General features: G+C 75.6%; 43 protein-coding genes. 27 read left to right on the top strand and 16 right to left on the bottom strand.

All coding sequences use genetic code 11. The features are described 5' to 3' along the window. The coding region (locus tag GD970_RS15635; protein WP_152203828.1) for a DEAD/DEAH box helicase at positions 1-4,174 on the bottom strand (4,174 nt) is incomplete at its 3' end. A gap of 80 nt (positions 4,175-4,254) precedes the next feature. Here GD970_RS15635 and GD970_RS15630 point away from each other — a divergent pair. The 3 genes from GD970_RS15630 to GD970_RS15620 all read left to right on the top strand — a co-directional run bounded on the left by GD970_RS15630 (position 4,255) and on the right by GD970_RS15620 (position 6,373). Next, on the top strand, positions 4,255-4,488 hold the full coding sequence (locus GD970_RS15630) for a DUF3046 domain-containing protein (RefSeq protein WP_152203827.1): 234 nt from the start codon (positions 4,255-4,257) through the stop codon (positions 4,486-4,488). A 230-nt stretch (positions 4,489-4,718) separates the two neighbouring features. Then, complete coding sequence (gene recA, locus GD970_RS15625; RefSeq protein WP_152203826.1) at positions 4,719-5,768, top strand: recombinase RecA; 1,050 nt, start codon at positions 4,719-4,721, stop codon at positions 5,766-5,768. A gap of 2 nt (positions 5,769-5,770) precedes the next feature. Continuing rightward, positions 5,771-6,373 carry a regulatory protein RecX gene (locus GD970_RS15620; RefSeq protein ID WP_226925384.1) on the top strand — a complete coding sequence of 201 codons (603 nt, stop codon included), beginning with the start codon at positions 5,771-5,773 and terminating at the stop codon, positions 6,371-6,373. A 168-nt stretch (positions 6,374-6,541) separates the two neighbouring features. On the opposite strand, the gene GD970_RS15615 is transcribed toward GD970_RS15620, so the two are convergent. The 5 genes from GD970_RS15615 to gcvT form a co-directional block, all read right to left on the bottom strand. After that, positions 6,542-7,426: an amino acid ABC transporter permease gene (locus GD970_RS15615; RefSeq protein WP_152203825.1), complete on the bottom strand. Its 885-nt coding sequence runs from the start codon at positions 7,424-7,426 to the stop codon at positions 6,542-6,544. Then, positions 7,423-8,127: an amino acid ABC transporter permease gene (locus GD970_RS15610; RefSeq protein ID WP_405002585.1), complete on the bottom strand. Its 705-nt coding sequence runs from the start codon at positions 8,125-8,127 to the stop codon at positions 7,423-7,425. The genes GD970_RS15615 and GD970_RS15610 overlap by 4 nt, the downstream gene beginning before the upstream one ends. 98 nt (positions 8,128-8,225) lie before the next feature. Next, positions 8,226-9,098: a glutamate ABC transporter substrate-binding protein gene (locus GD970_RS15605; protein WP_152203824.1), complete on the bottom strand. Its 873-nt coding sequence runs from the start codon at positions 9,096-9,098 to the stop codon at positions 8,226-8,228. Between the two features lie 92 nt (positions 9,099-9,190). Continuing rightward, entirely contained in the window at positions 9,191-10,003 is an 813-nt protein-coding gene (locus GD970_RS15600; RefSeq protein WP_152203823.1) for an amino acid ABC transporter ATP-binding protein, read from the bottom strand. A 181-nt stretch (positions 10,004-10,184) separates the two neighbouring features. Beyond that, positions 10,185-11,312, bottom strand: a complete 1,128-nt coding sequence (gcvT, locus tag GD970_RS15595; protein ID WP_152203822.1) for a glycine cleavage system aminomethyltransferase GcvT — start codon at positions 11,310-11,312, stop codon at positions 10,185-10,187. 87 nt (positions 11,313-11,399) lie between these two features. Between gcvT and miaB the strand changes: the two genes are divergently transcribed. Beyond that, the gene (gene miaB / locus GD970_RS15590; RefSeq protein ID WP_152203821.1) at positions 11,400-12,968 is read left to right on the top strand and encodes a tRNA (N6-isopentenyl adenosine(37)-C2)-methylthiotransferase MiaB; all 1,569 of its coding nucleotides are present in this window, start codon (positions 11,400-11,402) and stop codon (positions 12,966-12,968) included. A 67-nt stretch (positions 12,969-13,035) separates the two neighbouring features. Here miaB and GD970_RS15585 read toward each other — a convergent pair whose 3' ends face one another. The 3 genes from GD970_RS15585 to GD970_RS15575 are packed head-to-tail and all read right to left on the bottom strand — an operon-like array spanning position 13,036 to position 14,937. Continuing rightward, positions 13,036-13,812, bottom strand: a complete 777-nt coding sequence (locus tag GD970_RS15585) for a hypothetical protein (RefSeq protein ID WP_152203820.1) — start codon at positions 13,810-13,812, stop codon at positions 13,036-13,038. 19 nt (positions 13,813-13,831) lie between these two features. Further along, the gene (locus tag GD970_RS15580; protein WP_152203819.1) at positions 13,832-14,416 is read right to left on the bottom strand and encodes a type III secretion system chaperone family protein; all 585 of its coding nucleotides are present in this window, start codon (positions 14,414-14,416) and stop codon (positions 13,832-13,834) included. Then, a complete protein-coding gene (locus GD970_RS15575) occupies positions 14,413-14,937 on the bottom strand; it encodes a type III secretion system chaperone family protein (RefSeq protein ID WP_152203818.1) in 525 nt (174 codons plus the stop codon). The genes GD970_RS15580 and GD970_RS15575 overlap by 4 nt, the downstream gene beginning before the upstream one ends. A 56-nt stretch (positions 14,938-14,993) precedes the next feature. Between GD970_RS15575 and miaA the strand changes: the two genes are divergently transcribed. From miaA to GD970_RS15560, 3 genes are read left to right on the top strand one after another with little or no spacing between them, the layout of a single operon-like run. Further along, positions 14,994-15,989 (top strand): tRNA (adenosine(37)-N6)-dimethylallyltransferase MiaA, encoded by a 996-nt coding sequence (miaA, locus tag GD970_RS15570; protein WP_226925383.1) that lies wholly within the window; start codon positions 14,994-14,996, stop codon positions 15,987-15,989. After that, positions 15,986-16,900, top strand: a complete 915-nt coding sequence (gene dapF, locus GD970_RS15565; protein WP_152203817.1) for a diaminopimelate epimerase — start codon at positions 15,986-15,988, stop codon at positions 16,898-16,900. The genes miaA and dapF overlap by 4 nt, the downstream gene beginning before the upstream one ends. Positions 16,901-16,934: 34 nt before the next feature. Then, on the top strand, positions 16,935-18,095 hold the full coding sequence (locus tag GD970_RS15560) for a hypothetical protein (protein ID WP_152203816.1): 1,161 nt from the start codon (positions 16,935-16,937) through the stop codon (positions 18,093-18,095). Positions 18,096-18,162: 67 nt separating this feature from the next. Here the strand turns inward: GD970_RS15560 and GD970_RS15555 are convergent, their stop codons facing one another. After that, on the bottom strand, positions 18,163-18,789 hold the full coding sequence (locus GD970_RS15555; protein WP_152203815.1) for a class I SAM-dependent methyltransferase: 627 nt from the start codon (positions 18,787-18,789) through the stop codon (positions 18,163-18,165). A gap of 185 nt (positions 18,790-18,974) precedes the next feature. On the opposite strand from GD970_RS15555, the gene hflX reads away from it, so the two are divergent. The 3 genes from hflX to GD970_RS15540 all read left to right on the top strand — a co-directional run bounded on the left by hflX (position 18,975) and on the right by GD970_RS15540 (position 23,703). Next, the gene (gene hflX / locus GD970_RS15550; protein WP_152203814.1) at positions 18,975-20,546 is read left to right on the top strand and encodes a GTPase HflX; all 1,572 of its coding nucleotides are present in this window, start codon (positions 18,975-18,977) and stop codon (positions 20,544-20,546) included. Next, positions 20,546-22,570: an ATP-dependent DNA helicase gene (locus GD970_RS15545; RefSeq protein WP_152203830.1), complete on the top strand. Its 2,025-nt coding sequence runs from the start codon at positions 20,546-20,548 to the stop codon at positions 22,568-22,570. The genes hflX and GD970_RS15545 overlap by 1 nt, the downstream gene beginning before the upstream one ends. 128 nt (positions 22,571-22,698) lie before the next feature. Continuing rightward, on the top strand, positions 22,699-23,703 hold the full coding sequence (locus tag GD970_RS15540) for an L-lactate dehydrogenase (protein ID WP_152203813.1): 1,005 nt from the start codon (positions 22,699-22,701) through the stop codon (positions 23,701-23,703). A gap of 4 nt (positions 23,704-23,707) precedes the next feature. Here GD970_RS15540 and lexA read toward each other — a convergent pair whose 3' ends face one another. Then, positions 23,708-24,385, bottom strand: coding sequence for a transcriptional repressor LexA (gene lexA / locus GD970_RS15535; RefSeq protein ID WP_152203829.1), 678 nt, complete (start codon positions 24,383-24,385; stop codon positions 23,708-23,710). A gap of 242 nt (positions 24,386-24,627) precedes the next feature. Here lexA and GD970_RS15530 point away from each other — a divergent pair, with 242 nt between their 5' ends. Both GD970_RS15530 and nrdR read left to right on the top strand, forming a co-directional pair. After that, on the top strand, positions 24,628-25,089 hold the full coding sequence (locus GD970_RS15530; protein ID WP_152203812.1) for a LysM peptidoglycan-binding domain-containing protein: 462 nt from the start codon (positions 24,628-24,630) through the stop codon (positions 25,087-25,089). Positions 25,090-25,234: 145 nt separating this feature from the next. After that, positions 25,235-25,837: a transcriptional regulator NrdR gene (gene nrdR, locus GD970_RS15525; RefSeq protein WP_152203811.1), complete on the top strand. Its 603-nt coding sequence runs from the start codon at positions 25,235-25,237 to the stop codon at positions 25,835-25,837. A 103-nt stretch (positions 25,838-25,940) separates the two neighbouring features. On the opposite strand, the gene GD970_RS15520 is transcribed toward nrdR, so the two are convergent. From GD970_RS15520 to GD970_RS15505, 4 genes are read right to left on the bottom strand one after another with little or no spacing between them, the layout of a single operon-like run. After that, entirely contained in the window at positions 25,941-27,623 is a 1,683-nt protein-coding gene (locus GD970_RS15520; RefSeq protein WP_152203810.1) for an AMP-binding protein, read from the bottom strand. A gap of 2 nt (positions 27,624-27,625) precedes the next feature. Then, positions 27,626-28,660: an L-glyceraldehyde 3-phosphate reductase gene (gene mgrA / locus GD970_RS15515; protein WP_152203809.1), complete on the bottom strand. Its 1,035-nt coding sequence runs from the start codon at positions 28,658-28,660 to the stop codon at positions 27,626-27,628. Positions 28,661-28,679: 19 nt separating this feature from the next. Further along, entirely contained in the window at positions 28,680-29,900 is a 1,221-nt protein-coding gene (gene serA, locus GD970_RS15510; RefSeq protein WP_152203808.1) for a phosphoglycerate dehydrogenase, read from the bottom strand. Between the two features lie 53 nt (positions 29,901-29,953). Further along, complete coding sequence (locus tag GD970_RS15505; protein WP_226925382.1) at positions 29,954-32,242, bottom strand: HelD family protein; 2,289 nt, start codon at positions 32,240-32,242, stop codon at positions 29,954-29,956. A 250-nt stretch (positions 32,243-32,492) separates the two neighbouring features. Here GD970_RS15505 and GD970_RS15500 point away from each other — a divergent pair, with 250 nt between their 5' ends. From GD970_RS15500 to GD970_RS15490, 3 genes are all read left to right on the top strand, one after another. Beyond that, positions 32,493-33,521: a PAC2 family protein gene (locus tag GD970_RS15500; RefSeq protein WP_152203806.1), complete on the top strand. Its 1,029-nt coding sequence runs from the start codon at positions 32,493-32,495 to the stop codon at positions 33,519-33,521. Positions 33,522-33,704: 183 nt separating this feature from the next. Next, positions 33,705-35,087 carry an MFS transporter gene (locus GD970_RS15495; RefSeq protein ID WP_152203805.1) on the top strand — a complete coding sequence of 461 codons (1,383 nt, stop codon included), beginning with the start codon at positions 33,705-33,707 and terminating at the stop codon, positions 35,085-35,087. A gap of 252 nt (positions 35,088-35,339) precedes the next feature. Next, positions 35,340-35,546: a cold-shock protein gene (locus GD970_RS15490; protein WP_152203804.1), complete on the top strand. Its 207-nt coding sequence runs from the start codon at positions 35,340-35,342 to the stop codon at positions 35,544-35,546. A 141-nt stretch (positions 35,547-35,687) separates the two neighbouring features. On the opposite strand, the gene GD970_RS15485 is transcribed toward GD970_RS15490, so the two are convergent. Then, positions 35,688-36,602, bottom strand: coding sequence for a spermidine synthase (locus GD970_RS15485; RefSeq protein ID WP_170297292.1), 915 nt, complete (start codon positions 36,600-36,602; stop codon positions 35,688-35,690). Positions 36,603-36,646: 44 nt separating this feature from the next. On the opposite strand from GD970_RS15485, the gene dinB reads away from it, so the two are divergent. From dinB to GD970_RS15425, 12 genes are all read left to right on the top strand, one after another. Then, entirely contained in the window at positions 36,647-37,897 is a 1,251-nt protein-coding gene (dinB, locus tag GD970_RS15480; RefSeq protein ID WP_152203803.1) for a DNA polymerase IV, read from the top strand. 52 nt (positions 37,898-37,949) lie between these two features. After that, complete coding sequence (locus tag GD970_RS15475; protein ID WP_152203802.1) at positions 37,950-38,333, top strand: DUF3040 domain-containing protein; 384 nt, start codon at positions 37,950-37,952, stop codon at positions 38,331-38,333. 646 nt (positions 38,334-38,979) lie between these two features. Beyond that, the gene (gene mraZ, locus GD970_RS15470) at positions 38,980-39,411 is read left to right on the top strand and encodes a division/cell wall cluster transcriptional repressor MraZ (protein ID WP_152203801.1); all 432 of its coding nucleotides are present in this window, start codon (positions 38,980-38,982) and stop codon (positions 39,409-39,411) included. Between the two features lie 186 nt (positions 39,412-39,597). Continuing rightward, complete coding sequence (rsmH, locus tag GD970_RS15465) at positions 39,598-40,623, top strand: 16S rRNA (cytosine(1402)-N(4))-methyltransferase RsmH (RefSeq protein ID WP_152203800.1); 1,026 nt, start codon at positions 39,598-39,600, stop codon at positions 40,621-40,623. Beyond that, the gene (locus GD970_RS15460; protein WP_152203799.1) at positions 40,620-41,021 is read left to right on the top strand and encodes a hypothetical protein; all 402 of its coding nucleotides are present in this window, start codon (positions 40,620-40,622) and stop codon (positions 41,019-41,021) included. The genes rsmH and GD970_RS15460 overlap by 4 nt, the downstream gene beginning before the upstream one ends. Next, on the top strand, positions 41,018-42,802 hold the full coding sequence (locus GD970_RS15455; protein WP_152203798.1) for a peptidoglycan D,D-transpeptidase FtsI family protein: 1,785 nt from the start codon (positions 41,018-41,020) through the stop codon (positions 42,800-42,802). The genes GD970_RS15460 and GD970_RS15455 overlap by 4 nt, the downstream gene beginning before the upstream one ends. Positions 42,803-42,858: 56 nt before the next feature. Beyond that, positions 42,859-44,436, top strand: coding sequence for a UDP-N-acetylmuramoyl-L-alanyl-D-glutamate--2,6-diaminopimelate ligase (locus GD970_RS15450; protein WP_152203797.1), 1,578 nt, complete (start codon positions 42,859-42,861; stop codon positions 44,434-44,436). Beyond that, complete coding sequence (locus GD970_RS15445) at positions 44,433-45,881, top strand: UDP-N-acetylmuramoyl-tripeptide--D-alanyl-D-alanine ligase (RefSeq protein WP_152203796.1); 1,449 nt, start codon at positions 44,433-44,435, stop codon at positions 45,879-45,881. Before GD970_RS15450 ends, GD970_RS15445 begins: the two co-directional genes overlap by 4 nt. After that, the gene (gene mraY / locus GD970_RS15440; protein WP_152203795.1) at positions 45,878-46,966 is read left to right on the top strand and encodes a phospho-N-acetylmuramoyl-pentapeptide-transferase; all 1,089 of its coding nucleotides are present in this window, start codon (positions 45,878-45,880) and stop codon (positions 46,964-46,966) included. Before GD970_RS15445 ends, mraY begins: the two co-directional genes overlap by 4 nt. Beyond that, positions 46,963-48,450 carry a UDP-N-acetylmuramoyl-L-alanine--D-glutamate ligase gene (gene murD / locus GD970_RS15435; RefSeq protein WP_193314965.1) on the top strand — a complete coding sequence of 496 codons (1,488 nt, stop codon included), beginning with the start codon at positions 46,963-46,965 and terminating at the stop codon, positions 48,448-48,450. The genes mraY and murD overlap by 4 nt, the downstream gene beginning before the upstream one ends. Then, complete coding sequence (locus GD970_RS15430) at positions 48,447-49,757, top strand: peptidoglycan glycosyltransferase FtsW (protein WP_152203793.1); 1,311 nt, start codon at positions 48,447-48,449, stop codon at positions 49,755-49,757. Before murD ends, GD970_RS15430 begins: the two co-directional genes overlap by 4 nt. Next, the coding region (locus tag GD970_RS15425; protein WP_226925381.1) for a glycosyltransferase at positions 49,750-50,334 on the top strand (585 nt) is incomplete at its 3' end. The genes GD970_RS15430 and GD970_RS15425, both read left to right, overlap by 8 nt.

Here is a 50,334-nt window from a genome sequence, read left to right as displayed (position 1 = left end):
CCGCGCGGCGCAGCCCGGCGCCGGGGCGCAGGGACCGGGCGCGCGCGGGGGTGCGCGGGGCGGCGTGGGTGGGGCGCCCGCCGCCGAGGCGGGCGCGGACGGGGGCGAGGGTGTCGTTGGTGACCCGGCCCGCCCACACCAGGTCCCACAGCGCCTCGAGCACCTCGGCCGGGCGGGCGCTCGCGGCGTGGCCGTCGGGGCCGAGCTCGTCCGGCGGCAGCAGGTCGCGGAAGAAGCGGCCCCCGCCGCCGGCGAGGGCGGCGAGCAGGTGGTGGTGCAGCTCGGTGAGGGTGGGGGCGGCCGGCGTCGGCGCCAGCTCGTCGACGGCGTCGGCGGGCAGGAGGGTGAGCAGGCCGTCGACGCCGGGCAGCGCCCCGCCGCCGACCCAGACCACCTCGCCCGAGCTCGTCAGCTCGTCGAGCAGGGTGGGGGAGTAGTCGCGCACCCGGGCGGGCAGCACGAGCGACTCGAGCGCGGAGGCGGGCACGAGGGCGCCGGCCAGCTGGTCGACCACGGTGAGGACGCCGTCGGCGCCGCGCAGGTCCGGCCGGGCGCCGACCGGGGCGACGTGCTGCCAGCGCGGCGTGAACACCCCGAGCGTCTGCGGCATGACCGGCTCGACCTCGCTGCGCAGCCGGGCCAGCGAGCGGCGGCGGATGCGGCGCATGACCTCGGCGTCGCAGTACTCCACCGGCGGGGCGGTGAGCACGCCCACGCCGTCCGGCGCGACGAGGGTGAGGACGCCGTCGCCGGCCGGGGCGCCGTCGCCGGCAGGCCTCCCGTCGGCCGCCGGCGCGCCGGCGCCCGTCGGTTCGCCGTCGCCCCGCGGCAGGCCGTCGGCCCCCGGGGCCGGGCTGAGCCGGCCCTCGATCAGGGCGCCGGTGCGCACGAGGTCGGCCAGCACCGGCTGCACCGCCCCGGGGGCGAGGCCGAGGCGGGCCGCGACGTCGCGGGCGGTGAACGGCCCGTGCGTGCGGGCGTGGCGGCGCACCAGGTCCCCGAGGGGGTCCGGCACCGGCTCGAGCACCGAGGCCGGGAGCCCGAGGGGGAGCGCGGTCCCGAGGGCGTCGCGGAGCCGGCCGGCGTCCTCGACCACCGCCCACTGGTCCACGCCGGCCACCCGCACCGCCATGACGCGGCGCTGTCCCTGCAGGTCGGCGAGCCAGGCGGGCACCTCCTCGGGCGCGACGGCGCGGGCGGCGAGGTCCGCCGTCGTCAGCGGGCCCAGCCGGCGCACGAGGTCCACCAGGCCCTCGGCGTCCTTGGCGCGCGCGGCCGCGGTCCGCAGCCCCACCTCGGCCGCCACCTGCGCCACCGCCTCGGGGTCGAGCAGGTCCGCGAGGTCCCCGAGGTCCGAGCCGACGAGCTCGGCGAGCAGCGTGGGGTCCAGGGTGAGGGCCGCGGCGCGCCGCTCGGCGAGGGGGGCGTCGTCGCCGTAGAGGAACTGCGCCATGTAGCCCATGAGCAGCGAGCGGGCGAAGGGCGAGGGCAGCTGGGTGGTCACCTCCACCACCCGCACGTCCCGGGCAGCGACGCGGCGCATGAGCTCGGTGAGCGCGGGGACGTCGAAGTCGTCCTGGAGGCATTCGCGCACCGCCTCGAGCACGACCGGGAAGTCCGGGTAGCGGGCGGCGACGGCGAGCAGCTGGGCGCTGCGCTGGCGCTGCTGCCACAGGGGCTGGCGCCGGTCCGGGCGCCGGCGGGGGAGCAGCAGGGAGCGGGCGGCCGCCTCGCGGAAGCGGGCCGCGAAGTGGGCCGAGCCGGTCAGCGCCCCCACGACCAGGCCGGAGACCTCCTCGGGGTCGAGGAGCAGCTGGGCGAGGTCGAGGGGGCCGGAGGCGGTGGTGTCGACGTCGGGCAGGCGCAGCACGATGCCGTCGTCGCTCGGCGCGGCGTTGACGTCCATGCCGGTGGCCTCGTGCAGCCGCCCGGCCAGCACCATGGCCCAGGGGGCGTGCACGCGGGCGCCGTAGGGGGAGTGGATGACCACCCGCCAGTCCCCGAGCTCGTCGCGGAAGCGCTCGACGAGGATGGTGCGGTCGTCCGGCAGCCGGCCGGTGGCCTCGCGCTGGGCGTCGAGGTAGGCGACGACGTTGTCGGTGGCCCAGGCGTCCAGGCCGGCGCGCGCGAGCCGCTCGGCCGCGGTGCCGTCCGCGAGGTGGCCGGCCAGCTCCCGGGTGGTGGCGCCCAGCGCCCGGCCGAGCTCGGCGGGCCGGCCGGGGGTGTCGCCCTTCCAGAACGGCAGGCGGCCGGCCTGCCCGGGGGCGGGGGAGACGAGCACCCGGTCGGGGGTGATGGCCTCGATGCGCCAGGTGCTGGTGCCGAGGGTGAACACGTCGCCCACCCGGGACTCGTAGACCATCTCCTCGTCGAGCTCGCCGACCCGCCGCCCGGTGCCGCGGGCGCCGGAGGTGACGTCGGCCGCCGTCCGGCCGCCCTCGGCGACCGGGCCGGTGGCCAGGTACACCCCGTACAGGCCGCGGTCAGGGATGGTGCCGCCGGAGGTGACGGCCAGGCGCAGCGCCCCCGGGCGCCCCCGCAGCACCCCGGCGGTGCGGTCCCACACGATGCGGGGGCGCAGCTCGGCGAAGTCCTCGCTGGGGTAGCGCCCGGCGAGCATGTCGAGCACGGCGGTGAGGGAGCGCTCGCCGAGGGTGGCGAAGGGGGCGGCGCGGTGCACGAGCGTGGCCACCTCCTCGACGGTGCGCTCGTCGAGGGCGAGCATCGCCACGATCTGCTGGGCGAGGACGTCCAGCGGGTTGGCCGGGACGTGGATCTCCTCGATGAGCCCGGCCCGGGCGCGGGCCGCCGAGACCGCCGCGGGCAGCAGCTCCCCGCGGTGAGTGGGCAGCACGACGCCGTGCGAGACGGCACCCACCTGGTGGCCGGCCCGGCCGATGCGCTGCAGCGCCGAGGCCACCGACGGCGGGGCGCCCACCTGGACGACGAGGTCCACCGCGCCCATGTCGATGCCGAGCTCGAGGCTGGAGGTCGACACGACGGCGCGCAGGCGCCCGGACTTCAGCTCGGTCTCGGTGCGCACCCGCTCCTCCCGGCTCATCGAGCCGTGGTGGGCCCGGGCGACCACCTGGGCGGTGGCCAGCGCGGTGCCCGACTGCCCGGGCGTGGCGGCGGCCCAGGCCGCCCCGGCGGCCCGCGCGGCGTCGCCCGCCCCGACCCCGTCGGCGCGGGCCTGCCACTCCTCGTTGAGGCGGGCGGTGAGCCGCTCGGCGGAGCGGCGGGAGTTCGTGAAGATGATCGTCGAGCGGTGGGCCGCGACCAGGTCCACCACCCGCTCGGTCAGGTGCGGCCAGACGGAGGGGTGGCGCTGCTCGGGCGGCGCGCCGGCCGCGGCGCCGGAGAGGTCCGGGCCCTCGTCCTCCAGACCGCCGTGGGCGGGGGTGCGCAGCGGGGTGGCGGAGGGGTCGGCGAGATCCTCGACAGGCACGACGACGTCGATGCGCAGCTCCTTGCTGCTGGCCGGCTCCACCACGCGGACCGTGCGGCCGCCCTCGGGCAGCGTGCGGTGCCCGGCGAGGAACGTGGCCACGGTGGGCACCGGGCGCACGGTCGCCGAGAGCCCGACCCGCTGGGCCGGCGCCGGCAGCAGGGCGTCGAGGCGCTCGAGGGACAACGCCAGGTGCGCGCCGCGCTTGGTGCCGGCCAGGGCGTGGATCTCGTCGACGATCACCGTGCGCACCCCGCGCAGCCCCTCGCGCGCCGCGGAGGTGAGCACGAGGTAGAGGGACTCGGGGGTGGTGATGAGGATGTCGGGCGGGTGGGTCGCCATCCGCCGCCGCTCGCCGGCCGGGGTGTCGCCGGTGCGCATGCCGACCCGGACGTCGTTGACCGCCTGCCCCAGCCGGGCCGCGGCGGCCGAGATGCCGACCAGCGGGGAGCGCAGGTTGCGCTCGACGTCGGCCGCCAGCGCCTTGAGCGGGGAGACGTACAGCACCCGGCAGCGCTCGGCGTCCTCGGGCACCTCACCGGTGAGCATCTGGTCGATCGCCCACAAGAACGCCGCGAGGGTCTTGCCCGACCCGGTGGGGGCGACGACGAGGGCGTGCTGCCCGGACGCGATGGCGTCCCAGGCGCCCTCCTGTGCCGGCGTCGGGGCCGCGAAGGCGCCGTCGAACCACGCGCGGGTGGGCTCGGAGAACGGCACGCACGTCATTGTGCCGCCCGGGGGTGACACCGCGCCCGCGCCGGGCCCCGGCGTGCGGCGGCCGCCCCCGGGCGTGGCAGGCTGGTGGGGTGAGGCACTCGGAGTTCTGGCAGGTGGTCGAGGAGACCTTCGGCGCGGGGTACGGCCGCTCTCTCGCCGAGGACCTCGTCCTGCCCGGCGTCGGGGGGCGCACCGCCGCGGCCGCGCTGTCCGCCGGGGTCGCCCCCAAGGCCGTGTGGGACGCGATGTGCGACGAGATGCAGCTCGACGACGCCGCGCGCTGGCGCTACCGCCGGGACCCGAAGGACCGCCCCGGCCGCTGAGAAACTCCCGCGTGTCGGAGCGTGGCTTCGAACAGCCGTTCGGCGTAATCTCGTGCCCAGGCGACGACGACCGGCGATCTCCACAGTCCCACGGGGGCCTCCGGCCGGATGTCAGTGGTCGGGCATAGCGTCGCCAGCAGGTAGCCGTCCGGAGAGGGCGGGCCCTGCCACAGACCAGCCCTGACCGCCCCCGGGCCGCCCGAGCGGCCCCCGCCGAGAGGTGAACCACCATGCCCGCTCCCGTCGCAGACCGCAGCAAGGCCCTGGAGGCCGCACTCAGCCAGATCGACCGCCAGTTCGGCAAGGGGTCGATCATGCGCCTGGGGGACGACACCCGCCCCAAGGTGGAGGTCATCCCCACCGGCTCGGTCGCCCTGGACGTCGCCCTCGGCGTCGGCGGCCTCCCGCGCGGCCGCATCATCGAGATCTACGGCCCGGAGTCCTCCGGCAAGACGACCGTCGCCCTGCACGCGGTGGCCAACGCCCAGAAGAAGGGCGGCATCGCGGCCTTCATCGACGCCGAGCACGCCCTGGACCCCGAGTACGCCCGGAAGCTGGGCGTGGACACCGACGCACTCCTCGTCTCCCAGCCGGACACCGGCGAGCAGGCGCTGGAGATCATGGACATGCTCATCCGGTCCGGGGCGCTGGACATCGTCGTCATCGACTCCGTCGCGGCCCTCGTGCCCAAGGCCGAGATCGAGGGCGAGATGGGCGACTCCCACGTCGGCCTGCAGGCCCGCCTGATGTCCCAGGCGCTGCGCAAGGTCACCGGCGCCCTGTCGGCGTCCGGCACCACGGCCATCTTCATCAACCAGCTGCGCGAGAAGATCGGCGTCTTCTTCGGCTCGCCGGAGACGACCACCGGCGGCAAGGCGCTGAAGTTCTACGCCTCGGTCCGTCTGGACATCCGCCGCATCGAGACCCTCAAGGAGGGCGGCGACGCGGTGGGCAACCGCACCCGGGTCAAGGTCGTCAAGAACAAGATGGCCCCGCCCTTCAAGCAGGCCGAGTTCGACATCCTCTACGGCGAGGGCATCTCCCGCCAGGGCGGCCTCATCGACCTCGGCGTGGAGAACGGCATCGTGCGCAAGTCCGGCGCCTGGTACACCTACGAGGGCGACCAGCTCGGCCAGGGCAAGGAGAAGGCCCGCCAGTTCCTCAAGGACAACCCCGAGCTGGCCGACGAGATCGAGAAGAAGATCCTCACCAAGCTCGGCATCGGCGTGGAGGTCCCGGCCGACGGCGCCCCCGCCGGTGAGGTCCCGGTCGAGTTCTGACCGTGGGACAGCCCGAGGCATCGCGCCGACGGCGGCCGGGACGTCGACGCGACGACCTCGAGCCGCCGTCGGCCGGCGCCGCGGCGGTGGACCGCGAGCCGGACGCCGAGGAGGTGGCCCGCACCATCGCGCTGCGCCAGCTGACCGCCGCGCCGCGCAGCCGCGCCCAGCTCGAGGCCGCGCTCGCCAAGCGGGACGTGCCCGAGGACGTCGCCGCCCGGGTGCTCGACCGGTTCACCGAGGTCGGGCTGGTCGACGACGCCGCGTACGCGGAGATGCTCGTGCGCACCCGGCACGCCGAGCGCGGGCTGGCGCGGCGGGCGCTGGCGGCCGAGCTGCACAAGAAGGGCATCGACCCCGAGGTGGCCGGCGCGGCGCTCGCCCAGGTGGACGACGCCGACGAGGAGGCCGCCGCCCGGCGCCTCGTCGAGAAGAAGGCCCGCAGCACCGCCGGCCTGGATCGGCAGGTCCGCCGGCGCCGGCTGGCCGCCATGCTCGGCCGCAAGGGGTTCGGTCCCGGCGTGGCCATGCGGGTCGTCGACGAGGTGCTGGCCGCGGAGGGGGAGGACCCGGGCGACGACGTCGCCGACTGGGCCCTGGAGTGACGCGCGGCCCGGACCGATCGGCGGCGCCCCGCGCCCGGGCCTGGACGGACCGGCGCCTCTCGCACCCGGGCCGTGACTACCGGGCGCGCCCCCTTGGCGGGGGTCACCCAGCAGGACGCCGCCTCGGCCGCCGGTGCACCGGCGGCCGAGGCGGCGTTGTGCGCCGGGCTACTCCGCGCCGGCCCCGGTGGGGACCCCGACCGCGGCCACCCCGCTGTCCTGCGCCACGGCCCCGGCGGTGCCGGTGGTGCGCACGCTGAGCCGGCGGGCCACCCGCTCGGCCACCCAGGTGAGGGTGTAGTTGACGACGATGAAGATCACGGCGGCGACGATGAGCGCCGGCACGTAGTTGGCGAAGGTGGAGCCGACCAGCCGCGCCGACCGGAGCAGCTCGCTGTAGGAGATGATGTAACCGAGCGCGGTGTCCTTGAGGATGACCACCAGCTGGCTGATCATCGACGGCAGCATCGCGATGAGCGCCTGGGGCAGCTCGACCAGGCGCAGGCTCTGCCCGGGCGTGAGGCCGATCGCCAGCCCCGCCTCGCGCTGGCCGCGCGGGAGGTTGTGCACCCCGGAGCGGACCAGCTCGGCCATGACCGAGCCGTTGTACAGCGTCAGCCCGACCACGACCCCGTAGAACGGCGCCTGCGGCGGCGCGACGACGCCCGAGCGTGAGAACAGGAAGTAGAAGAAGATCATCATGATCAGCACGGGCACGGCGCGGAAGAACTCCACGACGACGCCGCACACCGCGCGGACCACCCGCAGCTGAGAGAGCCGGCCGAGACCGAAGATCAGGCCGAAGATCCCCGAGGTGACGATCGAGAGCGCGGCGGCGCGCAGGGTGTTCCACAGCCCGATGAGGAGGTAGTCGGTCCACACCGAGGCGGTGAGGAACGGCTCCCACTTCTCGGGGGCGAACTGGCCCTTGCGGGCCAGCGCCCAGATCACCCAGACGAGGCCGGCGAGGACGACCAGGGCGCCGACGACGTTGAGGACGGCGATCCGGCGGCGCCCGCGCGGGCCGGGGGCGTCGAACAGGACGGTGCTCATCGGGCGACCCCCAGACGGCGGGACAGGTACGTGGTCAGCAGGCCGATCGGCAGGACGATGACGACCCAGCCGAGGGCGATGATGAGGAAGATCGCGACCATCAGGTCGGGGCGGAACTCGATCATCGTCGCCATCACCGACGCCGCCTGGACCACCCCGGCGGCCTGGGCCACCGTGGAGTTCTTCGCCAGCGCGATGAGGGTGTTGCCCAGCGGGGCGATGGCGCCGCGGATCGCCTGGGGCAGGATGATCATCCGCATCGACTGCCCGAAGGACAGCCCGATCGCGCGCGCCGCCTCCGCCTGACCCACCGGCACGGTGTTGACCCCCGAGCGCAGCGACTCGCACACGAACGCCGCCGTGTACACGGCCAGGCCGAGCACGGCCAGCCGGAAGCTGTTCGCGGCGATGAACCCGCCGGGGGCGTCCTTGCCCGCCAGCACCACGCCCAGCTGGCCCCACAGGCCCAGCGAGCACGCGAGGATGATCAGCGTCAGCGGCGTGTTGCGCACGAGGTTGACGTACGTCGCCCCGGCCCAGCGCAGGCTCGGGGCGGGGGAGACGCGCATCACCGCCAGGACGGTGCCGATGACGAACGCGAGGATCGCCGAGTAGAACGTCAGCCGGATGTTGACGAGGAAGGCACCGAGGATGTCGTAGCTGCGGAACAGCTCGGCCATGTCGGCGAGGTAGCCACCCACGTGGGCTCCTTCGGGGGCGTGCGGAGGGGACCGGGGCCGCGGGCCGCCGGCGGACGGGCGCGGTGCCCGGGGCCCTCAGGCCCCGGGCACCGTCGGGGTCAGGCGCAGGCCTGGACCTTCGGCGGGTTCTGCGAGGGGTTGGGGGTGAAGCTCTCGCCGACGTTCTTCTTGATGAGCTCCTCCCACGTGCCGTCGTCGATCATCGTGGTGATGGCGGTGTTGACGTCCTCGCACTTGTCGGAGCCCTTGGGCAGGCCCACGCCGTAGTTCTCCTCGGAGAACGGCTTGCCGACGAGCTTGAACTTGCCCTCGTACTGCGACTGCGCGGCGTAGCCGGCGAGGATGACGTCGTCCGTGGTCACCGCGTCGACGGTGCCGGCGCTGAGCAGCTCGACGCACTCGGAGTAGGTCTGGGCGGGGTACAGCTCGGTCTGCTGGGAGTGCTCGTCGCGGATGCGCTCGGCCGAGGTGGAGCCCTCCACCGAGCACAGCACCTTGCCGTTGAGGGAGTCGGGACCGGTGATGTCGGTGTTGTCGGCGGCGACGAGGAGGTCCTGGCCGGCGACGAAGTACGGCCCGGCGAAGGAGACGCGCTCCTTGCGGGCGTCGGTGATGGAGTAGGTCGCGAAGATCATGTCGACCGAACCGTTCTCCAGCAGCGTCTCGCGCTGGGAGGAGACGGACTCGACGAACTTGATCTTGTCCTCGGAGTAGCCCAGCTTGCCGGCCACGTACTTCGCGACGTCGACGTCGAAGCCGGTGAAGTCGTTGCCCTCCTTCAGGCCGAGGCCGGGCTGGTCGTACTTGATGCCGATGGTGATGCCGTCGCCGCCGGCGCCGCCCGAACCGGTCTCGGACCCGCCCGCGCTGGCGGAGCCGCCGGACTGGCCGGGCTCGCCGGCCGAGCAGGCGGCCAGGATCAGGGCGGTGGCCGCGGTCAGGGCGAGACCGGCTCTGCGCACGCTTCGCATGTGTTCTCCTTGCGATCGGTCCCCGGGGCGGGGAGTGGGGTGGTGCTGTCTGGGTCGAACGGAGGGGTCGGGAGACCGGCCGGCGCGGCCGGTCAGTGGCTGAGCAGCTTGGAGAGGAAGTCCTTGGCCCGCTCGGAGCGGGGGTTGGTGAAGAACTCCTCCGGGCTGGCTTCCTCGACGATCTGGCCGGCGTCCATGAAGATCACCCGGTCGGCGGCCTTGCGGGCGAAGCCCATCTCGTGGGTGACGACGATCATCGTCATCCCCTCGCGCGCCAGGGAGGTCATGACATCAAGGACCTCGGTGATCATCTCCGGGTCCAGGGCCGAGGTCGGCTCGTCGAAGAGCATGACCTTCGGCTGCATGGCCAGGGCCCGGGCGATGGCCACGCGCTGCTGCTGCCCGCCGGAGAGCTGGGCCGGGTGCTTGCCGGCCTGGTTCGCCACCCCGACGCGCTCGAGCAGGGACATCGCCCGCTGCTTCGCCTCGGCGGCCTTGATGCCCTTGGCCTTGACCGGGCCGAGGGTGACGTTCTCCAGGATCGTCTTGTGCGCGAAGAGGTTGAAGGACTGGAAGACCATGCCCACCTCGGCCCGCAGCCGGGCGAGGTCCTTGCCCTCGGCCGGCAGCTCGCGCCCGTCGATGGTGATCGTCCCGGCGTCGATCGGCTCCAGCCGGTTGATCGTGCGGCACAGGGTGGACTTCCCCGACCCCGACGGGCCGATGACGACGACCACCTCGCCGCGGCGGACGGTCAGGTTGATGTCCCGGAGCACGTGGAGGTCACCGAAGTGCTTGTTGACGCCGGTGAGCCGGACGAGCGGGGCGCCGAGCTCGCGCTCCTCGGTGCCGGCGGCCAGGGCCAGGTCCCCGGGCGCGGCGGACGTCTGCTGAGGGTCGGTCATGCGCGTCAACCTAACTGCCGAATGTTTCGTGATCTGTGTCACCGGTGTAACAGTGTGGACACAATAGCCGGGACTTGGCGTCCAGTTGACCCAGAGGCGGACGGAGAGGGTGACGACCGGGTCCGGCGGGCGGCGGGGCCGCCGTCGTGCCACGTGTCCCTGTGCTCCGGGCCAAGAGCTCCTATCGGGGGCGCCGGTAGAACGGCAGCTCGACCACCTCGAAGGGCTGCCGGGTGCCGCGCACGTCGACGTCGACGGCGCTGCCCACGCCGGCGTGGGCGGCGTCCACGTACGCCAGCGCCACCGGGTAGCCCAGGGTGGGGCTCGGCGCGCCGGAGGTGACCTCCCCGACCACGTCCTCGCCGACGACGACCGGCTGCTGCGCCCGCGCGGCCCGCCGACCGGCGCCGCGCAGGCCGACGAGCCGGCGTCCCTCGCCCGCCTCGTGCGCCGCCCGCGCCGCCTCGAGGGCGGCCCGGCCGACGAAGTCCTCCTTGTCCAGGGCGACGACGCCGCCGAGCCCGGCGCCGTAGGGGGTCGTGGCGCGGGTGAGCTCGTGTCCGTACAGCGGCATCCCCGCCTCCAGCCGCAACGAGTCGCGGGCCGCCAGCCCCGCCGGGACCAGCCCGTGCCCCTCCCCGGCCGCCAGCAGCGCGGCCCACAGGGCCGGGGCGGCCGCGGTGGGGACGAAGACCTCGAAGCCGTCCTCGCCGGTGTAGCCGGTGCGCGCCACGAGCGCCGCGGACCCGCCGACCGTCGCCGGGGCGGCCGCGTAGTAGCGCAGGGCGGTGACGGCCTCGCGCTGCTCCTCGGGCACCAGGGAGGTCATGATCGCGGCGGCGGCCGGTCCCTGCACCGCCAGCAGCGCGGTCTCGGCGGACTCGTCGGTCACCGCGGCGTCGAAGCCGGCCGCCCGCTCGGTCAGCGCGGCGACGGCGGTGGCCGTGTTGGCGGCGTTGGGCACGACGAGGAAGCGGTCCTCGGCCAGGCGGTAGGTGATGAGGTCGTCGAGGATGCCGCCGTCCTCGGCGCACAGCAGGGAGTACCGCGCCCGGCCGACGGCGACGCGCGAGAGCCGGCCCACCAGGGCGTGGTCGAGCGCGGCACCGGCCTGGGGCCCCTCGACGCGGACCTCGCCCATGTGGCTGAGGTCGAACAGGCCGGCGGCGGTGCGCACCGCGCGGTGCTCGGCCAGGTCGGAGGAGTAGCGCACCGGCATGCGCCACCCGCCGAAGTCGGTGAACGTCGCACCGAGGCGGGCGTGCTCCTCGGCCAGCACGGTGGACCGGATCGTCGACGCCTCGCTCATCGCACTCCCTCGTTCGCGGCGGTGGCCCCCCAACCTAGCGGACCGGCCGCGGCCCGCCCGGCAGCGGCGACCTACACTTCTGCCACGATGACTGCTGCTCCACCGGCCTCCGCCGCCCCCGCCCGCACCGCCGGCACCCCGCGCACCTACCTCGTGCGCACCCTGGGCTGCCAGATGAACGTCCACGACTCCGAGCGCCTCGCCGGGCTGCTCGAGGAGCGCGGCTACGTGCCGGTCGAGTCCGTCCCCGAGGCGGCCGCGCGGGCCACCGAGGCCGGCGACGGCGGCGCGGACGTGGTGATCCTCAACACCTGCTCGGTGCGCGAGAACGCCGCCACCCGCCTGTTCGGCAACCTCGGCCAGCTCGCCTCGGTCAAGCGCGAGCGGCCGGGCATGCAGATCGCCGTCGGCGGGTGCCTGGCCCAGCAGATGCGCGCCGGCATCGTGGCGAAGGCGCCGTGGGTCGACGTCGTCCTGGGCACGCACAACCTCGACGTGCTGCCCGCGCTGCTCGAGCGCGCGCGGCACAACGCCGAGGCGCAGGTGGAGATCGAGGAGTCGCTCAAGGTCTTCCCCTCCACGCTGCCCACGCGGCGGGAGTCCGCCTACGCCGCGTTCGTGTCGGTGTCCGTGGGCTGCAACAACACCTGCACGTTCTGCATCGTGCCGCACCTGCGCGGCAAGGAGCGCGACCGGCGGCCCGGCGACGTGCTCGCCGAGGTGCAGGCCGTCGTCGCCCAGGGCGCCATCGAGGTGACCCTGCTCGGGCAGAACGTCAACAGCTACGGGGTCGGCTTCGGCGACCGCGGCGCGTTCGCGAAGCTGCTGCGCGCCTGCGGGCAGATCGAGGGCCTCGAGCGGGTGCGGTTCACCTCCCCGCACCCGGCCGCCTTCACCGACGACGTCATCGACGCCATGGCCGAGACGCCCAACGTCATGCCGAGCCTGCACATGCCGCTGCAGTCCGGCTCCGACGCGGTGCTGCGGGCCATGCGCCGCTCCTACCGGCAGGCGAAGTTCCTCGGCATCATCGACCGGGTGCGCGCGGCCATCCCCGACGCCGCGATCACCACCGACATCATCGTCGGCTTCCCCGGCGAGACCGAGGAGGACTTCCAGGCCACCCTCGACGTCGTCGAGGCGAGCCGGTTCTCGTCCGCGTTCACCTTCCAGTACTCCCGGCGCCCGGGCACCCCGGCGGCGGACCGCGAGGACCAGGTGCCCGCCGAGGTGGTCACCGAGCGCTACCAGCGCCTGGTGGCCCTCCAGCAGCGCATCTCCACCGAGGAGAACGAGCGTCAGGTCGGGCGCACCGTCGACGTCCTCGTCGCCGAGGGCGAGGGCCGCAAGGACGGCGCCACGCACCGCATCACCGGCCGTGCCGCCGACAACCGGCTCGTCCACGTCGCGCTGCCCGCGGACCTGCCCGACGCCGGGCGGCCCCGGCCCGGGGACATGGTCACCGTCGAGGTCACCCACGGCGCCCCGCACCACCTCGTGGCGGACTCGGCGCTGACCGGCGGGGTCTACCGGCTGCGGCGCACCCGCGCCGGCGACGCCTGGGAGCGGCGCGCCGGGCTGGTCGAGGAGCCGCACGAGCACGCCGCGGCGGCTGCCGGGCCGGTGACCCTCGGCATGCCCACGCTGCGCCGCTGACCCCGCGCCGCCGGGCCCGGCAGGCGCGGCGACGCCGGCTCCGGCGCCGTCGGGCCCCTCGCGGCCGTCACACCGGCAGGGTGTAGCGGCGCTCGCGGCCGTAGGCGGCGAACCCGACGGATCGCAGGATCGGGCCGGAGGAGGCCACCCGGGCCTTGACCAGGGCGAGCCGGATCCCGCGCCAGTGCGCCTGGGCGAGCCGCTCGCCCAGGACGGCCCGGTACCCGCCCCGCCCCTGCCAGTCGCGCCGGGTCCCGGCGCCCCACAGGCGCACCACCGGTCCGGCGAGGGTGCACCCGGCCGCCGTGGTCGGCTCGGTCCCGACGTAGCCGACCACGCGCAGCTCGCCCCGGGCCCGCTCGGCGGCCACCTGGGCCAGCGCCGCCGCGACCTGCCCGGGCGGGGGCTCGGGGGTGCCCCACACCGCCGCGGCGACGCGGTGCCAGTCGAGCAGGGTGCGCGGCTCGGTCACCGTCGTGGCGGTCACGTCCGGCGGGACGGCGAGGTCGGGCACGCCGTCGGACAGGTCGCAGGCCAGCACCTCCACCTCGTCGGTCACGGTCCCGCCGCGCTGCCGCAGGGCCGCGGCGAGGTCGGGCGCGTCGTCGGGCACCCACCAGCACAGCACCGTCAGGTCCAGCGCCCGCACCCGGGCGAGGACCTCCGTCACGAGCTCCGCGGCCGGGCGCCCGGAGGTGGTCCGGAGCACCTGGGCGGGGCAGTCGGGGAAGGTGGGGGAGACGACGAGGCGGTAGTCGGCCGTGGAGCGGTCGGTGGCGTCCGGCGGCACCCACACCCACTCGGCGGCGGCCGCGCGGACCTGCTCGGGCGTCCACGTCGTCATCGCTGTCCCCGCTCCGGCCTCACGCCTCGGGCGAGGGCTCCTCGATCGGCGGCATCGACCGGCCCAGCGCCTGGAAGAACTGCACGCCGGCGGACAGGCCGCCCTCGATGATGTCGAGCAGCTGGCGGTCGGTCGCGCCGGCGCCGACGTCCGCCATGATCTCGGTGCGCACCCCCACCCCGTCAGGGGTCGGGGCGGTGAAGACCGTGGGCCAGATCTTGTCGCGGTTCCAGTCGTTGGCTGCCTGGGCGACGGCGCCGCGCAGCTCCTCGGGCACGAGCCGGCCCCACAGGCCGCGCACGCTGAGAAAGTCCTGCTCCTCCCCGGCCAGGCGGATGTGGAACTGGTAGCCGTCCCACACCCCGGTCAGGGAGCCGTCCGGCTCCGTGCGCACGTGGTAGCCGCGGTCGGTGACGATCTCGAGCAGCCGGGCGGCGCTCACCGGCGAGGTGCGCACCGGCGCCGGGCCGGGGGAGCGGCGCCCGGCGTCGCGCGCCGGCCGGGCGTCCTGCTCGTCGGCGGCCCGCTGGGCGGCGTCGGCGGCCCGGCGCCCGGCCTCCGCCGGCTTCTCGCCGCCGCGGCGCCACCAGGCCCACCGGCTCACGACAGCCCGCCCGGCGGGGTCTCGGCCGGGTCGGGGTAGTGCAGCTCCAGGTCGCGCATCATCCGCATGCCCTGCCCCACGCCGCGCTGGACGAGCCGGGCGAGCTGGTTGTCGCTCACGCCCGCCCCCAGCGGTGTGGAGACCTCGGCGACCACGCTCAGCCGGCCGTCGTCGAGCACCCGCACGTAGCACTTGGGCCCGACGTACTCCCGGTTCCAGCCGTCGACCAGCGCGAGCACCTCGCCCAGCCGCTCCAGGGCGAGGCGGCGGTGCCAGGACCCCCGGACCTGGAGCACCGACTCGTCCGGGCCGAGGAGGTAGATGTGGAAGACGGCCTGCGCCCACATCGCGCCGAGGTCGCCGTTGCGGTCCTGGAAGAGGGGGTAGTCGAGCTCCTCGAGGACGGCGGCCACGCGCGCCTGCGTCAGGGGGAGGACGACGTCGCGGGCCGCGGCCGCGCCGGTGGCTGCGCCCGGGCCGCCCGCCGGTCGCCCCGAGTCGTCGAAACCGGGCCTGGCCATGCTCACGAGCGTACGCGCGCAGCCCCCCGTGCGCCCCGCCGGTAGGTTGGACGATCGTGCACGACTTCACGACCCCGCCGGCGGGCGCCGCCCCCGCCGCCCGCCCCGGGGCCGGGCCCGGCGCGCCGGCGCCCGGGGACGGCCCGGTCGTGGCCGTGGTGGGCATGACGGCCACGGGCAAGTCCGCCCTCGCCCTCGACCTGGCCGAGGCACTCGGCGGGCCGGGCGCGGCCGAGGTCGTCAACGCCGACGCGATGCAGCTCTACCGCGGCATGGACATCGGCACCGCCAAGCTGCCGGTGGCCGAGCGGCGCGGCATCGCCCACCACCAGCTCGACGTCCTCGACGTGCGCGAGGAGGCCACCGTCGCCGCCTACCAGCGGGCGGCGCGCGCCGACGTCGCCGCGATCCGCCGGCGCGGACGGGTGCCGCTGCTGGTGGGCGGCTCGGGCCTGTACGTGCGCGCCGTGCTCGACCACCTCGACTTCCCCGGCACCGACCCCGGCGTGCGCGCCGAGCTGGAGGCGCGCGCCGAGCGGCTGGGCACCCGCCCCCTGCACGACGAGCTCGCCCGGGTCGACCCCGAGGCCGCCGCCCGCATCGACCCGCGCAACACGCGCCGGGTGGTCCGCGCGCTCGAGGTCATCGCCCTGACCGGGGAGAAGTTCTCCGCGCGCCTGCCCGAGCACGTCTACGCCGTGCCCGCCGTCCAGCTCGCCATCGCCGTCCCGCGGCCCGAGCTCGACGCGCGCATCGCGGCGCGGGCCGAGCAGATGATGCGCGAGGGGCTCGTCGAGGAGACCGAGGCGCTGCTCGCCCAGGGGCTCGCCGAGGGCGTCACCGCTCGCCGCGCCGTCGGCTACGCCCAGGCCGCCGACGTCGTCGCCGGGCGCCTGAGCCGGGAGGAGGCCACCGCCGCCATCGTCGTGGCCACCCGCCAGCTCGCCCGCCGGCAGGAGAAGTGGTTCCGGCGCGACCCGCGCATCACCTGGCTGCCGGTGGCGGACGCCACCGACCTGCGCGACCAGGCGCTGCGTACCCTGGGCCTATGACCACCACCTTCGGGGCCCTGGCCGGGCGCGCCCTGACCACGGGGCACGGCACCGAGAACGACTTCGTCCTCGTGCCCGACCCCGACGGGGTCCTCACCCTCACCGCGGCCGAGGTCGCCGCCGTGTGCGACCGGCACGCCGGCCTGGGCGCCGACGGCCTCATCCGCGTCGTGCGGTCCGCCGCGGTGCCCGAGGGGCGGGCGGTGCTGGCCGAGGACCCGGCCGCGGAGTGGTTCATGGACTACCGCAACGCCGACGGGTCGCTGGCCGAGATGTGCGGCAACGGCGTGCGCGTGTTCGTGCACTACCTGCGCGAGCGCGGCCTCGTCGCCCTCGGCGCCGGCGAGACCGTGGTCGTCGGCACCCGCGGCGGCCCCCGCCGGGTCACCTTCGACGGCGACCTGTACACCGTGGAGATGGGCCGCTGGGCCATGCCCGGCGGCCAGGCGGCCGTCAGCGCCGGCTACGACGTCGTCGTCGCCGTGCCGGGGCTGGAGGGGCCGCGCGGCGGGCTGCGGGTGACCGTGCCGAACCCGCACACCGTCGTCGCGCTGCCCGAGGAGGCCGAGCTGGCCGCCGCGGTGCTCACCGCCCGGCCCACCTACGACCCGGTCCCGCCCGAGGGCACCAACCTCGAGCTCGTCGTCCCGCTCGGCGAGAGCGGCGGCGACGGCGAGGCGGTCGGCCGCATCCGCATGCGCGTGCTCGAGCGCGGGGTGGGGGAGACCCGCTCCTGCGGCACCGGCACCTGCGCCGCCGCGCTCGCGGTACGGGCGTGGGCCGGCGACGGCGCCCCCGACACCTGGCAGGTGCTCGTCCCCGGCGGGCAGGTCACCGTGCGCGTGCTCGGCGACACCGTGACCCTGACCGGCCCGGCGGTGCTCACCGCCGACGTCACCCTGCTCGGCTGAGCCGCGCCGCCGGACCCACCCCAGAGGAACGTCGATGCCCAAGAAGAAGCCGAAGCCCCGCAAGACGCCCTCGCAGCGGCGCCGCCACCAGGGCCCGCCGCCCCGGCACGTCCCGGCCGCGGCCGTGCCCGCGCTGCTCGCCGAGCTGGAGGAGTGGGCCCGCGAGCTCGACCTCCTCATCGAGGACAGCACCTGGCTCGTCGAGCGCGCGATCGACCTCAAGCGCGAGCAGCTCGGCTCGCCCGACCCCACCGCGTGGACGGAGCCGGAGATCCGCGCGGTGCTCACCGAGCTGTTCCCCCGGGCCGTCGCGGCCACCGGCGACGACGCCCGGCTCCTCGTCCCGGCCATGACGCTGTTCTTCAGCTTCCTGCTCTCCACCGGCCGCTTCCGCTCCCCGCTGACCGACGCGAGGCTGACGGCGCTGATGGAGGAGCTGGCGGGGCAGGTGCCGCAGGCCTTCGAGGGCGGGGCGGAGGGCGAGGAGCGCGAGCCCTTCGCCGACATCTGGCCGCCCGCGCTCGGCCCCGCGCCGGACCTGGACGCCCTGTCCGAGGGGCCGTTCGAGGCCGCCGACGTCGCGGCCTGGTTCGAGGGCTCGGTGCTGCTCCCCAGGGCGCGCGCGTTCGTGGCCTGGGTCGGGGCCGGCCGGCCCGTGACGAGCACCGGGGCGCTGCGCCCCGCCGACACCGCCGAGGTGCTGCACGTGCTGGGGTTCCCGGAGGCCGTGGCGCCGCGCTCGATGTGGCAGGACCGCGAGCTGGTGCTGCTCTGGGTCGCCCTCGTCCGGCTCGGCTATCTCCACGTGGGCGCGAGCCGCGTGACACCCGGCGAGGAGGCCCTGCCGGCGCCGGACGCCTCCCCGGAGGCCGTCGCCGGCGCCGCGGCCGCCCTGCACGCCGCGGTGCTGCACGCCTTCCTCGAGGCGAACCCGGGCGAGCCCACCTACGCCCTCGAGCCGGACCTCACCCTCGGCGCGCTCCTGCGCGCCGCCGAGCCCGGCGGGCTGACGGTCACCGAGCCCGGCGAGGACGTGCTCGTGGGCGACGAGGGCCTGACGATCTCGCTGCTCCGCACGGACCTGGACCTGCTGGCGCGCGTGGGCGTGCTGGAGCAGGAGGGGGACACCTTCCGCTTCCCCGAGCCGCTGCACCCGGTCCTGCCCGCCGCCCTGCACATGCTGGGCGGCGACTGAGCCGCGGCGTCCCGCAGGCGCCCCGCGGCCGTCCTCGGCCGAGCCGCGGCGGCCCTCAGGCCGGTCCTCAGGCCGGTCCCGGCCGGACGGTCAGCACGCGGAACCCCTTCGAGCTGGCGGTGCGCCTGACGTCGGCGCCCAGCTCCTCGGCCAGCCACCGGTGCAGCGAGTCCGCCCCGAGGTTCTTCTGCACCACCAGGTGCGCCCTGCCGGTCGGCGCGAGCAGGCCCAGCCAGGCGGTGAGGAGCTCGTGCAGCGCCGCCTTGCCGACCCGGATGGGCGGGTTCGACCAGATCTCGTCGATGCGCGTGCCCTGCGCCCGGAAGGCGGCCAGCGCCGCGGCGGCGTCCAGCGCGGTGACGTTGCCCAGCCCCAGGGCCGCCGCGTTGCGGGCCGTGAGGTCCACCGCCCGGTGGTTGACGTCGACGCCGAACACCCGCGCCCCCGGCGAGGCCAGCGCCATCGCCAGCGTGATCGGGCCCCAGCCGCACCCGACGTCGACCAGCGTGCCGGTCTCCGGGGGGTCGTCGACGGCGTCGAGCAGCACCCGGGTGCCCAGGTCCAGGCGGTCGCCGGAGAAGACCCCCGGCGCGGCCTGCACGGCGACGTCCCGGCCGCGCAGGCGCACCCGCAGCGGGCGGAGCTCGGCGGGGGAGGCGGGCTCGGCGGAGAAGTAGTGGTCGGGCGTGCTCACGCCGCCAACCTACCGGCGCGGGCGGGACGCCCCGCAGCGGGGAGGGCCGGGCCGGCCCACCACCGGGGAGGGCCGGCGGCACCCGTCGCCGGCGGGATGATCCGTGGCGCGCCCGACGTTGGGGATAAACGATGGCCCACCCCCGCACCGCGTGGGATCCTGTGAGGAGCCCACGGAAGGACAAGATGACCCCCACCTCACCCACCCCCGACGAGCAGCAGGACGGCGCCGGCGCCCAGCGGGCCGCCGAGGACGTCGTCGCCCGCATCCTGGCCCGTGCGGGGACGTCCCTGAGGTCCACCGCGGGCACGGCCCTGGAGTCCGGCGACGGCGGCGGGCCGGCGGACGCCGGGTACGACGGGGACCAGTTCGAGCGGGAGGAGCGCGCGGCGCTGCGCCGTGTCGGCGGGCTGTCCACCGAGCTCGAGGACGTCACCGAGGTCGAGTACCGGCAGCTGCGCCTCGAGCGCGTCGTGCTCGTCGGCCTGTGGTCCACCGGGACGGCCGAGATGGCCGAGGTCTCGCTGCGCGAGCTGGCCGCCCTCGCCGAGACGGCCGGCTCGGTCGTGCTCGACGGGCTGCTCCAGCGCCGCACCACCCCCGACCCCGGCACCTACCTCGGCTCGGGCAAGGCCGCCGAGCTGGCGGAGATGGTGCAGGCGGCGGGCGCCGACACGGTCATCGCGGACGGCGAGCTCACCCCCTCCCAGCGCCGCGGCCTGGAGGACATCGTCAAGGTCAAGGTCATCGACCGCACCGCGCTGATCCTCGACATCTTCGCCCAGCACGCGAAGTCCCGGGAGGGCAAGGCGCAGGTCGAGCTGGCCCAGCTCGAGTACCTGCTCCCGCGCCTGCGCGGCTGGGGCGAGTCGATGTCCCGGCAGGCCGGCGGCCGGGTGGCCGGCGGCGCGGGGATCGGCTCGCGCGGCCCCGGTGAGACGAAGATCGAGCTGGACCGGCGCCGCATCCGCACCCGCATGGCCCGGCTGCGCCGGCAGATCAGGGAGATGGCCCCCTCCCGCCAGACCAAGCGCGGCTCGCGGCGCCACAACCAGGTCCCGTCGGTGGCCATCGCCGGGTACACGAACGCCGGCAAGTCCTCCCTGCTCAACCGCCTCACCGGCGCCGGGGTCCTGGTGGAGAACGCGCTGTTCGCCACCCTCGACCCCACCGTGCGCCGGGCCCGGACCCCGGACGGGCGCGAGTACACGCTCACCGACACGGTGGGCTTCGTCCGCTCCCTGCCCACCGAGCTCGTCGAGGCCTTCCGCTCCACGCTCGAGGAGGTCGCCGACGCCGACCTGATCCTCCACGTCGTCGACGCCGCCCACCCCGACCCCGAGGGGCAGGTGCGCACCGTGCACGCGGTCATCGCCGACATCCCCGGCGCCGCCGACGTGCCCGAGCTCATCGTGCTCAACAAGGCCGACCTGGCCGCCCCCGAGGACCTCGCCGCGCTGCGCACCCGGTACCCGGGCGCGGTGGCGGTGTCCGCGCGCACCGGCCGCGGCGTCGACGAGCTCGCCCGGCGCATCGCCGAGCTGCTGCCGCGCCCGGCCGAGCTGGTCGACGTCGTCGTCCCCTACGACCGCGGCGACCTGGTCTCGCGGGCGCACACCGACGGCGAGATCCTCGCCGAGGAGTACGTCGAGGGCGGCACGCGGCTGCACGCCCGGGTCGCCCCGGACCTGGCGGCCGACGTGCGCTCGGTGGGCACCCCGTGGACCGGGACGCCCGCCGCCCGGTCCGCGTCCTGATGGCCGACGTCGACGGGCTGCTGGCCGACGCGGTCGCGGCCGTCGGCGGGGCCGCGCGGCCCGGCCAGCAGCGGATGGCCGCCGCCGTCGCCGAGACCCTGCGGGACGGCTCGCACCTGCTCGTCCAGGCCGGCACGGGCACCGGCAAGTCGCTCGCGTACCTCGTGCCGGTCCTGGCCCACGCCGTCGAGGCGGGCCAGCGCGCCGTCGTCTCCACGGCCACCCTCGCCCTCCAGCGGCAGGTCCTCGTCCACGACGCCCCGCGCGTGGCCGCCGTCGTCGCCGAGCGCACCGGGCTGCGCCCCGACGTCGCCCTGCTCAAGGGCTGGCACAACTACCTGTGCAAGCACAAGGTGGCCGGCGGCTTCCCGGCCGAGGACGAGCCGGGCCTGTTCTCCGTCTCCGCCGCCACCGGCGTGGACCCGGCCGCCCCGGCGCCGGCCGGCGCCGCCCAGGCGGGGCCGGAGCGCGGCTCGCTGGCCGAGCAGGTGCTCCGGCTGCGCGAGTGGGCCGAGGAGACCACCACGGGCGACCGCGACGACCTCGTGCCGGGCGTGAGCGAGCGGGCCTGGCGGCAGGTCTCCGTCACCAAGATGGAGTGCCTGGGCCAGCGCTGCCCCATGATCGCGGAGTGCTTCCCCGAGGCCGCGCGGCAGGCCGCCCGCGAGGCCGACGTCGTGGTCACCAACCACGCCATGCTGGGCATCGCCGCCGCCGGGTCGCCCAACGTCCTGCCCGAACACGACGTCCTCGTCGTCGACGAGGCGCACGAGCTCGCCGACCGGGTCACCGCCCAGTCGACCCTGGAGCTCAGCGCCGGGATCGTCGAGCGCACCGCGCGGCTCGCGCGCCGGCACGCCGGCGTCAACGACGAGACGCTGGAGAAGGCCGTGGCCCTGCTGCGCCAGCGGCTCGAGGTCGTCCCCGACGGCCGGCTGCCGGAGGGGCTGCCCGCCGGCGTGCGCGACGCCGTCGTCCTCGTCGAGGCCGGCTCGCGCGCCGCCATCACCGCGATGCGCCCGGAGAGCGGCGCGAACGCCCAGGAGGACGCCGGCGGGCGGGCGATGGCCCGCTCCGCGATGGTCGTGCTCCACGAGGTCGCCGAGCGCCTCCTCGGCGACGGCGTGGCGCAGCGCCGCGACGTGCTGTGGTGCGAGCGCCCCCGGGTGGGCAGCGAGCAGCCCCGGCTGCGCCTCGCCCCGCTCGACGTCGCCGGCCCGCTCAAGGACCACCTGCTGGCCGGCCGCGCCGTCGTGCTGACCTCGGCCACCCTCGCCCTCGGCGGCACCTTCGACCCCATGGCGCGCAGCCTCGGGCTCACCCTCGACGAGGACCGGTCCTGGCGGGGGCTGGACGTCGGCTCCCCGTTCGACTACCCGCGCCAGGGCATCCTCTACATCGCGCGGCACCTGCCCGCCCCGGGGCGCGACGGCACCAGCGGGCAGGCGCTCGACGAGCTGGTCGAGCTCGTCCGCGCCGCCGGCGGCGCCACGCTCGGGCTGTTCTCCTCCCGCCGCGCGGCCGAGGCGGCCGCCGAGCGGCTGCGCGCCGACCTGGACACGCCCGTGCTGTGCCAGGGCGAGGACCAGCTGCCCACCCTGGTGCGCCGCTTCGCCGAGGACGAGGCCACCTCGCTCATGGGCACCTTGTCGCTGTGGCAGGGCGTGGACGTGCCGGGGCCGACCTGCCGCCTGGTGGTCATCGACCGCATCCCCTTCCCCCGCCCGGACGACCCGGTGCGCTCGGCCCGCTCGGAGGTGGTGGCCGCCGCCGGCGGCAACGGCTTCATGTCCGTCGCGGCCACCCACGCCGCCCTGCTGCTCGCCCAGGGCGCCGGGCGCCTCGTGCGCTCCACCGGCGACCGCGGCGTCGTCGCCGTCCTGGACCCGCGCCTGGCCACCGCCCGGTACGGCACCTTCCTCACCCGGTCCATGCCGCCGTTGTGGCGCACCTACGACGGCGAGGTCACTCGCGGGGCGCTGCGCCGCCTGGCGGCCACCACCCCCGCTCCCGCCGGGGCCTGAGCGGGCGCGTCGTCCACAGCCGGCCTGACGCGGCTGCCGGGGCCGTCGCGGCGGCTCGCCGGGCCGCCGGTGGCGCCGTCCTCGTAGGGTGGGGCCAGAACTGTCCGCCAACCACCCCGGGGGGATCCATGACCGAGGCCGACGAGGTCGGGCGCGACGAGCTCGCGGGCGACAGCCGGGGCGAGCGCCGGTCGAGCAAGGTCGCCATCGTCGGCGCCGGCGCCGTCGGCTCGACGCTCGCCTACGCCTGTCTGCTGCGCGGCGCGGCCCGGGAGGTCGTCCTGTTCGACCGCAACCGGGACAAGGTCGAGGCGCAGGCGATGGACATCGCCCACGGCATCCAGTTCACCCCCATGGGCTCGGTGCGCGGCTCCGACGACGTCGCCATCTGCGCCGGCGCCGACGTCGTCGTCATCACCGCCGGCGCCCGGCAGAAGCCGGGCCAGTCCCGCCTCGACCTCGCCGGGGCGACGATCGACATCATGCGCACCCTGGTGCCCCAGCTGGTCGAGGTGGCCCCGCACGCCGTCTACGTCATGGTGGCCAACCCGGTGGACGTGGTCACCTACGCCGGCCTGAAGATCTCCGGGCTGCCCCAGCACCAGTTCTTCGGCTCCGGCACGGTGCTCGACACCTCCCGGCTGCGCTACCTCGTCGCCCGGGCCTGCGGCGTCGCGGTCCAGAGCGTGCACGCGTACATGGCCGGCGAGCACGGAGACTCCGAGCTGCCGCTGTGGAGCTCGGCGATGATCGGCGCGGTGCCGCTGCTGCAGTGGGGCCCCACCCGCGACGGGCGGATGCTCGACGAGGAGATGCGCGCCGCGATCGCCACCGAGGTGGTGCAGTCGGCCTACAAGATCATCGCCGGCAAGGGCGCGACGAACTACGCCGTCGGGCTGGCGGTGGTGCGCATCATCGAGGCCGTCATGCGCAACGAGCACCGCGTCCTGTCGGTCTCCTCGCTGCTCGAGGACTACCTGGAGATCTCCGACGTGTGCATGTCGGTGCCGACCGTCGTCGGGCACGACGGCGTGGGCCGTCGCCTCGTGCCGGTGGTCACCGAGCGGGAGCGGCACGGGCTGGTGCAGAGCGCCGAGGCGATCCGCGCCGTGGCCCGCCAGTTCGGCTTCTGACTCCTCAGAGGCTGCGCAGCACCGTCACCACGCGCCCGAGCACCTGGGCCGCGTCGCCCGGGATGGGGGAGAAGGCGGGGTTCTGCGGCAGCAGCCAGACGTGGCCGTCGCGGCGCTGGAAGGTCTTGACGGTGGCCTCGCCGTCGATCATCGCCGCGACGATCTCGCCGTTCTCGGCCACCGGCTGACGGCGGACCACCACCCAGTCCCCGTCGCAGATGGCGGCGTCGATCATCGACTCGCCCACCACCCGGAGCAGGAACAGCTCGCCGTCGCCGACGAGCTGGCGCGGCAGGGGGAAGACGTCCTCCACCGCCTGCTCGGCCAGGATCGGGCCGCCCGCGGCGATGCGGCCGACCACCGGCACCAGGGTCGCCGGGCCGGTGCGCAGCCCCTCGGCGTCGAACGCCGCCACGGGGCCGGTCACGCTCGAGGCCCGGGCGCCGACCTGGTCGATGAGCTCGATGGCCCGCGGCCGGTTGGGGTCGCGGCGCACGTAGCCCTTGCGCTCGAGCACGCCGAGCTGGTGCTTGACCGACGACGGGCTGGTCAGCCCGACCGCCTCGCCGATCTCGCGCATGCTCGGCGGGTAGCCGCGCTCGGCCACGGCCGACCGGATGGTGGCCAGGATCAGCCGCTGGCGCTCGGTGAGTCCGCCGTCGCCGGCGGACTGCCTCTGCATCGGTTCCTCGACGGTGCTCACGACGGCGATCCTTCCCGCACCGCGGCGGCGGTGTCGGCCGGCGGCGGATCGTTGTGGAAATCCGCCGATGTCAGTGGTCGGTGATGGGCTCTCGACGTCAGCGTAGAAGCCCCGGGGCACGATCTCAAACAATTGTTCGAGGTGTGTCTCGACAAGACGCCCGGGTGCCCCTACTCTGTCGCACAGACGTTCGACGAACATCCGTTCGAGGAGGAGTGGTCATGAGTGCACTGGTCGCGCAGCCCGCGTGGCGGCCCGCCCCCGCCCGCCCGGCCCGTCCGGCCCGGCCGACCCCCCGCGCATCCGTCGCCCGCGCCCACCTGCAGGTGGTCGGCCCCGGCTTCGTCCCCGTCCCCGCGCCCACGGCGGCGCGCCCGGCGCCGGCCGCCCCGCTGCGCCTGACCGCGCTCGGGCGCCGCGTGGTGGCCACGCTCGCGCTGGTGGCCGCCGCCGCGGTGGCGGTCGGGCTCGGCAGCGCGGCCGGCTCGGCGGTCGCGGCGCCGGCCGCCGAGGACGTGGCCACCGTGACGGTCGCGGCGGGGGACACCTTGTGGGCGGTGGCGAGCGAGGTGGCGCGTCCGGGCGAGGACGTCCGCGACGTCGTCGCCACGATCGCCGCCCTCAACGACCTCGGCGAGCACCAGCTCCGCGCCGGCCAGCAGCTGCTCGTCCCGGCCCGCTGACCGCCGGCGGCGCGCGGACCGCGGCCCCGGCCCCCGGCGGGGTGGGATGATGAGACCGGCGACGCGAGATCGCGCCGCCGGTGCGGCCGGACCGGCCGCGCCGGGACCGCGGCCGCGAGCCGCGGGTGCAGGGAGGAGCTGCGAGGTGCACTGCCCATACTGTCGTCACGCCGACTCACGCGTGATCGACTCCCGGACGGCGGAGGACGGCGCGTCCATCCGGCGTCGGCGCCAGTGCCCCAGCTGCGGGCGGCGGTTCACCACGCTGGAGACCTCCAGCCTCACGGTGGTCAAGCGCTCCGGGGCGAGCGAGCCGTTCAGCCGCGACAAGGTGGTCGCCGGCGTGCGCAAGGCGTGCCAGGGCCGGCCCGTGTCCGACGACGACCTCGCCCTGCTGGCCCAGCAGGTCGAGGAGGCGGTGCGCGCGAGCGGCGCCGCCCAGATCGACGCGCACGAGATCGGCCTGGCCATCCTCGGCCCGCTGCGCCAGCTCGACGAGGTCGCCTACCTCCGCTTCGCCAGCGTCTACTCCTCCTTCAGCTCCCTCGAGGACTTCGAGGCGGCCATCGCCACCCTGCGGGCCGAGCACACCGCCGCCCGCGCGGCGGGTGAGGACGCCGAGCCCGGCGCTGCGTCGAGCGCGACGACGGCGCCGGCCGGGACCGCATCGCCAACCGGCGCCGAAACCGGCACCGGCTCCGCTAGCCTGGGCGCAGCCGAGGAGCCCGCGCAGGCTCCGGCCCACTGACGCCGTCGGTGGTGGCGGAGGGGAAGCCGCCACCGCCGACGGTTCCGCGGAGAGGCGACCGGCCGCCGCGGAGGCGCCGCCGGCGCTCGGTCGAGCAGGGCGCTCAGTCGAGCAGCTGGTCGCGCACCTTCCGGCGCAGCACCTTGCCGAGCTGGGAGCGGGGCAGCTCCTCGAGCACCGCGATGCGCCGCGGCATGGCGTAGTGCGAGAGCCGCTCGTGGGTCCAGCGGCGCACGGCCTCGAGGTCCACCCGGGCGCCCGGCTCGAGCACGAGCGCGGCGACCACCGATTCCCCGCGGGCGCCGTCGGGCAGGCCGACGACGGCCACGTCGCTCACCCCGGGCATCGAGCGCACCGCGTCCTCGACCTGGGAGGGGTAGACGTTGAACCCGCCGGAGATGATCAGCTCCTTGCGCCGGTCGGCCAGGACGACGAAGCCGTCGTCGAGGCGGACGATGTCCCCGGTGCGCAGCCACCCGCCGTCGAGGACCACCTCGGCGGTGTCCTCGGGCCGGCCGTAGTAGCCGGCGAAGACCTGCGGGCCGCGCACCAGCAGCTCGCCCACCTCCCCGGGCGCGACCTCCGCGGCCGGGTTCTCCGGGTCCACGATGCGGATCTCGGTGGAGGGGAACGGCAGCCCGAGCGCGCCGGGCCGCCGGCCGGGGCCGAAGGGGTTGCCGAGGATGACCGGGGAGCACTCGGTCATGCCGTAGCCCTCGACGATGAGCCCGCCGGTGACCGCCTCCCACCGGCGCGCCACCTCCGGGTCCAGCGCCATGGCGCCGGAGATGGCGAAGCGCACCGAGGACAGGTCCGCCCCGCGCTCCTCGGCGGCGGCGGCCATCCGGTCGAACATCGGCGGCACGCCCGGGAAGAAGCTGGCCGGGCGGCGCCGCATGGCGGCGAGGACCATGTCGACGTCGAACTTGGGCAGCACCACCTGGGTGGCACCGATCCGCACGGCGAACGTCAGGGACAGGGTCAGGCCGAAGGCGTGGAAGAAGGGCAGCACCGCGTAGAACGTCTCCGCGCCGTCCCGCAGCCCCTGCACCCAGGCCCGGCCCTGGGCCACGTTGGCCAGCAGGTTCCGGTGGGTGAGGGCCACGGCCTTCGGCGTGCCGGTGGTGCCGCCGGTGTGCAGGAGCACGGCGAGGTCGGACCCGGCGGGGCGCGGATACGCGGCCGGCAGCGGGGCGGCCCGGCGCACGTCCGCCTCCCAGCTGCGCACCCCGGCCGGCACCGGGCCGCGCAGCGCGTCGCGCTGGGCCCGGGCGGCGGCGAGGGGCAGGCGCAGCAGCAGGCGGGAGCGGCGCGGCAGCGCGGCGGTGAGGTCGACGGCCCAGACGGTGCGGCCGCGACGGTCACCGCCCGGGGCGACCCGGTCGAGCGCCTTCTCCCACGCCACCACCACGGTGGCGCCGTGGGCGTCCAGCTGCTCCTGGATCTCGGCGGGCGGGGCGAGCGGGTTGTGCTCGGCGACGACCGCGCCGAGCCGCAGCACCGCGTAGAAGGCCACGACGTGCTGGGGGCAGTTGGGCAGCACGAGGGCCACCCGGTCCCCGGCCCGCACCCCCGCGGCGGCGAGCATCCCCGCCGCCCGGGCCACCTGCGCGTCGAGCTCGGCGTACGTCGTGGCGGCGCCGAGGAAGTCCAGCGCCACCCGGGCCCCGAAGCGGTCGGCGGCCTCCCCGAGGAGACGGTCCACCCCGTGCTCGGGCACGACGATCTCGGCCGGGACGCCGGGGGCGTAGTGGGGGCGGGCCGGGGACCCGGGAGCGGTGGTCATGATCAGAGGTCCGAGGACCGCGCAGCCCAGATGTTGATGCCGGTGTCCACGGCGTGCTCGTCGATGCGGGCCAGCTCGTCCTCCGTGAAGTCCAGGCGGTCCAGCGCCGCGACGTTGTCCTCCAGCTGGGCCACGCTCGAGGCGCCGACCAGCGCCGTCGTGACACGCGGGTCGCGCAGCACCCAGGCGATCGCCATCTGCGCCAGGCTCTGCCCGCGCGCGGCGGCGATGTCGTTCAGGGCGCGCACGTGCCCCAGGGCGGCGTCGCTGAGGAACTCCTGGCGCAGGGAGCCACCGCGGGCGGCGCGGGAGTCCTCCGGCACGCCGTCGAGGTACTTGTCGGTGAGCATGCCCTGCGCGAGCGGGGAGAAGACCACCGCCCCGGTGCCCTTCTCGCCCAGGACGTCGAGCAGGCTCGGCTCACCCTCCTCGACCCACCGGTTGAGCATCGAGTACGAGGGCTGGTGGACGAGCAGGTGGAGCCCGATCTCGTCGGCCACCTCGAACGCCTCCAGGGTGCGCTGGGCGGAGTAGGAGGAGATGCCCGCGTACAGCGCCCGCCCGGAGTCCACGGCGGTCTTCAGCGCGCCGAGGGTCTCCCGCAGCGGCGTGGTGTCGTCGAAGCGGTGGGAGTAGAAGATGTCGACGTAGTCCAGGCCCATGCGTTCGAGCGACTGGTCGAGCGAGGCCAGCAGGTACTTGCGCGAGCCGCCGTTGCCGTAGGGCCCGGGCCACATGTCGTAGCCGGCCTTGGTGGAGATGACCAGCTCGTCGCGCAGCCCGGCCAGGTCCTCGGCGAGCATGCGCCCGAAGGACTTCTCCGCCGACCCCGGCGGCGGGCCGTAGTTGTTGGCCAGGTCGATGTGGGTGATGCCCAGGTCGACGGCGCGCAGGACGATGTCGCGCTGGGTCTCGTAGGCGTTGGCCTCGCCGAAGTTCTGCCACAGCCCCAGGGCGATGGCGGGCAGGTCGAGACCGCTGCGGCCGCAGCGTCGGTAGGTCATGGCGTCGTAGCGCTCGGGTGCGGGGGTGAACATGGTCCGACCGTACTGCCGCTCAGTCCTCGGGGTTGGGACGGACCATCACCCGCAGGCGCAGGGTGTCCTCCATCTGGCGCACCGCCTCGACGGCCTCACGCGGCAGCTCGGAGCCGATGTCGGTGACCACGTAACCGATCTCACCCAGCGTGCCGAGGATCTGGCCGTCGATGTTGGCCCCGTACTCGGCGAAGGTCTGGTTGACGAGCGCCAGCACGCCGGGGGTGTTGCGGTGGACGAACGCGATGCGGTACCGGGCCGCGTCCGACGGCGGCAGCGAGAGCCGCGGCAGGTTCACCGACAGGTCGGTCGCGCCCGACCTGAGGTACTTGGTGAGCTTGCCCGAGACGAACTGCCCGATGTTCTCCTGGGCCTCCTGGGTCGAGCCGCCCACGTGGGGGGTGAGGATCACGTTGGGCAGGCCGCGCAGCTCGGAGTCGAACGGGTCGCCGGTGCGCTTGGGCTCGGTGGGGAAGACGTCGACGGCGGCCCCCGCCAGGGAGCCGTCGAGGATCTTCTCGCGCAGCACCGCGTAGTCGACCAGGAAGCCGCGGGAGAGATTGAGGAAGATCGCGCCGTGCTTCATCTGCTCGAACTGCTCGCGGCCGAACATCCCGGCGTTGCCGGCGCGCCCGTCGACGTGCAGCGTGACGATGTCGGCGACGTTGAGCAGCTCGGTGAGCGAGCTCATCCGGCGGGCGTTGCCCAGCGCGAGCTTCTCGGCGACGTCGTAGAACACCACCCGCAGGCCCAGGGCCTCGGCCACGACGGAGAGCTGGGTGCCGATGTTGCCGTAGCCGACGATGCCCAGGGTCCGCCCGCGCACCTCGTGCGAGCCCGCGGCCGACTTGTCCCAGACGCCGTCGTGCAGCGCCTTGTCCCGCACCGTGAGGCGCCGGGTCAGCGCGATGATCTCGCCGAGGGCGAGCTCGACGACGGAGCGGGTGTTGGAGAACGGGGCGTTGAAGACGGCGACCCCGCGGCGCGCGGCCGCGCGCAGGTCGATCTGGTTCGTCCCGATGCAGAACGCGCCGATGGTGAGCAGCTGCGGGTGGGCGGCGAGGACCCGCTCGGTCACGTGGGTGGTGGAGCGGATGCCCAGGATGTCGACGCCGTCGAGGGCCTTGATGAGCTCGTCCTCGTCCATGGCGCCGGGGTGCCGGACGACCTCGACGCCGGCGGCGGCGAGGACGGGGTCGGCGTTGGTGTGCGGATTTTCGAGGAGGAGTGCGCGTGCCACCGGCCCATCGTCCGCCCGTCTCGCGATGCGGAGCAACCGTGTCCGCCAGGTGGTCAGGCCGCCGGGAAGCCCGCCGGCAGGTCCTCCCGGTGCACCACGTGCAGGCGGCGGGTCGGCCGGGTCATCGCCACGTACAGGTCGCCGGGCCCGCCGGCGAGCACCTCGGCCGGCTCGACGAGCACGACGGTGTCGAACTCCAGCCCCTTGGCCTCGAGCGTGTCGAGGACGGCGACCCGCGCGTCGAGCGGGTCGGCCCCCGCGGGGGCCAGGTCGCGGCGCAGCTCCTCGTCGCCGGCCAGGGCGGCGCGCACCTCGGCCCGGCGCCCGGCGCCGGTGAGCACCGCGACGCGGCCGGCGCCGACGCCGTCGGAGCCGTCGAGCCGCTCGAGCTCGGCCCGCACGACGTCGACCACGCGCCCGCGCAGGTCCGCCGCCCGGGTCACGGCCAGCGCGTCGGGCAGGTCGCGGGCGGCGCGCACCGGGTAGGCGGGGGCCGCCCCCTGCGCGGCCAGCACCGCGGTCGCGGTGTCCATGACGGTGGCCGGGGTGCGGTAGCTGATGGTGAGCACGGCCTCGCGCACGTGCTCCCCGGCGGCGCGGCCGAGCACCTGCTCCCAGGAGGCGGCGGGGCGGTGCCCGCTGCGCTGGGCGAGGTCGCCGACGACGGTCATCGACCGGGCGGGGCAGCGGCGCAGCAGCGCCCGCCACGCCATGGGGGAGAGCTCCTGGGCCTCGTCGACGACGATGTGCCCGTAGGTCCACGTCCGGTCGGCGGCGGCGCGCTCGGCGGTGGTGAGCCGGGGCCCGGTGGCCGCGAAGCGCTCCGCGAGCATCTCCGCGGTGACCAGCCCCATGCCGAGGCCCTGGGAGGCGATCGCCTCCTGGGCGAACCGCAGCTCCTCGGCGGCCTGGATCTTGGCCTCGGCGTCGGCGCGGCGGGCCTCGGCCTGCTCGTGGTGGCCGAGCAGCTCGGCGAGCTCGTCGAGCAGGGGCACGTCGGCCACCGTCCACGGCGAGCCCTTCGGGCGGTGCAGCAGGGCCCGGTCCGCCGCCGACATGCCCGGCGCGTACCGCGCCAGCAGGTCCGGGCGGGCGTACAGCCGCTCGAGCAGGCCGTGCGGCGTCGTCGGCATCCAGCACAGGTTCAGCGCCACCCGCACGTCCCGGGCGCCGCGCACGTCCTCGGTCAGGTAGGCGCGCTCGGCGGCGTCCTCGATGCCCTTCTCGCCGGCGTACTCGCGCACGAGGTGGTCGAGCATCGCCAGGACGAAGGTGTCGCGCGCCTGGTTGTGCGGGTGACCGCTGCGGCGGGCGCGGGCCATGGCGGCGCGGACCTGCTCGGGCTGCAGGTGCAGCGTGCTGCCCTCGACGTCGAGCTCCTGGACCCGCTCGGGCACCCGCTGCAGGCCGCGCACGGCGCGGGCGAGCACCTGTGCCATGGCGGCGCGGCCCTTGACCGCGGCGACGTCCTCGGCGTCCTCCGCCGTGGCGGTGGTGCCGGGCAGCAGGTCGGCCATCGTGGTGGACACCACGTCGGTCTCGCCCAGGGAGGGCAGCACCTGCTCGACGTAGCGCAGGAACACCCGGGAGGGCCCCACGAGCAGCACGCCCGAGCGCTCCAGGCGCTCGCGGTGGGCGTAGAGCAGGTAGGCCGCGCGGTGCAGCGCCACCGCGGTCTTGCCCGTGCCCGGCCCGCCCTGGACCACGAGGACGCCGTCGAGCGGGGAGCGGATGACGGCGTCCTGCTCGGCCTGGATGGTGGCGACGATGTCGTGCATGCGGCCCTCGCGGGCGGCCGACATCGCGGCGAAGAGCGCCCCCTCGCCGGTCAGGCCGCTGGCGACCGCCTCGTCGAGGTGCTCGTGGTCGAGCAGCTCGTCCTCGACGCCGACGACGGTGCGGGCCCGGGTCATGAGGTGGCGGCGGCGCACGACGTCGCCGGGGTGGGCGGCGGTGGCCTGGTAGAAGGGCTGGGCGCTGGGCGCGCGCCAGTCCACCAGGAGCTGGTTGTGCTCGGCGTCGGACAGCCCGATGCGGCCGACGTAGCGCGGCTCCTCCCCGCGGCTGTCCAGCCGGCCGAAGACGAGCCGGTTCTCCACCTGGTCGAGCCGGGCGACGGTGTCGGCGTAGTGGGCCGCGAACGCGTCCCGCTCGGAGCGGTTCTGGGGGGACCCGCTCGGGCCCTCCAGGCGCACCTCGGCCAGGCGGGCGCCGTAGGCCGCCCGCAGCGCGTCGAGCCGGTCGTAGACCTTGTCGACGTAGGCCTGCTCCTCGGCGACGGCGGCCTGCGTCGTCGTGGCGACGTTGGCGCCGTCCTCGGGCGTGGTGGCCGGTCCTGGCACGCGGGCTCCTTCTCGTCCTTCAGCCCCGGTACAGGGGTCGTGCCGACGGCACGGCCATCCATTATCCGCCACCGGGCGGCCACGCGCAGGCACCTTCCGCGCGAGATTCGGAGGGCGTCGACGGGCCGGGCGCGCCCCGGCCGCGGACGGCCCGCGACGCCGCGGCGCCGGCGCGCGGCGCGGAATGTTGCGCCGTCGGGCGGTGTTGGGCTCTATATACGTTGACCGTCCAGTGAGAGGAGTCCCACCCATGCGCGATCCGCAGGACCTCTACGCCGTGAGCGAGAGCGCGTTCGGCGCCGCTCCGGTGCCGGTGCTCGTGCACGCGCTGCGCGGCTCGCTCGACGCCGGCCACGCGGGGTCCTTGGTCGCCCGCCACCTGCTCGACTCGCTGCCCGCCGAGCGGGTCGCCACCTTCGACCCCGACGAGCTGGTCGACTACCGCTCCCGGCGCCCCCCGATGGTCTTCGAGGACTGGCGCTACACCGAGTACGACGAGCCGGTCATCGCGCTCGACCTCCTGCGCGACGACGAGGGCACGCCGCTGCTGCTGCTCCACGGCCCCGAGCCGGACCTGCGGTGGGAGGCCTTCACCGAGGCGGTCCTCGACCTCGTCGAGCGGCTCGGGGTCCAGCGCACCATCGGCGTGCACGGCATCCCCATGGCCGTGCCGCACACCCGCCCCGTCACCGTCACGGCGCACGCCACCCGCGACGGGCTCGTGGACCGGCCGCGCCAGATCATGGGCACCGTCCAGGTCCCCGGGAACGTCGCCGGCCTGCTCGAGCTGCGCCTGGGCCGCGCCGGCCACGACGCGATCGGCTTCTCCGCGAACGTGCCGCACTACCTCGCCCAGGCGGAGTACCCGCAGGCCGCCGCCGAGCTGGTGCGCCAGATCGCCGGGAACACCGGGCTGGCCCTGCCGGTGGGCGAGCTGGAGGCGGCCGCGGCGGAGACGCTGCAGCAGATCGACTCCCAGGTGTCCACCTCCCCGGAGGTCGGTGCCGTGGTCCACGCCCTGGAGCAGCAGTACGACGCCTACATGGAGGCGGCCGCCAAGCCCAGCCCGACGACGCTGATCGCCGACCGGGAGCTGCCCACCGCCGATCAGATCGCCGCCGAGCTCGAGGCCTTCCTCGCCGAGCAGACCGGCGCGGCCGGCCGGCAGGGCGACGAGGGCGGCGACGACCGCACCGGCGGTGAGGACCGCACCGGCGACGGCGGGACCGGCCGGCCGGAGGAGCGGCCCGGCGACGCCGAGCCCGGCCCGCAGGCCTGATCCCGATCCAGGCCCAGGACTGATCTGTCGGGCGATGCCCCGGGGCGCGGGCCCCGGGGCATCGCCGTGCCCAGGCGGGCCCGGGCGCCCGGTGTGAGCGCGGTCGGGGCAGGGCGCCCCGGTGAGCAGGCTCACCGGGGCGCCTGGCGCTTCCGCCTGGGCTTTTTCCGCTGGCCTGCGACAATGGCAGTCGTGTCCCCCTTCCGCGATCCGGCCCCGGCCCGGCTCGCGTTCGCAGTGTGGGGTGCCGGGCTGGCGGCCTACGTCGTCGCCGTCACCGGGCGCACGTCCCTCGGCGTGGCCGGCCTGCAGGCGGTCGACCGGTTCGAGATCTCCGCCGCGACCCTGTCGCTGTTCTCCGTCGTCCAGCTCGCCGTCTACGCCGCCGCGCAGATCCCCGTGGGCCTCCTGCTCGACCGGATCGGCAGCCGCCGCCTCATCGCCACCGGCGCGATGGTGCTCGCCGCCGGCCAGCTCATGCTCGCCGTCGTCGACACCCTCCCCATGGCCCTGGCCGCCCGCGTCCTCGTCGGCGTCGGGGACGCCACCGCCTTCGTCTCGGTCCTGCGGCTGGTGCCGGCATGGTTCCCGTCCCGGCGCGTGCCCGTGCTCACCCAGATGACCGGCATCGTCGGGTCCACCGGCCAGATCATCTCCGCGGTGCCGTTCATGGCCGTGCTGCTGCGGTTCGGCTGGACGCCGGCCTTCGTCTCCCTCGCAGCGCTCGGGGTGTTCATGGGCATCGTCGCCGCCATCGTGGTGCGCGACCGCCCGCGCCTCCCGGCACCGGCGCCGGCGCGCGAGTCCGTCCAGCCCGTCGGCACCGGCGCCGAGGTGCCGCCCGCGGCCGTCCCGGCGCGGCGTGAGAAGGTCTCCCTGCGAGCGGTCATGGGGGAGCCGGGCACCTGGCTGGGGTTCTTCACCCACTTCGTCTCCCTGTTTCCCACCAACACCTTCGTGCTGCTGTGGGGCGTCCCGTTCCTCACCGCCGGCCAGGGCCGCAGCGCCCAGGAGGCCAGCGTGTTCCTCACCGTCAGCGCGCTCGCGGGCGTGGTGATGGGGCCGGTCGCCGGGGAGCTGCAGGCCCGCCACCCGCTGCGCCGCTCCTGGCTCGTGCTCGGCGCCGCCGCCTTCGCCATCGGCGCGTGGACCATGGTGCTCGTGCCGACGACGCCGCGGCCGACGTGGCAGCTCGTCGTGCTCGTGCTCGCCCTGACGTCCACGGCCACGGCCTCCAACGTCGGGTTCGACTTCGCGCGCACCTTCGTCCCGCCGGCGCGGCTGGGCACCGCCACCGGCGTCGTCAACGTCGGCGGCTTCGTCGCCTCGCTGATCTCCATCTATCTCGTCGGCCTCGTCCTCGACCTCGTCCGGCCCGACGGGCACTACGTCCTCGACGACTTCCGCGCCGCGTTCGCCGCCCAGGGCGTCGTGTGGGTCATCGGGCTCACCGGCCTGCTCACCGCCCGGCACGCCACCCGGCGGCGCATGGCCGAGGGTGGGGTCGTCGTCCCGCCGGTGCGGGAGGTCATCGCCCGCATGCGCAACCACCACCGCGAGGGCTGAACCGGCCGCCGCGGTGTCCGGAAGGCAAACCCGCGTACCGAATGCTGGATCGGCGCGTGTGACTCATGCCATGCTGTGCCCGTTGCATCTGCGTTTCCCTGACGAGCGACCCGGGAACGGCCTGGTGCCGGGCCCAGGAGAGGTGGCCGCCGCGCGGCGGGTCCTCTTCGAGCAAGGAAGTGGGACGGCATTGCGGCGACCGAGGGCCGGCACGGGGCCGGCCCACAACACGTCCCGGAAGGACACAGCACGATGGCACAGGGAACCGTGAAGTGGTTCAACGCTGAGAAGGGCTACGGCTTCATCGAGCAGGACGGGGGCAACGCCCCCGACGTGTTCGTCCACTACTCAGCGATCCAGGCCGACGGTTACCGCTCGCTCGAGGACGCCCAGCGCGTGGAGTTCGAGATCACCCAGGGCCCCAAGGGCCCCCAGGCGGAGAACGTCCGCGCCATCTGACCCCCGCCCGGCCCTAGGCCGCGGGGGAGGGCCCGTGCCATGGCGGCACGGGCCCTCGGCGTGACCCGCCGCGGTGGCGGCAGGCGTGACGCGACCCGCCGCGGTGGCGGCAGGCGTGACGCCTGATCTGCCGCACGCGGGCTACGACGGCGCCCGGTCCTCGCCGGCGTCCGGCGTCCCGGTGGGTGCGGACGTCCCCGGGGCCGCGGGGGGCCCGGTGGACGTGGGCGGGTCCCGCTCCGGTCGGGCGGTGCCGCGCAGCGCCGTCAGCTCCTCGCCGTGGACGAGCCGGACGGGCAGCGGCAGGCGGCGCAGCCCCCGCTCGATCGCGTCCACCGGCAGCGGGGCGTCCGAGGCCGCCAGCACGAGGTTGCCGTAGCGACGCCCGCGCAGGATCGCGGGGTCGGCCACCAGCGCGACGTCGGCGAAGACCTCCCGCAGCGCGGCAATCTCGGCCTTGGCCCGCGGCAGCGGCGGGTGGTCGGTGAGGTTGACGAGGTAGAGCCCGCCCGGGGCGAGCACCCGGTGCACCTCCCGGGCCGCCTCCAGGGTGCGCACGTGCGCCGGCACGAGGCCGGCCGCGAAGACGTCGCGCACCACCACCTCCCAGGCGCCGTCGCGCAGGCCCGCCGTGACGGCGCGGGCGTCACCGGTGCGGATGCGCAGCCGCGGCGCGCGCGGCAGGTCGAACCACTCGCGCACCAGCCGCGCCAGCACCTCGTCGAGCTCGACGGCGAGCTGGGTCGACCCGGGCCGGTGCGCCTCCAGCGCCCGGGGCAGCGCGCACCCGGCCGCGCCCAGGTGCAGGGCGCGCACGGGCCCGGCCGGCCGGGCGGCGTCGAGGACGACGACCATCTGCTGCATGTACTCGAACTCGAGGTGGGCGGGGTCGTCGAGGTCGAGGAAGGAGCTCTCGGTGCCGTCGAGCAGCAGCGTCACCTGGTGCGGGGCCCCCGGCTCGCGGCGCAGGCTCGCCGTGCCGAGGGAGGTGGGGACGGGCTCGGTGGGGAGCGGTTCGGCGCCGCGGCGGGACGGGCGCCCACGGCGGGGTGTCACCCCGCCACGTTAGCCTGGGGCCGGCGCCGAGACGGGGAGGAGACATGAGCCGAGCCCCACGCAGCGCTGCCGCCCGCCGGTCGTGGGGCGAGGACGACAGCGGCTGCACGATCCTCCACGTCGACATGGACGCCTTCTTCGCCTCGGTCGAGCTGCTCGACCGCCCCGAGCTGCGCGGCCGGCCGGTGATCGTGGGCGGGCAGCACCGCGGCGTCGTCAGCGCCGCGAGCTACGAGGCCCGCGCCTTCGGCGTGCACTCGGCGATGCCGGTCAGCCGGGCCCGGCTGCTGTGCCCGCAGGGGGTCTTCCTCCCCGGCCGCCACGGCCGCTACGCCGAGGTCTCCCGCGAGGTCATGGCGGTGCTGGGGGAGGTGACCCCGGTGATGGAGCAGGTCAGCATCGACGAGGCGTTCCTCGACGTCGCCGGGGCGGTGCGGCGGATGGGGTCCCCGCTGACCATCGCCCGGTGGGTCCGGCGCGAGGTCCGCGCCCGCACCGGCGTGCCGGCGTCGGTGGGCGTCGCCGGCACCAAGCACGTGGCCAAGCTCGCCTCGGCCCACGCCAAGCCGGACGGCCTGCTGCTCGTCCCGCTCGCGGCGACGGTGCCCTTCCTGCACTCCCTGCCGGCCGGGGCGCTGTGGGGGGTGGGGGAGAAGACCCGCGCCGTGCTCGAGCGGCACGGCCTCGACACGGTGGCCGACGTCGCCGCCACCCCGCTGCCGGCGCTGCACCGCATGCTCGGGGTGGCCGCCGGACAGCGGCTGCACGAGCTCGCCTGGGGCATCGACCCCCGGCGCGTGGCCCCCGGCCGGGTGGAGAAGTCGGTCGGCACCGAGACCACCTTCGCCGAGGACGTGACCGACCGGGCGGTGCTCGAGCGGGTCCTGCTCGACCAGGCGCACCAGTGCGGCGCCCGGCTGCGGGCCGACGGCATGCTCACGGCCACCGTGTCCATCAAGGTCCGCATGGCCGACTTCACCACGCTGACGCGGTCGCGGACGCTGCCCGCCCCGACCGACCTGGCGCATGACATCGTCACGGCCGCGCGCGAGCTCCTCGCGGGTGTGACGATCGCGGCCGACGGCGTCCGCCTCCTCGGGGTGCGGGCCGAGCGGCTCGTCGGCGCCGGCGCCGGGGTGCAGGCGACGCTCGACGAGGATCCCCACCGCGCCAAGGCCGAGCGCGCGATGGACGGCGTGCGGGCGAGGTTCGGATCCGCGGTGCTGCGACCCGCGTCACTGATCGACACCACACGAGGTTCGGCTTTCCCGGGCGCCTCCCGGGACCTATCCTGATGTCGAAGCGTCACCTCATCGGCGACGGGTTGGCGGGATGACTGGAGGTCCGATGCCTCTCTCGGAGTACGAGCAGCGCATGCTCCAGCAGATGGAGCAGCAGCTGCGTTCTGACGACCCCCGGCTCGCCAACACACTGGCGGACAAGCCGCGTCCGGACGTGCGCCGGCTCAGCCTGGGAGTCCTGCTCTTCCTGCTCGGGCTCGGCGGGCTGGTGGGCGGCGTGGCCACCGGCTACGTCTGGCTCGGGGTGCTCGGGTTCCTGGCCATGCTGGCGGGCGTGATGCTCGCGATCAGCGGGCCGCGAGGCACGGCGAAGGCGCGTGGCCGCGGCAAGCGCACCGGGGGACCGGCCACCTCCAGCTCCTCCTTCGGCGGCTTCATGCAGCGCCAGGAGGACCGCTGGGACCGGCGCAACGAGGAGCGCGGCCGCTAGACCGGCGCGCACCCTTGGTGCGCGCGTCCTGATCACCAGCAGCCCACGGCCCATGCCGTGGGCTGTCGGCATTCCTGGCACGGCCCGGCATCGGTGGCGCCGATCGCTCGCCGGTCCCTCCACCGTCCTCCACCGGGTGGGCGTCGCGGCCCGCGCGGGGCCCTCCACCGTCCTCCACGCGGCGGGCGTCACGGGCTGAGCGGGGCCCTCCACCGTCCTCCACCCGGCAGGCGTCCAGGCCCCGACGAGCCCCTCCACCGTCCTCCCCGCGCCGCAACGGCGTGTCGACGGGCCCCCTCCACGCCTCGCCCACCCCTCACCGGGTCGAGGACCACGCCCTCCTCCACTTCGCTCCACGCGCCCGGGCTCCTGCCCGCCCGCGCCCCAATACCCCCTCATAAAACGGCGCTAATTCGCCGAAAACCGCGTCTCCATGGGTTCAGCGGACCCCTGCCGTGGTTTACCTGGGCGCCCGCTCGGCGCCGCCGGACCGGTGCGCCCCACTCCGCTCCAACCGCACCGACCTGCGGGTTTACCGGGTTGTGACGGACAAGCGCGCCCCATTTCGCATTGCTGGGGGAGGGAAGTGGAGTAATGTGGGGCGCACGGGGGGGAACCGGTTTGGCGCAAGGGAGGAGGTGCCAGTGTGTTCCTGGGGACGTATGAGCCACGTCTTGACGACAAGGGGCGACTCATCCTCCCCGCCAAGTTCCGCGAGCAGCTCGCCCCCGGCCTCGTCCTCACCCGCGGCCAGGAGCGCTGCCTGTACGCCTTCCCGGCCGCCGAGTTCGAGAACATGCACGACCGACTGCGCCAGGCGCCCGTCACCAGCAAGCAGGCACGGGACTACCTGCGCGTCTTCCTCTCCGGCGCCAGCGACGAGGTGCCGGACAAGCAGGGACGCGTCACCATCCCGGCCAACCTGCGCCAGTACGCCGGCCTCGACCGCGACCTCGCCGTCATCGGCGCCGGGGCCCGCATCGAGATCTGGGACGCGATCGCCTGGCAGACCTACCTGGCCGAGCAGGAGGAGGCCTTCGCCGAGACCGCCGAGGAGGTGGTCCCCGGCCTCTTCTGAACCGCTCCCGCCGGCTCCCCGACCCATCACCGACCACCGCACCACCGACCGACCCCCGCACGACGAGGTCTCTCACCGCGACTCTGACGCACTTCCCCGGCGCCAGAGCAGGCGGAGGGAGTCCTGGCCGGGCGGCGGCCGGCCCGCCCCGTTTATCGCCCCCCGCGGACCAGGAGAGAAGACCCCATGAGCCAGGCAGATGCGGCGTCGCGGCACGTGCCCGTGCTCGCCGAGCGCTGCCTCGAGCTCCTCGCCCCCGCCCTGCAGGCCCCCGGCGCCGTCCTGATCGACGCCACCCTCGGGATGGGCGGGCACACGGAGGCCGCGCTGCGGCGCTTTCCCGCGCTGCACGTAGTCGGCATCGACCGCGACCCCCAGGCCATCGCGCTGGCCTCCGCCCGCCTGGCCCCCTTCGCCGACCGGTTCACCGCGGTGCACACCACCTACGACCACATCGACGGCGTCGCCGCCGAGCACGGCGACGCTGCCGGCCGCGTGCAGGGCGTCCTCATGGACCTCGGCGTCTCCTCGCTCCAGCTCGACGAGACCGAGCGCGGCTTCGCCTACGCCCACGACGCCCCGCTCGACATGCGGATGGACCAGAGCGCCGGCGTCTCCGCCGCCCAGCTGCTGGCCGAGGCCAGCGAGGCCGAGCTGCGCCGGATCCTCAAGGTCTACGGCGAGGAGAAGTTCGCCGGCCGCATCGCCGCCGCGATCGTGCGCCGCCGCGAGACCGCCCCGCTGACCCGCACCGGCGAGCTCGTCGACATCGTCCGCGAGAACATCCCCGCCGCCGCCCGCCGCACCGGGGGCAACCCGGCCAAGCGCACCTTCCAGGCGCTGCGCATCGCCGTCAACGGCGAGCTCGAGGTCCTCGAGCGGGCGCTGCCCCGGGCGGTGGAGGCCCTGGCCGTGGGCGGCCGGATCGTCGTCGAGTCCTACCACTCCCTCGAGGACCGCGCGGTCAAGACCGTGCTGGCCCGTGGGGCGCGGTCGTCGGCGCCGCCGGACCTGCCCGTCGAGCCCGAGACGCACAAGCCCTACCTGCGCCTGCTCACCCGCGGCGCCGAGGAGGCCGACGCCGAGGAGCAGGCCCGCAACCCGCGCGCCAAGTCCGTCCGGCTGCGCGCCGCCGAGCGCCTGCGCCCGACCCCCGAGCACCTGCTGACCCGCCCGACCGACCGGCCCACCAGCCGAAGGAGCCCCGCATGAGCGCCGCGCCCGCCCGCGCCCCGAGAACCACCACCGCGTCGGCGCCGCGCCCGGCACCGGCGTGGCGCCCCCGCCTCGCCGTCGTCGCCAGCCCGCGGCCGGCCCGCTCCCTCGTGCCCTACCTGCTGCTGTGCACCGCCATCCTGACCGCGTCGCTGCTGGTGGCGCTGCTGCTCAACACCCACATGGCGGCGACGGCGTACGAGATCCACGACCAGCAGGTGGCGCTGACCAAGCTCGACGAGGCCGAGGCGTCCCTGCGCGCCCAGGTGGAGGAGACCGGCTCGCCGGCCACGCTGCAGCGCCGGGCCACCGAGCTGGGCATGGTGCCCGCCGAGCACCTCCGCTTCATCCGCCTCGCCGACGGCGCGCTGCTCGGAGGCGGGGAGGCGGGGTGAGCCGGGGGAGCACCCCGCCGCCCGCCGTCGGGAACCGCCGGGTGCGCCGGCAGGCGGCCCTGATCCTGCTGCTCACCGTCATGATGGTCTTCGGCGGCCGGCTCGTGTACGTCCAGGCCGTGCAGGGCCCGGACCTCGCCGAGCAGGCCAAGGCCGACCGCACCCGCACCTCTCTCATCCGCGCCCCGCGCGGCGACATCCTCGACAGCGACGGGGAGGTGCTCGCCACTTCCGTCGAGCGCTTCAACGTGGGCGTCAACCAGCGGCTGGTGCGCAACTACGAGCGCAAGAACCCCGACACCGGGGAGGTGGAGGGCACCGGCGCGGCGGCGGCGGCCGAGGTGCTCGCGCCCCTGCTCGGCCGGGACAAGGCCGAGCTCGGTGCCCAGCTCGTGGGCGACTCCACCTTCGTCTACATCGCCAAGGGCCTGACCCCCGAGCAGTGGCGGGCCATCGACGCCCTGCGGGTGCCCGGCATCGAGCCGGAGGAGACGACGGCGCGCATCTACCCCAACGGGGCCACGGCGGGGAACCTCATCGGCTACGTCGGGCGCGAGGGGCACGGCCTGGCCGGGCTCGAGCAGAGCTTCAACGAGGCGCTGACCGGCAAGGACGGCAAGCTCACCGTCGAGATCGGCGCCACCGGGCAGGTCATCCCCACCGGGCAGCGCGAGGAGGTCCCCGCCGTCGCCGGCCACACCGTGCACACCAGCATCGAGCGGGACCTGCAGTACGTCGCCCAGCAGAAGATCGACGAGGCCGTGGCCAAGTGGGGCGCCCAGTGGGGCGCCGTCGTCGTCGAGGAGGTGGGCACCGGCCGGGTGCTCGCCATCGCCGACTCCGGCACGGTCGACCCGAACAGCTACCAGAAGTGGGACGCCGCCGACCGTGGCTCGCGCGCCGTCTCGGCGCCCTACGAGCCCGGCTCGACCGGCAAGCTGCCCACCTTCGCCGCCGCCCTGGAGGAGGGCGTGGTCGACACCGACACCCCCTTCACCGTGCCGGACCGGCTCACCATGCCCAACGGGCAGACCTTCACCGACAACGACAACCACGCCACCGAGCGGCTGACCACCACCGGCGTGCTTGCCTCCTCGTCGAACACCGGCACCGTGCAGATCGGCGACAAGATCGCCGACGAGGTGCGCTACGGGTACCTGCGCGGGTTCGGCTTCGGCCAGCGCACCGGCATCGAGCTGCCCGGGGAGACCCCCGGCCAGCTCCGCCCACCGGACAGCTGGGACTCCCGGACCCGCTACACCACGATGTTCGGCCAGGGCATGAGCGTGAGCCTGCTGCAGAACACCTCGATGGTGGCCACCATCGGCAACGGCGGGGTGCGGATGGACCCCCACATCGTCGACGGGCTGACCGACGGCGACGGCACGTTCACCCCCACCGAGGTCGGCGAGGGCACCCGCGTGGTCAGCGAGGCCACCGCGGACAAGGTCGTCGCGATGATGGAGAGCGTCACCGCCGACGGCGGCACGGGCGTGCTGGGCCGGGTCGAGGGGTACCGGGTGGCCGCCAAGACCGGCACCGCCCAGATCGCCGACGGCCAGGGGGGCCTGAGCTCCCGGCTGGGCTCCTACGTCGGGCTGGCCCCGGCCGAGGACCCCAAGCTCGCCGTCGGCGTGGTGATCTACAAGCCGCCGGGCATGTCCTACGGCGGCGTCACCGCCGCCCCGGTCTTCCGCGACGTCATGGGTTTCGGGCTGCGCCAGATGGGCGTGCCGCCGTCGACGACGCCCGCGCCCGACCTCCCACGCGAGGCCGGGTAGGGGTGAGCAGCGCCACGTCGGATGGCCGGGTCGTCGCGGGCGGCAACAATGGAGCGGTGACAGCACTCCCCGACAACGACCTTCTGCGCCCTGCCGCCCCCTCCCCGCAGCGCCTCGGCGACCTCGCCGCGACCCTCGACCTCGCCCCCGCGCCGGCGACCGCCGACGGCTGGGCCGCGGCCGAGGTCCGCGGCGTGGTGGCCGACAACCGCCGGGTGCGCGGCGGCGAGCTGTTCGCCGCGATCGGCGGCGCCCACGTGCACGGCGCCCGCTTCGCCCCGGCCGCCGTCGCCGCCGGCGCCGCCGCGGTCCTCACCGACCCCGCCGGCGCCGGGCTGCTCCCCGCGGACCTGGGCGTGCCCGTGCTCGTGACCCCCGACGTCCCGGCCGTCCTCGGCCGCCTGGCCGCCGCCCTCTACGGCGAGCCCGGCCGCGCGCTCGGCACCTTCGCCGTGACCGGCACCAACGGCAAGACCACCGTGGCGTTCATGGTCGACCACGCCCTGCGCGCCCTGGGCCGCACCACCGGGCTGGTGGGCACCGTCGAGGTGCGGGTGGCCGGCCGGGCGGTGCCCGCGACCCTGACCACCCCCCAGCCCGACGAGCTGCAGGCCCTGCTCGCGGCGATGGTCGAGGCCGGCGCCGACGACCTCGTCATGGAGGTCTCCTCCCACGCCCTGGCCCTGGGCCGCGTCGACCCGCTGGTCTACGACGTCGCCGGCTTCACCAACCTCACCCAGGACCACCTGGACTTCCACGGCACCCTGGAGGGGTACTTCCAGGCCAAGGCGTCCCTGTTCACCCCGCGCCGCTCCCGTCGCGGGGTGGTCCTCGTGGACGACGACTGGGGTCGCCGCCTGGTCGAGCAGGCCCGGGCCGACGGCGCCGCCGCGGTCGCACTCGCCGTCGCCGCGCCCGCGGAGGTCCCGGCCGACTGGCGGGTCGGGGACGTGCGCGCCGACGCCACCGGCACCGCCTTCACCCTCACCCACCGCGACGGGCGCACCCTGCGCACCGCCACCGCCCTGCCCGGCGGCTTCAACCTCGCCAACGCCGCGCTCGCCGCGGCCATGGTGCTCGAGAGCGGCGTGGACGTCGCCGCCCTGCAGGCCGCGCTCGACGCCGCCGGCGGGCTCAGCCCGGTGGTGCCCGGCCGGATGGAGCAGCTGAGCGAGCGCCCCCGGGTGATCGTCGACTTCGCGCACAACACCGACGCCCTGGCCCAGGCCCTCGCCGCGCTGCGGCCCGCCACCGCCGGCCGGCTCGTCGTGCTCTTCGGCGCGGCGGGGGAGCGGGACCGCTCCAAGCGCCCGGACATGGGCCGCGTGGCCGCCGAGGCCGCGGACGTCGTCGTCGTCACCGACGACGACCCCCACGACGAGCCGCCCGCCCAGATCCGCGCCGAGGTGCTCGCCGGGGCGCGGGCTGTGAGCGGGGCCACCGTGGACGAGATTCCCTCCCGGGCCGAGGCGATCCGTACGGTAGTGCTGGGGGCAGGCGACGACGACACGGTCCTCGTGGCCGGTCGTGGCCACGAGACGGTCCAGGAGATCGCCGGCATCCCCTACCACCTGGACGACCGCGACGAGGTGCGCGCCGCGCTGGCCTCGCGCACCGGAGGACCCACCGCATGATCACCATGACCCTCGCCGAGGTGGCCGCCGTCACCGGCGGCCACCTCGCTGCCGAGGCCGCTGACGTCGTCGTCGACGGCGACGTCGTCACCGACTCCCGCGCCGCCGGGCCCGGCACCCTCTTCGCCGCGTTCGCCGGCGAGCACGTCGACGGGCACGACTACGTCGCCGCGGCCCTGGCTGCCGGCGCCGCCGGGGCGCTCGTGTCCGACACCCGGGCGCTCGGCCACGTCGACCCCGCCCGGCTCGTCGTCGTCGACGACGTCGCCGCCGCCCTGGGCGCGCTCGCCCGGCACGTGCTCGCCGCGCTGCGCGCCCGCCGCGGCCCCGACGACCCGCTGCGGGTCGTCGCGGTGACCGGGTCGGTGGGCAAGACCACCACCAAGGACCTCCTCGCCCGCCTCCTCGAGCCGCTGGGCGAGCGCATCGCCCCGCCCGGGTCGTTCAACAACGAGATCGGGCTGCCGCTGACCGTGCTGCGCGCGAGCGAGACCACCCGCACCCTGGTGCTGGAGATGGGCGCCGACCACGTCGGCAACATCGCCTACCTCACCTCCGTCGCCCCGCCCGACGTCGCCGTCGTCCTCGTCGTCGGCCGCGCGCACCTGGGGGAGTTCGGCGGGATCGACAACGTCGCCCGCGCGAAGTCCGAGCTCGTCACCGGCCTGCTGCCCACCGGCACCGCCGTGCTCAACGCCGACGACGCCCGGGTGGCGGCCATGGCCCCGCTCGCCCCGGGCCGGGTGGTCACCTTCGGGCGCAGCGCCGGGGACGTGCGCGCCGAGGACGTCACCCTCGACGACGCCGGCCGCGCCGCCTTCACCCTCGCCGCCGGCGACGAGCGCGCGGCCGTGCGCCTGGCGCTGGTGGGGGAGCACCACGTGACCAACGCCCTGGCCGCCGCGACCGTCGCGCTCGAGCTCGGCCTGGCCCTGCCCGACGTCGCCGCCGCCCTGGCGGGCGCCGGCGCGGCCAGCCCGCACCGGATGGACGTGCGCATGCGCCCCGACGGGGTGCGCATCGTCGACGACTCCTACAACGCCAACCCCGACTCCATGCGCGCCGGGCTGCGCGCCCTCGTCGCCCTGGCCGGCCCGCCCGACGGGGCCGCCCGCCGGGTGGCCGTGCTCGGGGAGATGCTCGAGCTGGGGGAGGACTCCGCCGCCGAGCACGCCGCCCTGGGCGCCGACGCCGCCCGGCTGGGCGTGGACCTGCTCCTCGCCGTCGGCGCCGGCACCGCCCCGCTGGCCGACGGCGCCCGCGGCGCCGGCGCGCGCACCGAGGTCCTCGAGGTCCCCGACGTCGACGCCGCCCGCGAGCGGCTCGAGGCCCTGCTGCGGCCCGGGGACACCGTGCTGCTCAAGGGCTCCAACGGCTCGGGCATCTGGCGCCTGGCCGACGACCTGCTGACGGTGGCCACGGCCGACGGGGTGATGCCGGCATGATGGCCGTCCTCATCTCGGGCGCCGTCGCGCTCGTGCTCTCGCTGCTGGGCACCCCGCTGTTCGTCCGGCTGCTCGTGAGGAAGAACTACGGGCAGTTCATCCGCGAGGACGGCCCGACGGCGCACTTCACCAAGCGCGGCACGCCCACCATGGGCGGGGTCGTCATCATCGCCGCGACGGTGCTCGGCTACGCCATCGCCAACCTCGCCACCGGCCGGATGCCCAACGCCTCGGGGCTGCTGCTGCTCTACCTCATGGTCGGGCTGGGGGTCATCGGCTTCCTGGACGACTACATCAAGATCTCCAAGGAGCGCTCCCTCGGGCTCAACCCCAAGGGCAAGATCATCGGCCAGGCCCTCATCGGCATCTCCTGGGCGGTGCTGGCGCTGCAGTTCCCCAACGAGAACAACCGCACCCCGGCCTCGACGCACGTGTCCTTCATCCGCGACACCGGCATCGACCTGGCCTGGGCCGGGATGGGGCTGGGCCTGGTGCTGTTCGTGCTGTGGGCCAACTTCCTCATCACCGCCTGGTCCAACGCCGTCAACCTCACCGACGGCCTGGACGGGCTGGCCACCGGCACCTCGATGCTCGTCTTCGGCGCCTACACGGCGATCACCATCTGGCAGGCCAACCAGTCCTGCCAGTTCCTCGCCGCCCCGGGGCCGGAGTGCTACGAGGTGCGCGACCCGCGCGACCTGGCCATCGTCACCGCCGCGATCGTCGGCGCCTGCTTCGGCTTCCTGTGGTGGAACACCTCCCCGGCGCAGATCTTCATGGGCGACACCGGCTCCCTCGCCCTGGGCGGGGCGCTGGCGGGCCTGTCGATCCTCACCCGCACCGAGGTCCTCGCCGCGATCATCGGCGGGCTGTTCGTCGTCATCGTCATGAGCGACGTCATCCAGATCGGCTTCTTCAAGGCCACCGGCAAGCGGGTGTTCCGCATGGCCCCGCTGCACCACCACTTCGAGCTCAAGGGGTGGGGCGAGGTGACGATCGTCGTGCGGTTCTGGATCATCGCGGCCCTGTTCGTCATGGCGGGCGTGGGCCTCTTCTACGCGGAGTGGGTGGCGGCGACGGCATGAGCGAGCAGCGCACGGATCTCGACGGCGCCCGGGTCGCCGTCGTCGGCCTGGGCACCTCCGGGCGCGCGGCCCTGGAGGCCCTGGGCGGCACCGGCGCCCGGCTGGCCGGCTACGACGCGGCCCCCGCCGCCCTGGACGCCGCCCGCGACAGCGGCGAGGTGCCCGACCGCGCCGCGCTGCGCGCCGCCCCCGACCCCACCGAGCTGGCCGACGCCGTGCTGGCCGCCCGCCCGGACGTCGTCGTGGTCTCGCCCGGCATCCCGGCCGTCTCGCCGCTGCTGACCCGCGCGGCGGCGGCCGGGGTGCCCGTGTGGAGCGAGGTCGAGCTCGCCTGGCGGCTGCAGGCCCCGCGCCCCGACGGCACCCGCGCCCCCTGGCTGACCCTGACCGGCACCAACGGCAAGACCACCACGGTGGGCATGCTCGCCTCGATCCTCACCGCCGCCGGCGAGCGCGCCGTCGAGGTGGGCAACGTCGGCACGCCCATCGTGCGCGTGGCCACCCGCCGCGGCGAGGAGGCCCCGGACGTGCTGGCCGTGGAGCTGTCGAGCTTCCAGCTGCACTCCACCCACACCGTCTCGCCCGAGGCCAGCGCCTGCCTCAACGTCGCGCCGGACCACATCGACTGGCACGGCTCCTACGAGGCCTACCGGGCGGACAAGGCCCGCGTCTACGAGCGCACCCGGGTGGCGTGCGTGTACAACGAGGCCGATCCGCAGACCCGGCACATGGTCGAGGAGGCCGACGTCGTCGAGGGCGCCCGCGCCGTCGGCTTCACCCTCGGCACGCCCGCGGTGGGGCAGGTCGGGGTGGTCGAGGACCTGCTGGTCGACCGGGCCTTCGTCCCCGAGCGCCACCGCGGCGGCGCCGGCGAGCTGGCCACCCTCGACGACCTCGCCCACCTCGCCCCCGCCGGGGCCGGGGTGCCGCGCCACGTGGTCGCCAACGCCCTGGCCGCCGCCGCGCTGGCCCGCGCCCACGGCGTGCACCCGGCGCACGTGCGCCAGGGGCTGCGCGACTTCCCCGCCGGGGCGCACCGCATCGAGCGCGTCGCAGAGGTCGACGGCGTGGCCTACGTCGACGACTCCAAGGCCACCAACGCCCACGCCGCCGCCGCCTCGCTGCGCGCGGTGGCGCCCGGGACGTGCGTGTGGGTCGCCGGCGGGCTGGCCAAGGGCGCCCGCTTCGACGCCCTCGTGGCCGAGCAGCGCGAGCACCTGCGCGCCGTCGTCCTCATCGGCAAGGACCGCGAGCCGCTGCGCTCGGCGCTGGCGCGACACGCGGCCGACGTCCCCGTGATCGAGGTCGACGCCGACGATGATCGGGTGATGCCGACGGCCGTCGCCGAGGCGGCCCGGCTCGCCCAACCCGGCGACACCGTGCTGCTGGCCCCGGCGTGCGCGTCGATGGACCAGTTCCGCAGCTACGCCGAGCGGGGCGAGGCGTTCGCCCGCGCGGCACGAGAGCTGAGGAGCCGGGAATGACCACGCTGGAGGGCAGCCGGCGCCCCGCGCCGGCCCGGGGCCTGGCCCGACCCGCCGCCCGCGCGGCCCGCACCGCCGCGCGCGCCGTGCGCGGCGACGCCGGCACCCGCGGCGCGACCGCCGCCCGGGAGGTCACGGCGCTGAGCTACTACCTCGTCGGCGGCGCCACGCTGCTGCTGCTGGCCATCGGCGTGGTCATGGTGCTCTCGGCGTCGACCATCGAGTCCATCCGCGCCAACGACGGCAACCCCTACGCCGACTTCCTCGGCCAGGTGAAGTTCGTCGTCGTCGGGCTGCCGCTGGGCCTGGCCGCCTCCCGGGTGCCGGTGGAGTGGTACCGCCGCCTCGCCTGGCCGGCGCTGCTCGGGGCCCTGGCCATGCAGCTGCTCATCTTCACGCCCCTGGCCCGCGGGCAGGGCGGCAACGTCAACTGGATCTACATCCCCGGCGTGGGCCAGACCGTCCAGCCCTCGGAGTTCCTCAAGCTCGCCCTGGCCCTGTGGCTCGGCCTCGTCCTGGCCCGCAAGGGCCGGCTGCTCGCCGACTGGCGCCACGTGCTCGTCCCCGCCGGGATCGGCTGCCTGCTCGCCCTCGGCCTGGTCCTGGCCGGGCACGACATGGGCACCGTGCTGGTGATGCTCGCCCTGGCCGGCGGCGCGTTCTTCGTCGCGGGCCTGCCGATGCGCTGGTTCGGGGTGGCCGGCGTGGCCGGCGCGGGCGCCGCCGCGTTCTTCGTGGCGATCTCCCCCAGCCGCGTCACCCGCATCATGAGCTTCCTCGGGGCCGGCGACGCCGACCCCACCGGCGTGGGCTTCCAGACCCGCCACGGGCTGTGGGGCCTGGGCACCGGCGGGGTCTCCGGGGTGGGGCTCGGCGCCTCCCGGGAGAAGTGGTCCTACCTGCCCGAGGCCCAGAACGACTTCATCTTCGCCGTGTTGGGCGAGGAGCTGGGCCTGCTCGGCACCCTGGTCGTCCTCGGCCTGTTCGCCGTGCTCGCCGTGGGCATGTTCCGCATCGTGCGCCGCCACAAGGACCCCTTCGCGCAGATCGCCACCGCCGCGATCGCCTGCTGGATCCTGGCCCAGGCGCTCATCAACATCGGCGTGGTCATCGGGCTGCTGCCGGTCATCGGGGTGCCGCTGCCGCTGGTCTCCGCCGGCGGCTCGGCGATGATCTCCACCCTCATGGCCGTCGGCGTGGTCCTCGCCTTCGCCCGCAGCGAGCCGGGCGCCGCCCGCGCGCTCGCCTCCCGGCGCGGCGTGGTGCGCCGCTCCCTGGCCGTGGTGGGAGGGCGTCGTCGTGGCTGAGCCGAACCTGCCCCAGGCGCCCGGGGCCGGCGCGCTGCGCGTGCTGCTCGCCGGCGGCGGCACGGCCGGGCACGTCAACCCGCTGCTGGCCACCGCCGCCGCGCTCGCCGCGCGGCCCGGCGGGGCGCAGGTCACCGCCCTGGGCACCGCCGCCGGGCTCGAGCACACCCTCGTCCCGGCCGCCGGGTACCCGCTGCGGATCGTCCCGCGCGTGCCGCTGCCGCGCCGGCCCTCCCTGGACCTGCTCCGCCTGCCGACCAACCTCGCCGCCGCCGTCCGCGCGGCGGGGGAGGCCATCGACGCCACCGGCGCGCAGGTGGTCGTCGGCTTCGGCGGCTACGTCGCCACCCCGGCCTACCTCGCCGCCCGCCGCCGCGGCGTGCCGGTGGTCGTCCACGAGCAGAACGCCCGCCCCGGCCTGGCCAACCGGCTCGGCGCCCGGTGGGCCGCCGCGGTGGCGCTGACCTTCCCCTCCACGCCGCTGCGCGCGGCGCGCGGGCGCACGGAGGTCACCGGCCTGCCGCTGCGCGCCCCGGTGGCCGCCCTGGTCGCCGACCGGCGCGCCGCCGCGACCGCT

Origin of the sequence: Georgenia thermotolerans (assembly GCF_009193185.1) — a bacterium.
In the GTDB taxonomy this organism is placed as follows: domain Bacteria; phylum Actinomycetota; class Actinomycetes; order Actinomycetales; family Actinomycetaceae; genus Georgenia; species Georgenia thermotolerans.
The sequence above is the reverse complement of the archived record's forward strand: the minus strand, read 5'-3'. Positions and strand labels throughout refer to the sequence as shown.

What these genes read in the sequence shown, in the direction of transcription:
- recA (WP_152203826.1), top strand. Translation starts at nt 4,719, where the DNA reads ATGCCCGCTCCCGTCGCAGACCGCAGCAAGGCCCTGGAGGCCGCACTC.
- GD970_RS15615 (WP_152203825.1), bottom strand. Translation starts at nt 7,426, where the DNA reads ATGAGCACCGTCCTGTTCGACGCCCCCGGCCCGCGCGGGCGCCGCCGG.
- GD970_RS15605 (WP_152203824.1), bottom strand. Translation starts at nt 9,098, where the DNA reads ATGCGAAGCGTGCGCAGAGCCGGTCTCGCCCTGACCGCGGCCACCGCC.
- GD970_RS15600 (WP_152203823.1), bottom strand. Translation starts at nt 10,003, where the DNA reads ATGACCGACCCTCAGCAGACGTCCGCCGCGCCCGGGGACCTGGCCCTG.
- gcvT (WP_152203822.1), bottom strand. Translation starts at nt 11,312, where the DNA reads ATGAGCGAGGCGTCGACGATCCGGTCCACCGTGCTGGCCGAGGAGCAC.
- miaB (WP_152203821.1), top strand. Translation starts at nt 11,400, where the DNA reads ATGACTGCTGCTCCACCGGCCTCCGCCGCCCCCGCCCGCACCGCCGGC.
- GD970_RS15585 (WP_152203820.1), bottom strand. Translation starts at nt 13,812, where the DNA reads ATGACGACGTGGACGCCCGAGCAGGTCCGCGCGGCCGCCGCCGAGTGG.
- GD970_RS15575 (WP_152203818.1), bottom strand. Translation starts at nt 14,937, where the DNA reads ATGGCCAGGCCCGGTTTCGACGACTCGGGGCGACCGGCGGGCGGCCCG.
- dapF (WP_152203817.1), top strand. Translation starts at nt 15,986, where the DNA reads ATGACCACCACCTTCGGGGCCCTGGCCGGGCGCGCCCTGACCACGGGG.
- GD970_RS15560 (WP_152203816.1), top strand. Translation starts at nt 16,935, where the DNA reads ATGCCCAAGAAGAAGCCGAAGCCCCGCAAGACGCCCTCGCAGCGGCGC.
- hflX (WP_152203814.1), top strand. Translation starts at nt 18,975, where the DNA reads ATGACCCCCACCTCACCCACCCCCGACGAGCAGCAGGACGGCGCCGGC.
- GD970_RS15545 (WP_152203830.1), top strand. Translation starts at nt 20,546, where the DNA reads ATGGCCGACGTCGACGGGCTGCTGGCCGACGCGGTCGCGGCCGTCGGC.
- GD970_RS15540 (WP_152203813.1), top strand. Translation starts at nt 22,699, where the DNA reads ATGACCGAGGCCGACGAGGTCGGGCGCGACGAGCTCGCGGGCGACAGC.
- lexA (WP_152203829.1), bottom strand. Translation starts at nt 24,385, where the DNA reads ATGCAGAGGCAGTCCGCCGGCGACGGCGGACTCACCGAGCGCCAGCGG.
- GD970_RS15530 (WP_152203812.1), top strand. Translation starts at nt 24,628, where the DNA reads ATGAGTGCACTGGTCGCGCAGCCCGCGTGGCGGCCCGCCCCCGCCCGC.
- GD970_RS15520 (WP_152203810.1), bottom strand. Translation starts at nt 27,623, where the DNA reads ATGACCACCGCTCCCGGGTCCCCGGCCCGCCCCCACTACGCCCCCGGC.
- mgrA (WP_152203809.1), bottom strand. Translation starts at nt 28,660, where the DNA reads ATGTTCACCCCCGCACCCGAGCGCTACGACGCCATGACCTACCGACGC.
- GD970_RS15500 (WP_152203806.1), top strand. Translation starts at nt 32,493, where the DNA reads ATGCGCGATCCGCAGGACCTCTACGCCGTGAGCGAGAGCGCGTTCGGC.
- GD970_RS15495 (WP_152203805.1), top strand. Translation starts at nt 33,705, where the DNA reads ATGGCAGTCGTGTCCCCCTTCCGCGATCCGGCCCCGGCCCGGCTCGCG.
- GD970_RS15490 (WP_152203804.1), top strand. Translation starts at nt 35,340, where the DNA reads ATGGCACAGGGAACCGTGAAGTGGTTCAACGCTGAGAAGGGCTACGGC.
- dinB (WP_152203803.1), top strand. Translation starts at nt 36,647, where the DNA reads ATGAGCCGAGCCCCACGCAGCGCTGCCGCCCGCCGGTCGTGGGGCGAG.
- GD970_RS15475 (WP_152203802.1), top strand. Translation starts at nt 37,950, where the DNA reads ATGCCTCTCTCGGAGTACGAGCAGCGCATGCTCCAGCAGATGGAGCAG.
- rsmH (WP_152203800.1), top strand. Translation starts at nt 39,598, where the DNA reads ATGAGCCAGGCAGATGCGGCGTCGCGGCACGTGCCCGTGCTCGCCGAG.
- GD970_RS15460 (WP_152203799.1), top strand. Translation starts at nt 40,620, where the DNA reads ATGAGCGCCGCGCCCGCCCGCGCCCCGAGAACCACCACCGCGTCGGCG.
- GD970_RS15445 (WP_152203796.1), top strand. Translation starts at nt 44,433, where the DNA reads ATGATCACCATGACCCTCGCCGAGGTGGCCGCCGTCACCGGCGGCCAC.
- mraY (WP_152203795.1), top strand. Translation starts at nt 45,878, where the DNA reads ATGATGGCCGTCCTCATCTCGGGCGCCGTCGCGCTCGTGCTCTCGCTG.
- murD (WP_193314965.1), top strand. Translation starts at nt 46,963, where the DNA reads ATGAGCGAGCAGCGCACGGATCTCGACGGCGCCCGGGTCGCCGTCGTC.
- GD970_RS15430 (WP_152203793.1), top strand. Translation starts at nt 48,447, where the DNA reads ATGACCACGCTGGAGGGCAGCCGGCGCCCCGCGCCGGCCCGGGGCCTG.